This window comes from Maledivibacter halophilus (assembly GCF_900167445.1).
Lineage (GTDB): Bacteria > Bacillota > Clostridia > Peptostreptococcales > Caminicellaceae > Maledivibacter > Maledivibacter halophilus.
Map to the genome: position 1 here is coordinate 221,474 of NZ_FUZT01000007.1, position 57,671 is coordinate 279,144.

General features: G+C 31.8%; 63 protein-coding genes (1 of these 63 cut by a window edge). 8 read left to right on the forward strand and 55 right to left on the reverse strand.

What is annotated here, in order from left to right; all coding sequences use genetic code 11:
* Window positions 1–180: 180 nt before the first annotated feature.
* The 13 genes from B5X81_RS14875 to B5X81_RS14930 form a co-directional block, all read right to left on the reverse strand.
* Window positions 181–1,362, reverse strand: a complete 1,182-nt coding sequence (locus tag B5X81_RS14875; protein ID WP_079492781.1) for a CaiB/BaiF CoA transferase family protein — start codon at window positions 1,360–1,362, stop codon at window positions 181–183.
* 28 nt (window positions 1,363–1,390) lie between these two features.
* Window positions 1,391–1,768: a hotdog fold domain-containing protein gene (locus B5X81_RS14880; RefSeq protein WP_079492782.1), complete on the reverse strand. Its 378-nt coding sequence runs from the start codon at window positions 1,766–1,768 to the stop codon at window positions 1,391–1,393.
* A 52-nt stretch (window positions 1,769–1,820) separates the two neighbouring features.
* Window positions 1,821–2,249 carry a hypothetical protein gene (locus tag B5X81_RS14885; protein WP_330397398.1) on the reverse strand — a complete coding sequence of 143 codons (429 nt, stop codon included), beginning with the start codon at window positions 2,247–2,249 and terminating at the stop codon, window positions 1,821–1,823.
* A gap of 141 nt (window positions 2,250–2,390) precedes the next feature.
* Complete coding sequence (brnQ, locus tag B5X81_RS14890) at window positions 2,391–3,740, reverse strand: branched-chain amino acid transport system II carrier protein (RefSeq protein ID WP_079492785.1); 1,350 nt, start codon at window positions 3,738–3,740, stop codon at window positions 2,391–2,393.
* 397 nt (window positions 3,741–4,137) lie between these two features.
* Complete coding sequence (gene acrA, locus B5X81_RS14895; protein ID WP_079492787.1) at window positions 4,138–5,241, reverse strand: acryloyl-CoA reductase electron transfer subunit beta; 1,104 nt, start codon at window positions 5,239–5,241, stop codon at window positions 4,138–4,140.
* A gap of 21 nt (window positions 5,242–5,262) precedes the next feature.
* A complete protein-coding gene (acrB, locus tag B5X81_RS14900; protein WP_079492788.1) occupies window positions 5,263–6,066 on the reverse strand; it encodes an acryloyl-CoA reductase electron transfer subunit gamma in 804 nt (267 codons plus the stop codon).
* A 17-nt stretch (window positions 6,067–6,083) separates the two neighbouring features.
* Window positions 6,084–7,229: an acryloyl-CoA reductase gene (gene acrC / locus B5X81_RS14905; RefSeq protein ID WP_079492790.1), complete on the reverse strand. Its 1,146-nt coding sequence runs from the start codon at window positions 7,227–7,229 to the stop codon at window positions 6,084–6,086.
* 645 nt (window positions 7,230–7,874) lie between these two features.
* The gene (locus tag B5X81_RS28820; protein WP_139380350.1) at window positions 7,875–8,108 is read right to left on the reverse strand and encodes a hypothetical protein; all 234 of its coding nucleotides are present in this window, start codon (window positions 8,106–8,108) and stop codon (window positions 7,875–7,877) included.
* A gap of 4 nt (window positions 8,109–8,112) precedes the next feature.
* Window positions 8,113–8,316, reverse strand: a complete 204-nt coding sequence (locus B5X81_RS27125) for an IS3 family transposase (RefSeq protein WP_170917439.1) — start codon at window positions 8,314–8,316, stop codon at window positions 8,113–8,115.
* Between the two features lie 62 nt (window positions 8,317–8,378).
* A complete protein-coding gene (locus tag B5X81_RS14915) occupies window positions 8,379–8,675 on the reverse strand; it encodes a transposase (RefSeq protein WP_079492791.1) in 297 nt (98 codons plus the stop codon).
* A 260-nt stretch (window positions 8,676–8,935) separates the two neighbouring features.
* A complete protein-coding gene (locus tag B5X81_RS14920) occupies window positions 8,936–10,309 on the reverse strand; it encodes a uroporphyrinogen decarboxylase family protein (RefSeq protein WP_079492793.1) in 1,374 nt (457 codons plus the stop codon).
* 44 nt (window positions 10,310–10,353) lie between these two features.
* Window positions 10,354–10,992, reverse strand: coding sequence for a corrinoid protein (locus B5X81_RS14925; protein ID WP_079492794.1), 639 nt, complete (start codon window positions 10,990–10,992; stop codon window positions 10,354–10,356).
* 46 nt (window positions 10,993–11,038) lie between these two features.
* Entirely contained in the window at window positions 11,039–12,574 is a 1,536-nt protein-coding gene (locus B5X81_RS14930; RefSeq protein ID WP_079492796.1) for an ASKHA domain-containing protein, read from the reverse strand.
* Window positions 12,575–12,800: 226 nt separating this feature from the next.
* Here B5X81_RS14930 and B5X81_RS14935 point away from each other — a divergent pair, with 226 nt between their 5' ends.
* Window positions 12,801–13,724 carry a CobW family GTP-binding protein gene (locus B5X81_RS14935; protein WP_079492797.1) on the forward strand — a complete coding sequence of 308 codons (924 nt, stop codon included), beginning with the start codon at window positions 12,801–12,803 and terminating at the stop codon, window positions 13,722–13,724.
* A 61-nt stretch (window positions 13,725–13,785) separates the two neighbouring features.
* Here the strand turns inward: B5X81_RS14935 and B5X81_RS14940 are convergent, their stop codons facing one another.
* A complete protein-coding gene (locus tag B5X81_RS14940) occupies window positions 13,786–14,631 on the reverse strand; it encodes a helix-turn-helix transcriptional regulator (RefSeq protein WP_079492799.1) in 846 nt (281 codons plus the stop codon).
* A gap of 12 nt (window positions 14,632–14,643) precedes the next feature.
* Window positions 14,644–15,213 carry a DUF2284 domain-containing protein gene (locus B5X81_RS14945; RefSeq protein WP_079492800.1) on the reverse strand — a complete coding sequence of 190 codons (570 nt, stop codon included), beginning with the start codon at window positions 15,211–15,213 and terminating at the stop codon, window positions 14,644–14,646.
* A 254-nt stretch (window positions 15,214–15,467) separates the two neighbouring features.
* Between B5X81_RS14945 and B5X81_RS14950 the strand changes: the two genes are divergently transcribed.
* On the forward strand, window positions 15,468–16,514 hold the full coding sequence (locus B5X81_RS14950) for a uroporphyrinogen decarboxylase family protein (protein WP_170917441.1): 1,047 nt from the start codon (window positions 15,468–15,470) through the stop codon (window positions 16,512–16,514).
* Between the two features lie 299 nt (window positions 16,515–16,813).
* Here B5X81_RS14950 and B5X81_RS14955 read toward each other — a convergent pair whose 3' ends face one another.
* From B5X81_RS14955 to B5X81_RS15095, 32 genes are all read right to left on the reverse strand, one after another.
* Window positions 16,814–17,161 (reverse strand): TIGR04076 family protein, encoded by a 348-nt coding sequence (locus B5X81_RS14955; protein WP_079492803.1) that lies wholly within the window; start codon window positions 17,159–17,161, stop codon window positions 16,814–16,816.
* Window positions 17,162–17,832: 671 nt separating this feature from the next.
* Window positions 17,833–18,267 carry an N-acetyltransferase gene (locus B5X81_RS14960; RefSeq protein WP_079492805.1) on the reverse strand — a complete coding sequence of 145 codons (435 nt, stop codon included), beginning with the start codon at window positions 18,265–18,267 and terminating at the stop codon, window positions 17,833–17,835.
* Window positions 18,268–18,308: 41 nt separating this feature from the next.
* Window positions 18,309–19,037 carry an MBL fold metallo-hydrolase gene (locus B5X81_RS14965; RefSeq protein ID WP_079492806.1) on the reverse strand — a complete coding sequence of 243 codons (729 nt, stop codon included), beginning with the start codon at window positions 19,035–19,037 and terminating at the stop codon, window positions 18,309–18,311.
* A 166-nt stretch (window positions 19,038–19,203) separates the two neighbouring features.
* A complete protein-coding gene (locus B5X81_RS14970) occupies window positions 19,204–19,476 on the reverse strand; it encodes a CD3324 family protein (protein ID WP_079492808.1) in 273 nt (90 codons plus the stop codon).
* Window positions 19,477–19,548: 72 nt separating this feature from the next.
* Window positions 19,549–19,743: a hypothetical protein gene (locus B5X81_RS14975; protein WP_079492809.1), complete on the reverse strand. Its 195-nt coding sequence runs from the start codon at window positions 19,741–19,743 to the stop codon at window positions 19,549–19,551.
* Window positions 19,736–19,879, reverse strand: coding sequence for a hypothetical protein (locus tag B5X81_RS27505; protein WP_170917442.1), 144 nt, complete (start codon window positions 19,877–19,879; stop codon window positions 19,736–19,738). The genes B5X81_RS14975 and B5X81_RS27505 overlap by 8 nt, the downstream gene beginning before the upstream one ends.
* 154 nt (window positions 19,880–20,033) lie before the next feature.
* On the reverse strand, window positions 20,034–20,411 hold the full coding sequence (locus B5X81_RS14980) for a hypothetical protein (RefSeq protein WP_079492811.1): 378 nt from the start codon (window positions 20,409–20,411) through the stop codon (window positions 20,034–20,036).
* Window positions 20,398–20,964 (reverse strand): hypothetical protein, encoded by a 567-nt coding sequence (locus B5X81_RS14985; protein ID WP_079492812.1) that lies wholly within the window; start codon window positions 20,962–20,964, stop codon window positions 20,398–20,400. Before B5X81_RS14985 ends, B5X81_RS14980 begins: the two co-directional genes overlap by 14 nt.
* Before the next feature lie 47 nt (window positions 20,965–21,011).
* On the reverse strand, window positions 21,012–21,290 hold the full coding sequence (locus tag B5X81_RS14990; RefSeq protein WP_079492814.1) for a hypothetical protein: 279 nt from the start codon (window positions 21,288–21,290) through the stop codon (window positions 21,012–21,014).
* Window positions 21,291–21,660: 370 nt separating this feature from the next.
* A complete protein-coding gene (locus tag B5X81_RS14995; RefSeq protein ID WP_079492815.1) occupies window positions 21,661–21,951 on the reverse strand; it encodes a hypothetical protein in 291 nt (96 codons plus the stop codon).
* Between the two features lie 125 nt (window positions 21,952–22,076).
* Complete coding sequence (locus tag B5X81_RS27130) at window positions 22,077–22,280, reverse strand: ribbon-helix-helix domain-containing protein (RefSeq protein WP_139380352.1); 204 nt, start codon at window positions 22,278–22,280, stop codon at window positions 22,077–22,079.
* A 1,260-nt stretch (window positions 22,281–23,540) separates the two neighbouring features.
* Window positions 23,541–23,930 carry a VanZ family protein gene (locus B5X81_RS15000; RefSeq protein WP_079492817.1) on the reverse strand — a complete coding sequence of 130 codons (390 nt, stop codon included), beginning with the start codon at window positions 23,928–23,930 and terminating at the stop codon, window positions 23,541–23,543.
* 471 nt (window positions 23,931–24,401) lie between these two features.
* The gene (locus tag B5X81_RS15005; protein ID WP_244282111.1) at window positions 24,402–24,722 is read right to left on the reverse strand and encodes a pyridoxamine 5'-phosphate oxidase family protein; all 321 of its coding nucleotides are present in this window, start codon (window positions 24,720–24,722) and stop codon (window positions 24,402–24,404) included.
* Window positions 24,723–24,913: 191 nt separating this feature from the next.
* The gene (locus B5X81_RS27135) at window positions 24,914–25,318 is read right to left on the reverse strand and encodes an effector binding domain-containing protein (protein WP_139380353.1); all 405 of its coding nucleotides are present in this window, start codon (window positions 25,316–25,318) and stop codon (window positions 24,914–24,916) included.
* Window positions 25,319–25,586: 268 nt separating this feature from the next.
* Window positions 25,587–26,195 carry a RhuM family protein gene (gene rhuM, locus B5X81_RS15015; protein WP_208985071.1) on the reverse strand — a complete coding sequence of 203 codons (609 nt, stop codon included), beginning with the start codon at window positions 26,193–26,195 and terminating at the stop codon, window positions 25,587–25,589.
* A gap of 836 nt (window positions 26,196–27,031) precedes the next feature.
* The gene (locus tag B5X81_RS15020) at window positions 27,032–27,709 is read right to left on the reverse strand and encodes a relaxase family protein (RefSeq protein ID WP_139380354.1); all 678 of its coding nucleotides are present in this window, start codon (window positions 27,707–27,709) and stop codon (window positions 27,032–27,034) included.
* Between the two features lie 125 nt (window positions 27,710–27,834).
* Entirely contained in the window at window positions 27,835–28,110 is a 276-nt protein-coding gene (locus tag B5X81_RS15025) for a DUF2326 domain-containing protein (protein ID WP_170917444.1), read from the reverse strand.
* Entirely contained in the window at window positions 28,098–28,625 is a 528-nt protein-coding gene (locus tag B5X81_RS15030) for a hypothetical protein (protein ID WP_079492821.1), read from the reverse strand. Before B5X81_RS15030 ends, B5X81_RS15025 begins: the two co-directional genes overlap by 13 nt.
* Before the next feature lie 133 nt (window positions 28,626–28,758).
* Window positions 28,759–29,679, reverse strand: a complete 921-nt coding sequence (locus tag B5X81_RS15035; RefSeq protein WP_079492823.1) for a DUF2935 domain-containing protein — start codon at window positions 29,677–29,679, stop codon at window positions 28,759–28,761.
* A 310-nt stretch (window positions 29,680–29,989) separates the two neighbouring features.
* On the reverse strand, window positions 29,990–30,280 hold the full coding sequence (locus tag B5X81_RS15040; protein WP_079492824.1) for a hypothetical protein: 291 nt from the start codon (window positions 30,278–30,280) through the stop codon (window positions 29,990–29,992).
* Between the two features lie 126 nt (window positions 30,281–30,406).
* A complete protein-coding gene (locus tag B5X81_RS27510) occupies window positions 30,407–30,583 on the reverse strand; it encodes a ribbon-helix-helix domain-containing protein (protein WP_170917422.1) in 177 nt (58 codons plus the stop codon).
* Window positions 30,584–31,038: 455 nt separating this feature from the next.
* Entirely contained in the window at window positions 31,039–31,836 is a 798-nt protein-coding gene (locus tag B5X81_RS15045; RefSeq protein WP_170917445.1) for an alpha/beta hydrolase, read from the reverse strand.
* 80 nt (window positions 31,837–31,916) lie between these two features.
* Window positions 31,917–32,828, reverse strand: a complete 912-nt coding sequence (locus B5X81_RS15050) for a helix-turn-helix transcriptional regulator (RefSeq protein WP_079492826.1) — start codon at window positions 32,826–32,828, stop codon at window positions 31,917–31,919.
* 20 nt (window positions 32,829–32,848) lie between these two features.
* Window positions 32,849–33,685, reverse strand: coding sequence for a reverse transcriptase domain-containing protein (locus B5X81_RS15055; protein WP_079492827.1), 837 nt, complete (start codon window positions 33,683–33,685; stop codon window positions 32,849–32,851).
* A gap of 130 nt (window positions 33,686–33,815) precedes the next feature.
* Window positions 33,816–35,282 (reverse strand): group II intron reverse transcriptase/maturase, encoded by a 1,467-nt coding sequence (gene ltrA / locus B5X81_RS15060; protein ID WP_079492949.1) that lies wholly within the window; start codon window positions 35,280–35,282, stop codon window positions 33,816–33,818.
* Window positions 35,283–36,562: 1,280 nt separating this feature from the next.
* Complete coding sequence (locus tag B5X81_RS15065; RefSeq protein ID WP_079492828.1) at window positions 36,563–37,039, reverse strand: hypothetical protein; 477 nt, start codon at window positions 37,037–37,039, stop codon at window positions 36,563–36,565.
* A gap of 550 nt (window positions 37,040–37,589) precedes the next feature.
* Window positions 37,590–38,447, reverse strand: coding sequence for a GNAT family N-acetyltransferase (locus B5X81_RS15070; RefSeq protein ID WP_079492830.1), 858 nt, complete (start codon window positions 38,445–38,447; stop codon window positions 37,590–37,592).
* A gap of 273 nt (window positions 38,448–38,720) precedes the next feature.
* Complete coding sequence (locus tag B5X81_RS15075) at window positions 38,721–39,365, reverse strand: hypothetical protein (RefSeq protein WP_079492831.1); 645 nt, start codon at window positions 39,363–39,365, stop codon at window positions 38,721–38,723.
* A gap of 488 nt (window positions 39,366–39,853) precedes the next feature.
* Entirely contained in the window at window positions 39,854–40,564 is a 711-nt protein-coding gene (locus tag B5X81_RS15080; RefSeq protein WP_079492833.1) for a (Fe-S)-binding protein, read from the reverse strand.
* A gap of 84 nt (window positions 40,565–40,648) precedes the next feature.
* The gene (locus B5X81_RS15085; RefSeq protein WP_079492834.1) at window positions 40,649–41,401 is read right to left on the reverse strand and encodes a DUF3991 and toprim domain-containing protein; all 753 of its coding nucleotides are present in this window, start codon (window positions 41,399–41,401) and stop codon (window positions 40,649–40,651) included.
* Window positions 41,391–41,630 carry a hypothetical protein gene (locus tag B5X81_RS15090; protein ID WP_079492835.1) on the reverse strand — a complete coding sequence of 80 codons (240 nt, stop codon included), beginning with the start codon at window positions 41,628–41,630 and terminating at the stop codon, window positions 41,391–41,393. Before B5X81_RS15090 ends, B5X81_RS15085 begins: the two co-directional genes overlap by 11 nt.
* Before the next feature lie 13 nt (window positions 41,631–41,643).
* A complete protein-coding gene (locus B5X81_RS15095; protein WP_079492837.1) occupies window positions 41,644–42,162 on the reverse strand; it encodes a JAB domain-containing protein in 519 nt (172 codons plus the stop codon).
* Window positions 42,163–42,353: 191 nt separating this feature from the next.
* Between B5X81_RS15095 and B5X81_RS15100 the strand changes: the two genes are divergently transcribed.
* The gene (locus B5X81_RS15100) at window positions 42,354–42,503 is read left to right on the forward strand and encodes a hypothetical protein (protein WP_244282112.1); all 150 of its coding nucleotides are present in this window, start codon (window positions 42,354–42,356) and stop codon (window positions 42,501–42,503) included.
* Between the two features lie 224 nt (window positions 42,504–42,727).
* Entirely contained in the window at window positions 42,728–43,108 is a 381-nt protein-coding gene (locus B5X81_RS15105; RefSeq protein ID WP_079492838.1) for a hypothetical protein, read from the forward strand.
* A gap of 314 nt (window positions 43,109–43,422) precedes the next feature.
* Here the strand turns inward: B5X81_RS15105 and B5X81_RS15110 are convergent, their stop codons facing one another.
* From B5X81_RS15110 to B5X81_RS15140, 8 genes are all read right to left on the reverse strand, one after another.
* Window positions 43,423–44,298 (reverse strand): AraC family transcriptional regulator, encoded by an 876-nt coding sequence (locus B5X81_RS15110; RefSeq protein WP_079492840.1) that lies wholly within the window; start codon window positions 44,296–44,298, stop codon window positions 43,423–43,425.
* A gap of 255 nt (window positions 44,299–44,553) precedes the next feature.
* On the reverse strand, window positions 44,554–45,285 hold the full coding sequence (locus B5X81_RS15115) for a nucleotidyltransferase domain-containing protein (protein WP_456298918.1): 732 nt from the start codon (window positions 45,283–45,285) through the stop codon (window positions 44,554–44,556).
* Between the two features lie 96 nt (window positions 45,286–45,381).
* Window positions 45,382–47,133 (reverse strand): ribosomal protection-like ABC-F family protein, encoded by a 1,752-nt coding sequence (abc-f, locus tag B5X81_RS15120; protein WP_079492841.1) that lies wholly within the window; start codon window positions 47,131–47,133, stop codon window positions 45,382–45,384.
* Between the two features lie 555 nt (window positions 47,134–47,688).
* Window positions 47,689–49,542 carry a recombinase family protein gene (locus tag B5X81_RS15125; protein ID WP_079492843.1) on the reverse strand — a complete coding sequence of 618 codons (1,854 nt, stop codon included), beginning with the start codon at window positions 49,540–49,542 and terminating at the stop codon, window positions 47,689–47,691.
* Between the two features lie 45 nt (window positions 49,543–49,587).
* The gene (locus B5X81_RS27140; protein ID WP_244282113.1) at window positions 49,588–49,800 is read right to left on the reverse strand and encodes a hypothetical protein; all 213 of its coding nucleotides are present in this window, start codon (window positions 49,798–49,800) and stop codon (window positions 49,588–49,590) included.
* Window positions 49,797–52,031, reverse strand: coding sequence for an ATP-dependent DNA helicase (locus tag B5X81_RS15130; protein ID WP_079492844.1), 2,235 nt, complete (start codon window positions 52,029–52,031; stop codon window positions 49,797–49,799). Before B5X81_RS15130 ends, B5X81_RS27140 begins: the two co-directional genes overlap by 4 nt.
* 504 nt (window positions 52,032–52,535) lie before the next feature.
* Window positions 52,536–53,015 carry a sigma factor-like helix-turn-helix DNA-binding protein gene (locus B5X81_RS15135; RefSeq protein ID WP_079492846.1) on the reverse strand — a complete coding sequence of 160 codons (480 nt, stop codon included), beginning with the start codon at window positions 53,013–53,015 and terminating at the stop codon, window positions 52,536–52,538.
* Between the two features lie 345 nt (window positions 53,016–53,360).
* A complete protein-coding gene (locus tag B5X81_RS15140) occupies window positions 53,361–53,879 on the reverse strand; it encodes a hypothetical protein (protein ID WP_079492847.1) in 519 nt (172 codons plus the stop codon).
* Between the two features lie 150 nt (window positions 53,880–54,029).
* On the opposite strand from B5X81_RS15140, the gene B5X81_RS15145 reads away from it, so the two are divergent.
* From B5X81_RS15145 to dndC, 4 genes are all read left to right on the forward strand, one after another.
* Complete coding sequence (locus B5X81_RS15145; RefSeq protein WP_079492849.1) at window positions 54,030–54,440, forward strand: helix-turn-helix domain-containing protein; 411 nt, start codon at window positions 54,030–54,032, stop codon at window positions 54,438–54,440.
* 18 nt (window positions 54,441–54,458) lie between these two features.
* On the forward strand, window positions 54,459–54,959 hold the full coding sequence (locus tag B5X81_RS15150) for an ImmA/IrrE family metallo-endopeptidase (RefSeq protein ID WP_079492851.1): 501 nt from the start codon (window positions 54,459–54,461) through the stop codon (window positions 54,957–54,959).
* Window positions 54,960–55,295: 336 nt separating this feature from the next.
* Window positions 55,296–56,369 (forward strand): DNA sulfur modification protein DndB, encoded by a 1,074-nt coding sequence (gene dndB, locus B5X81_RS15155; RefSeq protein WP_079492852.1) that lies wholly within the window; start codon window positions 55,296–55,298, stop codon window positions 56,367–56,369.
* Between the two features lie 19 nt (window positions 56,370–56,388).
* Window positions 56,389–57,671, forward strand: partial view of a DNA phosphorothioation system sulfurtransferase DndC gene (dndC, locus tag B5X81_RS15160; RefSeq protein ID WP_079492950.1) — the 5' portion only. It continues 337 nt past the right edge of the window; the window shows 1,283 of its 1,620 coding nt (coding positions 1–1,283); its start codon is at window positions 56,389–56,391; its stop codon lies off the right edge, out of view.

A 57,671-nucleotide genomic window follows, 5' to 3' on the forward strand; every position in this document is an offset into this window, starting at 1 on the left:
ATTTGCTCTGTTTCAACATCACCGATAAAATCAAATTGACGTCCAATTGGCACTAATCCATCTGGATTATTTGCATCCGCTGTCGTCATGTTATAACTTAAAAATGATACTTTTCTCATTATCATATCCTCCTATCTTTTAAGTGGCTACTATTTAAGCAACCACATTATATGCTTTTGCTTAAATTACTCCTTCTTCACTCAACTGTACAACTTCTTCTTCAGAAAGTCCAAATATCTCTGCATTATGCTGTCCTAACAATGGTGCTGGAGCATCTACACTACCAGGAGTTTCAGAGAGTTTAACAACACAGCCTTGAAAATATTGATCTCCTGCTGTTGGATGTTCACAATGAACCATCATTTCTCGAGCTTGAATGTGTGGATGCTCAATTGCTTCCTTAACATTTAATACTGGTCCACATGGAACGCCAACCTCATCCATTATAGTTTCTATTTCACTCTTTGTATATTGCTTACACCAATCTCTTATAAGGTTTTGTAGATCTGGTATATAGTTTTGACAACGTAATTCGTTATTTGCATATCTTGGATCATCTATAAGCTCTTCATGTCCTATAGCCTTACAGAATTTTTTATATAATCTATCATTACCAACACCAAGTGCTATAAAACCGTCTTTACAATCATATATATCAAATGGAGCTATTGATGGGTCTACATTACCATTACGTTCTGGTATAAATCCACCAATTGTATAGTTAACAAGTGCATTTTCAAGTAAACTAAATATAGTATCAAACATCGCTACGTCAACGAGTTGTCCTTGTCCTGTCTTTTCACGGTTATGAAGTGCTAAAAGAACACCTACTGATAAATAAATACCAGCAACGTGGTCTGCTACTGATGGACCAACCTTAACAGGATTTTGATCTTTAAAGCCTGTAAGATTTATCATACCACCCATTGCCTGTGCTACTATATCGTAACAAGGACGATGTGTAATAGGACCATATTGACCAAAACCTGATCCTGAAGCATATATAACAGTTGGATTAACTTTCTTCACAGACTCATAATCTATACCAAGTTTTTTTGTAACCCCACCCCTATAGTTTTCAACTACGATATCTGCATCTTTAACTAAGTCAAAGAATAACTTTTTACCTTTTTCAGATTTAAGGTTTAATGTAACACCTTTCTTATTTCTATTTACATAACAGTAAAAACCACTCTCTCCACTCTTTTCATCAAGTGGTCCCCACTCACGACATTGTTCTCCACCAACTGGCTCTATTTTAATAACTTCTGCACCATAATCAGCTAAAATCATTGTACAAAATGGTCCATTTAACGCAGAAGTAAGATCAACTACTTTTAAACCTTCAAGCGCTTTACTCATTTGTAAACCCTCCCTAATAAGTGATTAACTAATATGTCTCGTATACAAACTGAACTACTGTTGATAAAGGTGGATCAGGTAATACATCTATAGAACTTGGAAATGGTGGATTTTCAGGAACTTCTATAATCTTGAAGGAACGAACCTCTATTAAAGCTCTATTACCATCTATCTCCTTAATTCTTGCAATATACTCCATATAATCTCCTGCAAATGAAGGAACATATAGACGAACCTTCTTTACTTCAACACAGTGCCCAGTGTTTCCAAATACCTTAGCCATAAGACGATTTGCTGTATCGTTCATAAGTGTAATATTTCTAGCACCGTTTACAACTCCGCCGCCATAAAATACGTCACGGTTTGACATTCTATAACGGTATGTTACTGTCTGCTGTTCATTCATAACACAAATCTCCTTTATTAAATATTTTATAGCTAGTTCATTATATATATCCTTATTCTGGAAAATCTTCTAGCTCACGCCATGGATTTTTTACTAATCCATCTGGCTGGGCTCCACGTTGTAAATGCTTCTTAACTACTAGACGTACATATCCTTCTGTACAAAGTACAGGCTCATCAAACCAAACCATATCTCCTGGTTTGCAGTTTTCCTTACTTTCACGGAAAGCTGGTGTAGCAAGCTTGAAAACTTCTATCTTACAATCACGAGATGAATTTCCTACATGAGTAAGAGTTGCTTTAAAGTCAACCATATCTCCTACATAAATATCCTTATAACATTTAACATCATGATAACCAAGACAAAGAGATTCATCACCATCAACTAATATCATTTGCTCTGTTTCAACATCACCGATAAAATCAAATTGACGTCCAATTGGCACTAATCCATCTGGATTATTTGCATCCGCTGTCGTCATGTTATAGCTTAAAAAAGATACTTTTCTCATTATGACTTCCTCCTAATAATTTTTATTATTTAGATACCTACGATTATCGTAAGTATTAATTGCCCTAAGTTTTAAGCCTTTATGCTTGTTTCTATAACTTTCCTTAATCTTTTAATTATCAACTGCAACTTCACTTTTATGATAAACTAAGTAGCCTATTATTGCTGCTACTACTGTCCACGGAAACCATGCTAACATTTCAGATGATAGTGGAAGTCCCTCATAGAATATATTGAAGTAGCCTAAGTCTAAATTCAATTTATTTCCATATGCGTAAATTGTATCGAAAAAACCAAATACTAATGCTATACTCATCGCATATCTACAAACATTTAAGTGTCTTCTGCTTTGATTATTTGGCATTAATGCATAATATATAACAAGTACGATTGCTGCTGGATAAATACCATCAAGGATCGGTCCAAGGAATGCAAGTATTGAAGCAAGACCCATACATCCAAATATTGTACTGAATATCAATACTACTATAGATGCTGTCTTGTAATCAACTTTTCCTTCAGTAGTATCCACAAAGAACTCAGCACACCCAGAAGTCATCCCTATTGCAGTTGTTAATGCTGCAAAGAATAATGCAAATGAGAATAATATTCCACCTAGTCTTCCAAGAAGTTTAGTTGAAACTGCTGTATAAAGGGCTGTATAGTTTAAATCAATAGTGCCCCCTGTAGAAGCTCCAATTAACATATGGCAAAGGTGTGTACAGCTTAGTAAAGCAATACCTATAATACCTATTCTAATGATATTCTTACTCATACGTTCATCTGAAACACCTTTTGCTTTAAGTCCATTTAGTATAACTACACCAAATATTAATGAGCAAAGAATCTCGGCTGTTGCATATCCATTAGTGAAACCATAAGCGAATGCGGAACCTTCATATGTTTGAGCAACTGGCTCTGCTATCGGCATCATAAGACCCTTACCTACAACTATAACTACAATAACAATAAGTAATGGAAATAGGATATTTGAAATACGATCCATAGTTTTTCCTGGGTTCATTAGGAACCAATATGTTATCAAATAGAATAATACAGTAAAAATAATTAGTGGTAATTTCGCCTGTGGATTTAGTCCAAAAGCTTGTACTATTGAGTCCCAAGATGCTGCACTCATACGAGGTATAGCATATAAAGGTCCAAGTACAACAATTGTTAACATTGTATAAGATTCTCCTAATCTCTTTCCAAGTACTCTAGTAGTGATTTGATTATAAGTTCCATTACCTCTAGATAGTGCTACATATGCTAGTAATGTAAGCAATAGAGCTGTTATAAATGCTCCACAAAATGCAACTAATACTGATGAGCCGCTTTCTTTACCCCAGTTCATAGGCCATACCATACTCGAAGCACCAAAGTGCATTGAGAAAAGGGCCCCACCCATTAAAAATAATGCAGGTAATTTCAAGTCTCCATTTTTATCCAAATTATTGTTCATACAATTCCCCCTTAATTGAATATTTATATTAGCGTAGAATCTTTTATCTTACAGCTTTATTTTTTAATATCTGAGTAAATTGCATAATACATTTATAAATAATTTTTCAATATAAAATGTAGTTGAGTGAGTCAAGAAAGCAATCCACATATTTTATTTCAAAATTAATAATGTTAATTATGCAATTTGCTCATTTCTTTTTTGATATTTGTTAATAAAATTCACTGACATACTTTTAACAAAATATCGTACTAAAAAATTAAAGTTTTGTAAGCTGTTTAAGATATTTCTCATTATATTCAATACAGTTGTTGGACAGTCAAGCCTATTTTTGATATTTTTTTAACGGTTTTTTCTAGTACATATATCAAACTGTACACTTAGGGTATAGTTGTTTTTAACTTACCTTTGCATTAGTGATTTCTTCAATCATCATAGGTACAACCTTGAATAAGTCTCCAGTGATTCCATAGTCAGCGCAATCAAATATAGGAGCTGTAGCATCTTTATTAACTGCTATAATAAGCTCTGAATCCTGCATACCTGCTTTATGCTGTATCGCACCAGAAATACCAAGTGCAACATATACCTTTGGATGTACTGTTTTACCTGTTTGCCCAACCTGATGATCAGCTGATAACCAACCAGAGTCAACTACAGCACGGCTTCCACCAACAACTCCGCCACCAAAAGCCTCTGCAAGTTCATTAGCAAGCTCAATACCCTCTTTAACATTCTTTCCAATACCACGACCTACAGAAACAATAACCTCTGCACCTATTAAATCAATTATTTGTTTTGCTTCTTTCACAACATCTAAAACCTTTGTTTTTATATCTTCCTGTGAGATAGATACTGGGTACACCTCTATTTCACATCTATCTGCCATTTCTTGATTAAACTCTGCTTTCTTCATAACGCCTGGACGTACTGTAGACATACAAGGTCTAAAACGGGGACATATAATAGTTGCCATAAGATGACCTCCAAAGGCTGGACGTGTCATTTTTAAGTTTATATCCTCCATTTTAAATTTAGTCTTGGATAAATCTAGTGTTGATGATGTATTAATAAAATCAACATATTTCTCCATATCAATGTCTAAATGTGTACAATCAGCTGTTAGACCCGTATGTAGACGTGCTGCGCAACGTGGGCCTAAATCCCTACCAATATTTGAAGCACCAATTAAAATAACTTCAGGCTTCTTATCCATAGCAACATCACAAAGCACCTTAGTATAAGCATCTGTTGTATATACATCTAATGCTGGATCATCACAAACTATTATCTTATCTGCTCCGTAACCTCCAAGTTCTTTTGCAATATCCTTGACATTATGACCAAGAAGAACTCCAATAAGCTTTGATCCGCGTTCATCAGCAAGCTTACGGCCTTCAGAAATTAATTCAAAATCAGTATTTTCTAATTTACCATTACGTTGTTCGCAAAAAACCCATATGTCATTGAATGCACCTATATCAGAACTATTAAATACCATATTCTCATATCTCCTTTCAGTTTATATAACGTGTTTCTTTTGTAATCTTTCTACTAGTTCAACTACTGTATCACTGCTAGCTCCTTCAAGCATTACACCTACACCTTTTTGTGGCGGTGTAAAAGATTTAAATATATTAGTAGGTGATCCCTTTAAACCTATAGTATTAACCTCAATTAATGGCTCATCTTTCAATGCTTGGAAATCAAGAATTGTAAGTGGTTTATTATAGCAATCCATAATTCCATTTATAGTCATATATCGGGTAGAAACGTTATTCTCTTTTACACATGTGATTAGACAAGGTGTTTCAACCTCAATCATCATATATCCATCTTCAAGTAAACGCTTTACAACTACTTTATTATCCCTTTTACTTATTTCATTAACATAAGTTACTTGTGGAATATTAAGTTTCTCAGCTATCTGTGGTCCAACCTGTGCTGTATCTCCATCTATTGCCTGACGACCGCAGAATATCATATTATCTTTACCGATACCTATATGTGATATTGCAGATGCTATAATCTGTGATGTGGCAAATGTATCTGAACCACCAAACTCACGAGATGAGATTAGAACAGCATCATCAGCTCCCATTGCAAGAACTTCACGAAGCATTCCCTCTGCGGGAGGTGGTCCCATAGTTACTGCCGTTACCTGACAACCTATTTTATCCTTAAGTATAAGTGCATGTTCTATAGCACTCATATCATCTGGATTAATGATAGCAGACATAGAAGCACGATCAAGAGTACCATCTGGTTTTACTGCAACCTTACCTGAAGTATCTGGAACTTGTTTAATACAAACGTAAATTCTCATAATTCTACACTCCTTCTTTATTTACTCATTACTGCTCTGGAGATAACAACTTTATGAATCTCTGAAGTACCTTCATATATTTCTGTAATCTTAGCATCACGATACATTCTCTCTAATGGATAATCCTTCATATAACCATATCCACCATGTATTTGAAGAGCTAAATTAGTAACAAATCGTGCATTTTCAGAAGCATTTAGCTTACACATAGCTGCCTCTTGTGAAAAAGGCTTTCCAACATCTTCAAGATATGCTGCATACTGTACAAGAGTTTTGGCAGCCAATGTTTTAGTTGCCATGTCTGCAATATACCATTGAATACCTTGTAGTTTTGCTATTGGCTTACCAAACTGAATACGTTCTTTTGAATATTTAATAGAAAGATCTATTGCTTCCTCTGCTACACCAACAGCTTGTGCTCCTACTCCTACACGAGCTCCATCCAATGCCTCCATTGCTATTTTAAAGCCTTTACCCTCTTTTCCAAGAAGATTTGATGCAGGGACACGGCAATCTTCAAATACTAGTTCTGCTGTTTCAGAACCAGCTAGCCCCATCTTAGACTCTATTTTACCTGTGCTAAAACCTAGTGTACCTTTCTCAACTATTATTGCAGACATACCCTTTAATCCCTTTTCAGGTTGTGTAAGTGCAAATATTATTAATACTTCTGCGCGACTACCACCTGAAATAAAGCATTTAGTTCCATTTAATATATACTCATCGGTTTCTGGATCATATATAGCTGTTGTTTTTGCAGCCCCTGCATCAGATCCTGCATTTGGTTCAGTTAAAGCAAATGCTCCTAACGCTCCTCCTTTTGTAAGCTTAGGAAGAAATCTTTGCTTTTGTTCTTCATTTCCATATTTATTAATAGCTTGGGGTGCAATTAAGTGAATTGATAAAATCGCAGCTGAAGCCATACATTTTTTTGCAAATTCAGAAACAGCTATTACCTTCTCTAATGTCCCACCATCACAACCTCCATATTGACTAGGAACACCAATTCCTGTAAATCCTAGCGATGCCATCTTTTTAAAGTTTTCTTCTGGGAAAACATGGTCATGGTCAACTTTTTCAGCTACTGGTTCTAACTCATTCTCAGCAAACTGTTGTGCCAATTTTTTAATCAGTTCCTGTTCTCTGGTTAATGAAAAATCCATATGTCATTCAATCCTTTCTTTATAGTATTAAAAGCAGAAATTTGTTGAGAGCATATAATGCATCTAAGAATAATACACATTTATAAAATGAGTCTTTAATGCTCTTTGCTTTTGTTAAATTAAACTCTATATTATACAGTTAGTGGAAGGTCAAACTCTTTTTAAAAGATTAATTATCTAGCTAACGTTATTTTTCATTAATCCCTCCATTTACTGTAGAGGATTTCAGTAATATACATTTTCTTATAATATCAAGAAAAAATTGAAAAAAAGAATCCTCTATTTTGAGGACTCATGGTCTTATATTTGTAAGTAAAGACGTATTTACTAAAAAAATATGTATTATACGATAGACATTTTATGTATGTAAAATAATACCTTAATATATTACAACAACACATAATAAGAATTTGATTAATTGAGCAAATTGCATAATTACTTTCTAAAAAAGCTATCTACTACATATAATTTAAAAATCTAAAAAGAGCCAATAATATGAAGTTGAAATTTCATATTATTGGCTCTGCGTCTTAGCGTCTGGCTCGTTAACTATGATAATCTTAAATTTTTTTATATTTACTAAACTGGACATACCTTAATACCTGTTGTTGAATTACCAATAGGGCAAAATACCAATTTGTTTTTTCAATCATATAATCTACCTAATCCTTTCCTTGAATACAGGTCCATTACTGATGTTAAATATACAAATCCAGTAAGGGTGTGGATATAAGTAATATCTGTTACCCATACTGTATTATGGGCTTTAGGGTTGAAATTTCTATCTAATATGTTTTTGAGTCTAGAATCAAAATCTGGATCTATAGTAGTTCTTTTATAAGGACTTACCCAAATTGCTTTAATACCTAGTTCTCTCATATAGTTACCCACAAGTCTTTTCTGAGACTATGTGACCTCTAGACCTTAATACAGCAGTAATCTTAGGTGCTCCATAAATTTGATGTGATTCATTATATATATCGGTAATCTCCGTAAGGAGTGATTGTTTTCTTAACTTTTGATTTGAGATAACTCTCTTTTTAAAGCTATAGTAACCTGATGACGAAACGCCTAGTTTTTTAAGCACACTGTTAATTGATATTCGGCGCTTTTCTGATGCTGCTTTTACCTCTATATAGATTGCTTCAGTTAATCTTCGTTCAATATGCCTATGGCCTTTTTTAATATATCAAGTACATCCTCTTTGTCTCTTAATTCTTTTTTCAATCTAGCAATTTCTTTTTCAGCATACGATGCATAGTTTCTCCAGCCACGATGGTTAACAACTCCGTCATTTAATTTGGCGCTATTAATCCAACCTGCAAGGCCCGAAGGGCTAATATTAAGGGCTGATGCAACTGCCTTTATTGATTTTCCTGAAGAATAATAATAATTGACTGCATCCTGTTTAAATTCTTTACTATACCTTTTGTTTTTCTTACTCATAATAAATCTCTCCTTATCTGATTTCTATATTATATCAAATACAGAATTTACTATGTTTAAGTTCTCCTATTTTTATTCTAGCACCATTTTTCTTCTAAAGAGAGCCATTGAATTGTTTTAAATAACTTTTGCTCATTTTATCAGCATTCTTTTTTAGTTTCTTGGTAAATCTATTATAAAAAGGATGCTTTTATAGTGATATAACATATATAAAGATACACAAAAACTACTTGTGAAAACGAGTAGTTTTTGTAAGTAATTTATTTCATTGCTGCATTTAAAGCATCTTCTAATTTTGATTTAGAAGGAATAATGGAAGAAAATTCAAGTTCACCGTTAATGTAGATTGATGGTAATTTTTTAACTTCCATTTTCTTAACACGAGCAATATTTTCTTTTTCTGTAATTCTGTATTCAACCATATCTATCTTGTCCCCAAAAGCATCTTTAGCTTCTTGAGCAACTCTAAACATATAGGTACAAGCAGCACAGCTTAATGGATCAAGAGTAAATACTTCCATTAGTGGTTTGTCAAGATTCTCATAATCTGGAATAACAACTCCTGATGTATCAATTTCTTCTCCAACATAGTTCTTAACCATTTCTCTAACAGAATCTGTTTCAATAACTGCTTGAGCAACACCAATTGCATTATCAATTGGAGTTGCATATGGCATATCACAACCTGGAGCTAATATAAATCCTGATTTGTCTTCCATATTATCCAATAAATCTACAACGAATTTCATATTATCCATTTGGTTACCATTAAGCATTACAGTTGTAAGAGGAATATTCCCACCAACAACAACTCCATGCTTTCTTCCAATTTCTAATGCAACTTGAAGGTCAACATTTTCGTCTATTGACATACTATCTGGTTTTGTTTCGCACATTACCTCTAAGTTTCTAGTAGCATCTCCACATACGAAGAATGATGAGTAGGCACCTCTTTCACGAATATAATCAAATACTTCTGTAAAAGGCTTAGTCATATATTCTTCAAAGTGATTAGATGAAATTTGAGAAATAAGTGGGTCAACAACAGCGATTACATCCATACCTGCATCAATCATATATCCTGCAGTAGCTTTAGCTACTTTTGAACAGTAGTTAAGTAATTCTTCTGTTTCTTCATCAAAATCAAACATATCTGTGAATATATTGTTTCCTCTAAGATGAGAAGCTAGTGTGAAAGGTCCTGTGATTAAACCGTAAAGTGCAGTTGTATCACCAACAGATTCTTTCATTCTTCTCATAACATCTAATACGATAGGAAAACGTCCGCTTTCCGGAGTTGGTATAGTACATTCACATGGAATTACAGGAGGTTCTTCCTCATCACCATCTAATGGGTGAGTTTTTATTGAAGGAGGACTATTTTTCTCCCATTGTAATTCACATCCTAAACATTCTGCTTCTAATTGAAGGTCAAATATTACAGGCTGCCCGTCAGGCTTGTACAATCTATTAACTTCCATTAAAGATTCATACAATTTGTCAGCATCTTGTAATACTTCATCAGCAGCATATCCTTTTAAGAATCCTGAATGAACACCTGCAAAGGGTACCCATGCTACTCTATCTACTGGTTCACCTTTTAATGTTTTGAATAAACGTTCTTTTGGTTGCATAGTATTCTCCTTTTTAATTTAATATAATAAAAATAGTTTGGTTATTATGCTACGCAAATTTCGTAAGCAGCTTCAGCAGCTTCAGCTCCATCAGCTGTATATTTATCTGCTCCAATTTCTACACAGAACTCTGGAGTAATAGGTGCTCCACCTATCATTATTTTAACTTTATCTGCTATATCAGATTTTTTAATTGTATCTACTACACCCTGCATTTCTCCCATTGTTGTAGTAAGAAGTGCAGAACAAGCAACTATATCTGCATTATTTTCTTTAGCAGCTTCAACAAATCTCTCTGCTGGAACATCAACGCCTAAGTCAATAACTGTCAGTCCTTTACCTTGCATCATAATACCAACTAGGTTCTTCCCTATATCATGAAGGTCTCCTTTAACTGTTCCAATAACAACTGTGCCAACAGGTTCAGCTCCACCTTGCATCAACAAAGGTTTAAGTATATCAAGAGATTTATTCATACAACGAGCAGCTACCAAAACTTCCGGTACGAAAACTTCGTTAGCTTTAAATTTAGCACCAATAATATTCATGCCTGATAACAAGCCCTCATCTAATATTGTTTGTGCAGGAATTCCTTCCTCAACTGCTGCTTTAACAGCTTTCTTACATTTACCTGCTTTACCTGCTTGTAATAGTGAACTAATTTCTGCTAATTTTTCATTCATCTTCTATCCCTCCAAATAAATGATTATAATGATAATATGTTATTGGTTACTCATCACCAAATAACATTCCCTCTACATAATAATCCGAGAAAGTTGTATTCCCAGATAGTTCTATTTCTTTTGACTTTGAAACAATAGAATTTTCGCTTGTTTTTTGGTCTGCATCCAATAGTAGAGCAATTGCTCCCGATAGTGCACCATTACCCACAAGCTTGATACGGTCTTCCAATTCTTTTGGAAAAAGTCCTATATTTGAAGCACTACGTCTATTCATATAGTGTCCAAAACCACCTGCTACATAGAAGGTATCTACATCTGCAGGAGATAAGTTTTCTTCTTTTAGTAAAGTTTTGATACCCGCAAATATTGCAGACTTAGCTAACTGTATCTGACGAATATCTTTTTGTGTTATACTTACTTTAGTCCCTGGAATTTCCCATGCTAAATCTTCATTGTGATAAATAATTTTTCCAGGACCTTCAAATTCATTGTCTAAATGACCTGTCTCGTCGATAATTTCAAGATCTAGCATAACACTCACAGCATCTAAAACACCGGAACCACAAATCCCCTTTGGGGTAACATTTCCTACAGTCTCATAGATAACTTCGCCATCTTTAATTTCAACCTTGGTGATAGCGCCCTTACCTGCCCTCATACCAAAAGTCAAATTAGCACCTTCAAATGCAGGTCCTGCTGCAGTAGAAGCACAATAAAGTTCTCCTTGAATATTGAGGGCCATCTCACCGTTAGTACCTAGATCCGCAAGAAGTTCAATCTTATCAGAGTGATGAATCATCTCAGTTGCAAGAATAGTACATGTTATATCTGCACCGATATATGAACCAATGCATTTAGGTAAGTAAGCAGGACTTCCTGCTAATGTATAACTACTTTGCCTACCAAACAATGAAGTCGGTGTAAACGGAGCTACAGCAATCCCCTTGGCTTCAAGTCCTTCGTAAAGATGAAGCATAGTTGTATTGCCAGTAATAACTGATTTATTTATACACTCAATACCCCCTTGAGCCATACAATCTTTTGCCATTTCAACGAGCTGATTTTGAATTGCCTCTTGCTGAGGCTTATTCCCATTATTAGTTGCATTTTGAATACGTGAAATAACATCTGCACCAAAAGGACCTTGAGCATTTGCCCCTAAAGCCTCGCCAAGCATCTTGCCCGTATATAAATCATAAAGCTGCATAGCCACTGTTGTAGTCCCTATATCGACTGCTAAGCCATAACCTTTTTCCGTTAAATTATGCTTAGGTAGAATAACCATGGAAAGTGTATCAGTATTATCCGTATTAGGGTATATACTAATATCTCCAAGGACCTTTGTAAAACAAGCTAGTCTAATATTATCTTCAACCTCTTCCTTGGTAAGAAGCTTCCTTTCTCCCTCTGTCATAGGTGAAAGATTTCCACTAACACGAATTTTACATTTTCCACAAGTGTGATTGCCTCCACAAGGCATATCTAACATAACACCTATTTGCTTCAACAGTATGCCAAGTCTGCTTTGCTCTTTTATCGAGGGCTTATGAATTCGTTTGCCTTCGACCACATTAACTGTCATCAAATTTTTTCACTCACTTTCACTATCCAATATACTACATATCTTGCCTTTTGTCACGAATTTTTTTATTTTTTTATAAATTTGATTTTATAGTATGGATTGTGCTATATTAAGCATATCTTACGCCATACTATTATTAAAGAATTATTCTTTTAAAACTTTTTTAGTGCATGAAAATTGAAAAACATATAGAAATCTTGCTTTAATACTTTTATAGGAGGATATAATGAAAACAAAATTATATTTAGTAACTGGTTTTTTAGGAGCAGGAAAAACAACTTTTTTAAAAAAATTTATTCCAGCTCTAGCACCTATGCGTATGCATATAATCGTAAATGAATTTGGAAAAGAAGGTGTAGATGGACCACTTCTCGAAACAATTGGAGCATCTCTTAAACAAATTAGCAATGGTTCAATTTTCTGTTCATGCAGAATTGATGAATTTGAAGATGAATTGCAAAACTCATTAGATAACAATCCTGACTGTATAGTAGTTGAAGCTTCAGGACTTGCAGACCCTACTAATATCAGAGCAATAGTAGGTGAAAAAAAATATAATAATAAAATACAGTATTGTGGAGGAATTTGTTTAGTTGATGCAAATAGATTTAAAAAGGTCTATTCGACTGCACGCTGTGTTAAAAAACAAATAGCTGCAAGCGATATTGTATTTTTAAACAAAATAGATAAGGCAAATAAAGAAAAAATTGTAGAAGTAGAGAAACTTGTGCATATGCAAAGACCTGATATACCTATTTACAAAACAATCCATGGAGAATTCGAAATGAAGTGGATTCAAAATTTAATCTTGAAAGATAATGTAGAACTAAATTATAAATCACAAATTCCAGATATTACACTTCAAAAAATGATGCTAAAAATTGATGAAAAAATCAAGTATGACCAACTTTTATATTTCCTAAATCTTATAGTGGAAGATACCTACAGAATAAAAGGCTTTGTTAAGGTTGAAGGTGTTTTGTATTTAGTAAACTGTGTCGGCACTATGATAAATGTTGAACCCTATTACCAGGGTAAAGAAGTGAATATTGGACAGATAGTTGTTCTCTCAGGAGAAGGATTACCACTTCGTAAAACAATTATGAATGCTATAAGTAAATATGAAGGTCTCTTCTCTATAATCAAATAGTAAAGCTTTTTCAATAAGTTATTTAGCACAATAAAGGCGACCCTAGGGTCGCCCATTATATTTACAAGCCAATATTTTTTATAACATTTGTTCTAAATTGTGAAGGGGTTGTTCCAATACGTGACTTAAAAGCCGTAATAAATGTTGACGGATGATTATAACCGCATTCTTCAGAAATTTGTTTTGTACTCATATTTGTATTTAAAAGCAGTTTTTTAGCATTACATATACGCTGCATAATCAAGTATTCATAAGGAGATATCCCATACTGTTTATGAAATTGACGAGTAAAATAATATATACTCATATCTACTTTATCAGCCACATCAGTTATAGAAATCTGCTTATTATAGTTCTGTCTCAAATATGCTTCAGCAACAGACAGGGCATATTCTGTAGATTTCGTTTGGACTGATGTGCTCTCTGCCATAGTTGCCAAAAGTCTATGTATAGTTGCAGATAAAGAATGCTTGAGTACATTTTCTCCACGCAATAAACCCATAAGAATTTCGAATTCCTGAAGTATGATAGAAGAAGCATTGACTATAACAGGACTCTCGAAACGCTTAGAGAGAAGTTCACTATAAGCAAATACCGAATTTCCCTGAATATGTATCCACTTGAAAGATATAGGCTCTTTGGAATAATAACAGTGGGGAGTTCTACAGTCTATAAATCCAAAGTCATCCTTACCAACTAAAAATGTCTCCCCATCAATAATTACGGTAAGCTCACCCTCCTCAATAAACATTATAAGCAAGCTGTTGTAATAATCTCTTTCTATTTTGTAATCACTAACACCAAAATACTCTCCTGCTAACTCTACATAAAATAGATTTTCTTTTGCAAATGGAGCAGAATTGTGAGTATAAATTTTAGTTGTGTCATTTGTGTTATTACTATTCATATTTCCTCCGATCTATTTCCTTTGATTAAATAAAATTAAACTATAATACGTAACTGTATTTTGCCCGTTAATATAATTTAAATTTCCTGCTTTAGCTAAACTTGAAGCATCTATACCATAGGCCTCTATAGATGAAACAGCCATGTTGGGAAATGGACAAGAAGCATTGTTTAAAACAGAACATTTTTTACAATAACCACAAGCACCGCTACCAAGAACCATTATTTCACCAAGTTTTTTTATGATATGAGAGTTTTTAAGTTTTCGAGCTAAATTATTAATAGTCTTACCCGCATTAAGCATTCCTTGTATATCAAAGGAATCTTCAAGGTGATCAATAGTTTGAATAATTAAACCATCTTTAAAGCTTTGAGCCTTCAACATAAGCTTATGAATATCTCCTATATAAGGCGGACACATCCAGTTAGTTCCATAGGCTCCACAAGTCTTAGTCTCACAAATATCTCTAAATTCTGAACTAAACCTAATATCATCAATTTTAATAAGTGCTACGTTACTAGCTTCATTTTCTATTGCTAAATCTTTTAATTCCTCAATAATTTTTTCTTGATTTTCATCCATAATTATATCCTCTTAATTATCTTCATATTCATAAATATTATATAATAGGGTTACTAAGTTGTAAAGAATAACAAAAGACAAAAAGCAGATATCTAAATCTAACTATTATTGTTATTACTAAGAAAGAATCATAAATATTAGAGCAATATTTATATATGTTTTGCATATTTTAGATATAGATAAATAATATTTATTATGATAAGATAATTATACAAATGTTAATATTAGTAAATTTGAAAAGGGATGGTTCATTTATGTCAACTTTAAGAGAAAGAAATTTTAGACGTTTAAAGCAAAGTATCGCCGGAGAAAAATCTGACGGACATGCAGTATTTAACTTCTACACATTTCCGTTCTTCCAAGCGGTTACAGGAGTTAACTTAGATGATTATTTCCATAAACCTGAAGTAACACTAAAATGTCAAATTGAAGCATTAGAAAAATTAGACGGAATAGGTAATCCCCTTCCAGATATGGGGTCGGTTGCAGAAGCAAGTGGTCTTGGTGGGATAGTTAAATTTGACGATCACGGATTTATTTCTGTTCACCCTAACCCTGATATTGCAGATGCAGATGATATAGACGATTTAGATTGGCTAGAGCCAGGAGACCCATACGGCGATAACTATATGAGACAAGCTCTTGAAACATTGCAATATATGGTAGACAATTGCCCTAAAGGCTATACAGTTAATCCTCATCCTGTAATGGGACCTTTTACAGTAGGTGCAAATCTTAGAGGAATTAGCGATTTCTGTGCAGATACTATTGCTGAGCCTGATTTAGTTAACAAAATATTAGATGTAGTTGTAGAAACTCAAATAAGATTTATGCACGCTCAAGAAGAAATCCTAGGTTCACTACATCATATATTAGTAGCAGATGACCTTTCTGCATTCCTTAGCGAACCTGCATACAGAGAATTTATTTTACCTAGATATCAACAAATGTTTAAAGAATTCCCTGACACTCAAAGGTGGTTACACAACGACTCAACAGCTCGTCACATAGCGCCTGCAATAGCTGATTCAGGAATGGTTGCATGGCAATATCTTCCTTCAATCAATCCTCATGATGCTTTAGAATTAACTAAGGGTAAAGTAACACTTTTAGGTGGATTGAATCCTCTTGATTTGCAAAAATGGACTGCTGACGAAACTTATGATAAATGCATAGAAGTACTTAAATCATTTGAAGGCAACAATAGATGTGTGCTTGCTGCTGGTGGTTCAATAAATCAAGTTCCTATAGAAAACTTAAAAGCTATGTTTAAAGCAGCAGATGATTACAAAATTAAATAATTTATAAGAGTAGAGCTTCGAAAGAACATCAAGAAGCCTATCCATTACACTGTAATCTCCTTGTTTCACAGCAGCTTCTAATGTCTCTTCTTCCCATCAATTAATGAAGAACAGCAATCCTGCAATAATTCCTCATTTTTAAACCAGTGTTGATAATAGAACGTATAAAAGTGGACAAATTAATTTGTCCACTTTACTTCTTAATCCTAATAATTTAAGATTGTTCATAAATTCTAATTGATAAATTGGAATTTATATATTTTGGCTTATCTTCAAACTGAGTACAATAAAAATCAAAACTAATCAAAAAACTTCCCCTTATAAAAATTCTCATTGTCAAGTTTCTTTGCCGTCAGCCTAAACATGACGCAGCCATCTGGGCATACAATGTCCTTGCTATATTTACCATTGCCGCCAATGTTCTCTAAATCTCCGCCACTTCTGACCGCCTCCATGATTGGGAACATAATCATCATAACCTTGGAACAGATACCATGTCCATCCGAATTTATGGGACAACCATAGGTGCAGGTATACTTATCCCCCACTTCCTCGCCGTTTCGGCAGTACCGCTCTGTATGGTCACTGCGAAGAAACCCAGTTACCTCAATTTCAAATTCGTACTCCTCATCATACCATTTTTTCATGATTAACCTCCAAATTTTAATTTATCAGGCAGTTTAATAAACAACTCACTCGCATAATAATACGATTGTCCAATACTTTATATTCTTATTATATATAATTTATGGATTATAATTCCAGTAATTATGTAAATAAAATTGATTATATTTATGTTATAACCCATTTTAATAAAAGTATCACAAATCAACATTCATTTAAAACAGAGCCTTATTTTTAAATTCAGTAGAATATCTCTTTTGCTTTCCATGCTGCTTGAACACCTATATCAGATTTTGCAAACGTGTTTTTTGTTAACAATTCATATCACCTCTTTGAGAATATCGTAATCATTGTTTATTTCTAAATTTTTGCTTATTATTTAAATAAAATTTTTGTTAATGGATAATCTCATTATCCTTTATAAGAATACAATTTTTGATGCAATAAAGACTATGAAATTCTCTTCAAAATAGCTATATCATCTATATTTCTGCTTAAAAATCAGCCTTAAAAACAGTCGATTTTCAGCTCATTTTTCGTCTTTAAACCACTACATTTTGTAGTCAAAACGCCTTATTTGTTCTTCCGACCACAAGACGTCATCATAACCACACATTCAACGTGCTTTGAGTGTTAACCGTAGACAAATAATTTTAACTTATGATGTATAATATATTAATAATATAGCTGAAAATTATTGTTTTTTTACCCACGTCATTATATATTCCATAAAGCCAGAATCTTCATTTTGTTGCTCTTTTTTTACCACAAAACCACAATGTTTATAAAAATTAACCGAAGATATATTTTCAATATAAACCGCTAATTCTAAGCTTGAATATAAAGATTTACAATGGTTTAGTAGTTTTTGCCCTATGCCCTGTCCTTCATAATCTTCTAAAACAAATAATGCACCAATAAATGAATTATTTACAATACTTATAAATCCTTTAATTATACTATCTTCTTTATAAACAAAAGTTGTGGAAACAGGTATATATTCACCTTTAACAAGGTTATAATTTTTAATCCAATACTTTTCTGGTATAAAACTATGAGCAATAATGTTAGTCTTTAACCAGATATCCATAATTTCTTCAATTTCAAACTTTTCAAATTCTTTAATCATTCTTTTCTCCCCCTATTTTACATATTAATTATGCAAATCTGTTAGTCTGAAATAATGCTTTGTAGTGATTCTTTAATATCTTTTATATATATTCCTCCATGATAGCATATAATTCTATCTATTTCATAATTTAATAACTTACTTATAGATTTTTTTGCATTATCCATATCTAAAGTATACTGTGGATATGGTATCATCAATTTATTATTTTCTACTATTAATGCATCTCCTGTAATTAATGTTTTACTATCTTTTAAATAAATTGAAATGTGCCCTGGCATATGCCCTGGAGTAGCAATTATTTCTACACCTCCGCACCAAGAAAATAAATCCTTATCTTTTAAGCATATATCAACCTGAACATTTTCTATTGTTTCAATAAAACGCTGAAATTCCTTTGCTCTTTCTTTTTGTTCCTCAGGAAGTTTCTCATATATAGACTCTGCTTGCTGTAATCTTAAAGATTTTTCCTTACCACTAATATATTTTTCATCATCAATTGATGAAAGAACCTTAATATGTGGATACTCTCTTTTAAACTCTGCCAAAGCTCCCATATGATCAAAATCATGATGTGTTATAATTATTTTTGTCAATTTGCTAATATCCATTCCAGTTTCTTTAGCAGCATTTTTTATTAAAGGTAAAAAGTTAGGGTATCCACAATCAATTAAAATAACTTCATTTTCATCACTTAATATAACCGGATAAATAGCATTTTTATCACCATTAAAATCAAATTTTATTTCTAAAACCGTTAATTTATTCATTAGTTTACTCCTCCATAATTTATCTATAAATATATTAACCTTACTTTCTATAATTATTCAAGTTCATAAATGATTCTGTATCAAAGTTGTTCATATTTATCTGTAAAATCTTAATAAAAAAACGGTATTAAATTATCTAAATTGATAATAAATACCATTTTTTTATTTATATATTCTTTTGTTGTCTAACTATTCTTCTTATACTGTGTCCAGAAAGATAATACTCCTGTGCAAGTTTTTTAATAGATGTTCCTTCATTATATTTATTAAAAATTTCTCTGTTTCTTCTTTTTAGAATATCTTTTGTAGCAGTATTTTCTCCCCAAACTTTTTTGTTATCATATTTTACTGGTATATATAAATATCCACCCTCTATATATTCTTGAATAAGTTGAACAATATATTCTGGCAGTATATTTTGTGCATTTTCATATTTCATATCTTTTGCTCCTATCTACTTTATTATCTGTAAACAAAGAAGCAAAGACCACACAAAATAACATTCCCTAAATTAATCTACTAAATTAGGCCCTGCACAAATCATTCTTGTGCTTATTCTGTGTAACCTTTGCACAGAGCCAAAGTAGGCAGTATATTTTATCATATAATTCATTTGCTTTTCCCTCCATTTACTTAAATCCTTTTTTTGGCTTAGGAAGTATAATGTCTTGAAATTCTTTATCATGCTCAAAGTAAAATTATCCATCAAATTCTCTTCCTGAATTAGTAATAAAATATGCTTTTGTATATTTTATCGTATCTAAAGGTGCTTCTATTATAGTTTCTCCAATCTGAATTGCTCGCTTTAACAAATTCGTTGTCTTCAATAATCTTGCTGACAAACCTAATACGAAACGCCTCTACCGAATCAACTTTACGGCCAATTAGACATAGGTCTCGTACTATTCCATCTCCAGCTATCCATCTTATAAGTATGTGGGAACATATCTTTCAAAAAAAGGAATACCTTTTAGTAAGATATTCTTCTAGTTTTTATCAAATTCTCTTTATACCATCTAAATCAAAATAAACATTTCTTGCTCTAAACGGAGAAGGATTTGTATATTGTATTTTAAGTTTTTCAAAATCACTTATCCTTCTAGAGTGATAATACGGTCTATCAAACCTCAATCTGTCATCTCTAATCCAATCTGGAACTTCAATATCATGAACTTGTAAATAATAATCTATTAGAGCTGATACTTTAGTTAAATATTTTATTTCTTTATCGCTACATAAATCTATGTCTATTGCTTCTTTAAGACTATCTATAAACTTCATATCTTTGTATTTTAATAGCTCTAGCAGTTGATTTAAACTTGTATCTTCATCTGGATAATTAAATAATGCTTGTAAATATTTATTTCCAATCATAGCCTAAATCCTCTCCTAAATATTTAATAAAATTCACTTGTCTTTCCCCTATAAGGGTTAGTGGTATATATTCTGAGCAAACATCCAACAGCTTTTTCTTAGTTGTAATGTTTAAATCCTTACATAATATATAAGCATCTATAAAATCTTTAGCGGGTTCTGGTCTAGCAGCTAATATTTTCATAGCTAACAGCTGCTCAGCTTTAGGTTTCAATATTTTCAAGTTAGAATATATCCTATAAGTTTCTTTATCCTCTTTTAGAATAGATTTTAGTGGTTCTTTAATTTCTTCATTTATCCATCCATCAGAAAGGTTGAAAGCAAATTTAGTAAGGTCTAATATGTTGTCTAATAATTTAAAATTGGTTTCAGTAAATACACAATCTATATCTTTAGTGGCAGGTCTATTATCATAAACCATAGTCATAACAGAATCACCATAGATTGTTATCTCAAATTGTAATTGATTCTCTTTTAATCGTTCATTTAGATAATCAAATATTTCTAATAGTTTATTTTTATCCATTAAAACAATATTATTAAACATATCCATATTATATCCTCCTAATTATAGAATCGTTACTACTTAATTATATCATATTAATAAGTAGCTTCTATAGCATAAAATAATTTAGAAAACGTGTTTCCCATTAATTCAATAAGTATACCCTCAACCCCATAATTCTCCTGCGAAAAACAATAATCATTAAAAACTGAACAATCAGAGAAGTCAACTCCTGCTGAAAAAGCTAAATTCACTAATTCATATGTTCTATCAATTATTTTATTTAAAGCAAACTCTAAATATAAGTGTCCACGTATATATTGCCCTAAACAAGGGTCCTCACTATCAGTATAATAATCAATAATGTTCTGCATATTAATACTTCCACATACACGTATTTACGATATTATTACTCCTTCAAAAAAATTCACTACTAATTTCCAACGACTAAAGCATTTGAGTTTAAAATATTACTTTATTTATAATTATGTTTATATTAGTTGATCTTTCATATAGTTCTACAACTCATCTTGAATCCATACCAAAATCACACATTGTTTTGACATATATTTCAATTAACTACGTGCCTTACTATTGTTTTACTTAGCCTTTTATGGTCTTCATTTTAACAAAAGAAACTACTTATTTAACCTATAAGAAAACCGATAAAGCCTTCTACAATATGCTTTACCGGTCAAATCAGTTTCTTACTATTTGAATTTGTAATATTTTATTATGCAATCATCATATAAGCTCAAGAATATTCATAAGCTTAATACAATCTTTATATCCTTGAAAATAAATGGTTTCCCTTTCTATCCATTCAAGCCTTCCAGTACAATCTTTATTTCTTAAAATAAATGCCCTATCTTCATCATTAAGTGATTTAAGTATTTCCCGAATCTTAATGCTTTCTTCTATATTATTTCTTACTAATTCACTATACTCTTTATCAGTTTCACGCAAATTCTTCATTACACCTTCATGAATATCACAAAATAATTCTTTTAAATGTTCTATATATCCAGTTGACATAAACTCCCCTCCTTGTGATAACTTCTTGAATTACTATCTCAAACAGGGTATAATAGATTTACCGCTATTCTTGATAGTGGGTTTTGCGAAGTGGTGATCTTGCTTGTCGGCGGGCACCACTTTTCTCACTTTTTATGGTCATTCAACTTTATTATTGCCTGCCTTACTCCTTCAGCCATCCCAATATTGTTCTTTTTACAGTAATCTTCTAAAATTTTATATGTTTTCTCATCGACTCTTGCTGTAACTCTCAATATCTTAGGACTATCAGTTGGACGACCCATTTTATTTTTAGCCAACAATTCACCTCCTATACTTTTGGCTAACATAAATATAGCACTTTTGTTATCCAAAAGTCAAGATATTTTTTTTGTATTAAGGTTCTTTTATATTCAAACTTAAAAGCCCATAAAATTATTAAAATCCTATAGGCTTTGTTACTATATTTGTATATCAATTCTATCTAGTAGCGGACATGATGTTTAGTTAAAAGTTTAATTGATATTCCTGTGATACCAAAAGAAACAATGTCATTATCTTATATACATCAAACTAATTTCTAGATGCTACTGATTTTTTATCTAATTATAATATAATTTTTCCCATTTTCTTATCTTATTTAAATTCATCTTTAGTTTAATAATAATTATTGTCTATTATTTGTTTTAATAAATATTTATTTTCATGCAATTAACGTACACATTTATCTATTTATATTTACGTATATTTTATTTTATAACTTTATAAAAAGTAACACCTTTATCATTATATAATCCATTATTTTCTAATATATTTTCATAATTTTTAACTTTTTTAAAACCTAGTTTTTTAAAAATATTCTTAATATCATCTTCATTAAAATAATGCTACAACCCTATATAAAATTTCCATCAGCAGACAATGAATGCTCTCTTAACCCTGTATTTCCAAGGTCTAAACCTACAACTATCACACCCACTATTTCTTTCTAGTTAGTAGCGAGCAACACTCCACATGCCTTGAGGTGACAATAAAGATATCGTAAGTTGATATTCCTCCCTTGGTGGTAAGTAATAATTCATATTTTATATAGTATCTTTTATAATTTTTATATTTTCTTACTACATTAGACAAGATCTGTCTTGGTAGTTTGATACTTATTTTTATGCAAATTTATTCAATACCTTTGGTATTAAAATCGCAGACAACAAAGCTCCCAAATTATTTTAATACTTATTTGAGAGCTTTATTCTTTACAATTTTGTGCAATTTTAGTTTACCATTTATAGCGTACAATTATTTGGCTAAAAATTTTTTATTTTCTCCGGACACTATAAATTTCAATTACTGCCATTTAGTAAGTTTCTACATTTTTGCTTTGGATTTCGCTTGATTTCATTTCTTCTTCGATACTTTTTTAAAGTTGGTCATATTTTAAGCGCTATTATATAAATCCACCAAATTATTCTTAGTGTAATTCTATATTTGACCACCTTTGTCATAAAACATTCTCTCTATCAAATTCCTATTTAGCTATTTGATTATAAATAATACTCAGGTCGCAATATCTAAAGAATGTGTAATAAATCTAAATCACATTTTTCTCATGATTATTGCTCATTTAATATTCTAAAGATAGTTGGCTTTAAAACACTAAAAAATAAATATCCTAATAAACCTCCAAATGTATTAGTAATCAATTCAGTAACATCAAATGTTCTTGATGTTAATCTTCCCCAAAATGCACTTAATAATTGAGTGCTTTCAATTGTTAGGCTAAAAAGAAAACACATGGTAACTGTTTTTAGAATACCCGCTTTCTTTATAATTGGATATAAAAAACCAAAAGGCATCATCATAATAACATTTAAAATTATTTCTCTAACACTGCCATAATAATTTAACCTTAAATCCTTAAAAAGAATAAGATTGACAGTTTCAAGAAATAAATTATTAGTACCATTTAAAAATGGTATAGAAAATTTTTCTTCCAGTTGTATTTTGTACTATTGATTTTTGTCAAGTGCGGCAACGCGTAGTATTAAACATCTCGTGTTACTTTGGTACATTTATTTTTCCCATTAGACCATGAATCTTACAGTAGTACCGCTCTTCATCTCTATTGGACTGACTGTAGACACAAAAAAGCCTAGTATTTACTTAGGCTTTTTGCATTTTGAATTTTTATCTGTCTATTGACAATAATTTATTATATCATAAGTTTTTATAATTTTTGTATAATCTAAAATTATTATCTTTATCGTATTTAAGTAATAATCTCTTTTATTTTTTAACCGTCTAAAGAATAATTATTTTTACTTTACTGTTTTGTTGATAAAATTAATTTCATACTGCTTTTCACCGTATTTTTCTGCGTTGTCAGTAATTATACCTTCTGTGAGGGTGATACGCAGAACGATTGAGTTTGGATTGTCCTCATCACCAACTTCATCGAACCAGTTAAAGATTTTTTAAAATTTAGCTCTGATTTCCGCATTCTTCTCGTCCTTGACCCAACCGAGATTTTCAGCCCTGCCCTGGAAAGTGTACCAATTTAACCCAGCGACAGAAACCTCGTTGTTCTTCTCAATTTGTAACATTTTATTTTTTCTTGCATCTGTAGAAACATAAAACATGCCGTTTTCATAATAGGCGCAAACCATACGGACAGCAGGGCGAGGACTACCGGCAACATTCGGGGATAATGATATTGTCGCAAGTGCAATAACTTCCTCTTTACCATTTCCGCAAAGCTTCTCCATAAGTTTCATCGCATTTTCGTATTTGCTCATTTTTAAATTTCTCCTTTCAAGTTTTTTTGTGCTGTAACTATAGTCAAACCACTTGAAACATACCCAAGGCTTACAACTCCTACCTTGGATACCTATATTACCGTCAGTCCCGAAGATGTACACGGCCTTTACATTAACGCGACCAGGCGACCGAAGCCACCACCAGCTCCCTTCTTTATCCAGAAGTCTCGCTATTCGCTTGCGTTAACCCATTCTTTTAATAAACGCCAGTCGTCGAAGTCCCATGTCCTCAACACATGTACAGCATATAACCCGCCGTCAAAAGTTCGTTTTACTAAAGGCGCGGATATCTCTATGTCGTCAGGAATGGATACCCACGCCTCATATACATGCGAAGGTTCTCCGATTACTGCTGCCCCCTTAAAGCAGTCAAAACCAAAACTTCGGGCGTCGGGCTTGATTTTTAGCAATCCGCTTTCTTTTACAAATTGCGCTATCATGTCATTTGCTTTACCTTCGCAGCCTTCTCCCGTTGCGTAAGCAGCAGCCACAGTCATGGGCGGCAGATATACAATCCGTACATCTTTGTCCTCCAGTTTGCTTAAATTTTCATTTGCCTTGTTTAATTCTTCCATCGATACCTTCTCCTTGATTTTATTTTCGGAAAATGAAAGAGTGCTTACAATGGCAAACATGGTTTTATCATTTAATAATTCAAGCTTTAAATATATGTTCGCTTTTTCCTACAACTCATCGATAAAGCGCATCAATATCGAATTGAGAGTGGACAGAGCCGTTATTTCCTAATCCAGCTCACTTATTTTCTGCTTGAATATCTCGATGACCGCCACGACATTTTGGTTATTAAGAATATCTTTAATCTGCTTTACCGGAATTTGAAGCTTACGCAAGATGATGATTTGTTGGAGCGGCTGTATGACTATGTTCCGCCCAGTGCATTTTATTTTGTATTGTTTTAAAAAACTTAATGGAGCTTTCAACTCTTGGGTCATAATCAATACTGGTAGCATATATATCTAATACTTTTTTCCAAAATACCTTTTCAGAAGAACGAATGTCTCTAATTCTTTCTAATAGCTCATCAAAGTAATTGCCACCGCCAGCTTTTTTTAAAAGTTCATCATTCATTGTAAAGCCTTTTATAATGTATTCTCTAAGTCTTTCTGTAGCCCATATACGAATTTGCGTACCTCTGTGAGACTTTACTCTATAGCCAACTGAAATAATTACGTCAAGATTGTAATGCTTTACATCATATTTTTTCCCGTCTACAGCAGTTGTTCGGAAATTCCGAACAACTGAATCTTTCTTAAGTTCACCTTCTTTGAATATATTAGATATATGCTCACTTATCGTTGATTTTCCTTTTTGAAATAACTCACACATTTGTGCTTGTGACAACCAAACAGTATCTTCTTCCATTGTTACCTCAATCTTTGTCTGCCCATCTTCGGTTTGATATAAGATAATTTCCGATTTATTTATATCCATAAGCATTCACACCAATCTTCTTTAGTATCGTTGTCTTTATTATAATTATTTTTGCTGGTTTTTTCAAAGGTTTTAAAATATTTAAGCGGCAGTTATAGATAAACAACTTCAAGGTTTATAAATTTCAAAAAAAAAATGTTAAAGCATTCATTGTTTCTTTGAAATTTATTTTAAATCTTAGTGTTGTTTATCAATAGTTAATCTGCTTCATAAAAGACCTCTATATTCTCTCTCAAATATAGACGTGTATTTTCCTCCCCTCCAGGCAGGCTACTCTCCAGACGATGGTTAGGACTGAGTAGAAGTATCATTATTTGCCTCCTATGGGTCATGGCGATTTATTCTATATAGAACGCATTTATAAATCTATATTTTGATTTTTTGAATAACCAATGTTTCAAGGCTATTCAAGGAATCAAAATATAAAACATTTATTGCGATTCTATATGAATAATTTAAAGGCAAAAATTTATCGCTAAAGGCTTTAACCTCATCACGGCGTTTTCCCTTATGTCGCTTTCCCCTTAGGGTCATAGGAGTAACGTGCTTAAATATTTTTATATTCAGTTTTCAATGTACATATGAAAGAGAAAAATATCCCCTTCATCCTTTAGGACATTTAGGAGGTATTTTTACGGATTTTTTTGCTATTGTGATAGAAATGTAATTTAAAAATAAAAACCCCCTTACTTCTTTAAGGAAAAAAACAAGGGAGTGACCGAAAGTTTCTGTCATTTGTAACACAAATGTAATATTTCAAAAGTAAATCCCCCTCACTTTATAAAGGAAAAAGTAAGGGGGTTGGGCGTAAATTTTTAAAAAAATATTAATTTCCTTTACCATTCTTGCTCATAGTCATTGTTATGTTGATTATCCCAGTCTATTCCTCTGCCTTTCTTTAGTTCTGCTATCCTTTCAATTAATGCATCACCTTCAAGCTTTGATAATGGATAGTTTTTATGGTTCTTAGAATTTCTTTGATTATTAGATTTTGGGGATAATAAAAGAGCTACAGCATTAAGAACGTTATTCATTCTTTGCTGTAGCTCCCCTTTATCAGCGTATCTAGCATTTAGTTGTAATCGATTTTCTATTTTTTCTTTGGTTAGTTCATCTGCCTTGTATAATTTGTTGTTTCTACATTTTTTACCGTTTGGAGTGGTAAAAGTGATATATTTTCTTGTATCTGTCCATTTTACTTTATAGCCAAGTTTTTCAATATTGCTTATGAATTCTTCTTTAGATGTGGAATTATTTATACATTCATTTACTGCAAGATATAGTTCGTATTTCCAGCTCATTCCCCGCCTAGTGCTTCTATATTCTCCTGCTTTTGTATAGTTACTTTTATCCATAGATGTGGAATTATCATTAGCCCATATGTCACTCGCAGAGTGATTAATTTGGTTTTGTTCATTCAATTTCTCCTTTCTTGAAAGTAATATTTTTACAGAGGGTTTGGGAGATTTCTCCCAACAAGCAACTAAATGTATTACATTTAGTAAGCTTGCCAACTCTAAAGAGTTGTCGGTTTAATTTTGGGCCTTGATATCATATTATTACTATTTTATTAGTAATCAAAAAACTGTTAAGATTGATTAATCAACCTTAACAGTTACAATTAAATATATCATTTCAATTAAAAACTAAAACCAAACAACCTACCTTCATCACTCTCATCTGTCAATTCTAAGATAACTTCACCTTTTTCAAATTTATATTTTTTATTATTTTCATCAATCGGGATATCGGAGTCTATCGCTATTATAATAATTTGTATACCACATTTTTTTGCTAATTTTCTAACTAAATCAATGTAGTTAATTTTTTTTCTATCATCTAAACTCTCAAAACTACCGTCATGATAAACAAATCTAAAATAGTTTTTATTGCTATAATGTGCTAAAATAGCCAAGTCAAAGCAAATACACATGATTTTTTATAACTATTTCCTTTTCCTTGCGAAGTTCTTGCTCTTGTTTTTTCATCAATCAAATTTGCTTCAAGTTCTAGATTACCATTGCTATTTGGAGAAATTGAAATAATTTCACTTTTATTAATAATCTCTTTCAAATATTTACTAAAAAGTAATCTAATTTCTTTATAGTCTTCATTTCCTTTAATTATTAGTTCTTGTATATTTTTAATAATTGTTTCAATATCGCTTTTCAACTTGTCAATTCCCTCTATAATAGACTTGACAACATCTATGTTTTCAATTTCGCTAGTAATTTCAGCAATTTCACGTTCAATATTAATTATCTCTGACTGATATGCTTTAAACTTAGCAAATGTATCCTCTTCTTTTAATATCGACAATATAGACTTTCGTTCATCATTAAGTCTTTGTAATTCTTCTTGAGTGATTATTAGCTTATCTTTCTTTTTAGCTAAAGTTTTTTCTAGGTATTCCTTATGTTCACTAGTCACTTCTTTATTGAAGTCAAGTAATTCTTTATATGAATTTTCTCACTTATTATATCTTTTATTTTCCTTGCAGAATAAATATTACATAATCAGTTTCCTGTATATAAACAAAAACTAATACCTTATGCCAAAACCTTTATCTTTGATATTTCTTTAATAACCGCAAATAGTGGTTGGCCTCACGTAAAACATGATCTCCCAAAAGAGGAATTATTATAGATTTAATCTCACATGTAAGCAACCCTTGTGTACCTTGTGACTTGAATTCACGTATTTCCTGCGTTGACTTAAAGCTATCATTTGTAACCTTATCAACAGGTATAGTTGTGTCCATAGCGGCCTTGGCTTCTGCAGTCAATTTATCAAATTCATTACCAAAATTATTAGCAGTTTGAATTAAATCATTTTCCGTTGGGTCTAATAACCCTCTTATAAATTTAGCATGTTCTGCCATAATCCTATTCCAAAAGGCCTCCTGCTCTAACGCCTGTCTTTTCAAGTCAGTTTCTTCACGATTCTGCAACATTTGGACCATTCCAAGATAAAACTTTGCTTCTCTTAGAATATGATCAATTAGTAAAGGATAATTAAATGTAAATATCCTACAGCTTAAAATATTTGATAAAAGTAAATTTTTGAACTGTATTAATGCAGAAATCAATCCCATCGCTTTAGTATTTAACATAAATACTCGTTGCTCAAGCATTGGATGTGGTGGCATCAGTTCGCTTCCTGCTAATCCAGCTTCCGCCTGTGTTATATTTGTTTGAATATTCACGCCTGAGAAATACTGGGTAGCTAACTCTGCATTTAATGTATAAGGTGTAATTACCTCCCCTGACCTAAGAACATCAGGACTCACAATCCCATTAGATAGAGTAACTGTTTCTGCTAACAACTCATCAAATTGCATTTTGAAACTATCTGCCTGCTGTCCCAAATTAGAATTCTTTGGTGTAAAACCTGCTTCTAGAAAAAATGAGTGTTCCTTCATTATCCTCGCAAAAAATAAATGTAACCCAAGAGATTGTTTAATAAATTCCGTGGCTGATAACATAATACTCCCCCCTTGCAACCGTCTAAACAAATAGAATCATATTATCATCTTATTAATGATCCGCATAAAATGTTACTACTATTTAAATGTTACCAAGCGTAAGTTACAAGGTGATAAGTTCTGAGATATAAATAATTCACTTATTTTCGTATCTTTTTCATTATTCTAGCTACCATCATCATTAAGCGTCGCTTCATCGTTTAATAAGTATCTATGACATCAAACAAAAATTTTTCATGCAAAAACAATGGGGGTGAGGATTTTAAATCACTTTTTACTATTTACATTCTTAATATTTAGTATTTAACTGTCATATAAGCTTAAGAACATTCAAAAGCTTGATGCAGTCTTTATATCCTTGAAAATAAAGGGTTTCCCTTTCTATCCATTCAATCCTTCCAGTACAATCTTTATTTTTAAAAATAAATGTTCTATCTTCATCATTAAGTGACTTCAATATTTCCCGAATCTTAATACTTTCTTCTATATTATTTCTCACTAATTCACTGTAGTCTTTATCAGTTTCACGTAAATTCTTCATTATATCTTCATGAATGTCACAAAATAATTCTTTTAAATGTTCTATATATCCAGTTGACATAAACTCCCCTCCTTGTGATAACTTCTTGAATTACTATCTCAAACAGGGTATAATAGATTTACCGCTGTCATTGATAGCGGGGCTTTTAGGAGTGGTGTTTTAACTTGACGGTTGCACCACTTCTATTTATTTGCCCTTTAGGTCATCCTTTAACTTTTTTATTCCTCTTCTTGCTGCTTCCATTTGATTTACTTTTTTCTCTTTACAATATTGTTCTAAAATATTTTTGCTTTCTTCATCTAGCCTAACAGCAATTCTGTATTTTTTAGGATTATCAGTAGGACGACCCATTTTTTTAGTCATCAATAATTCACCTCCTTGGACTTTTGGTCACCTTAATATTAACACTTTTGGTCACCTAAAGTCAAGAGATATTTGTATTTATGTATAAATAAAAGCCCATAAAATTAAAAATCCTATAGGCTTTGTTGCTTTACTTGTATGTCTATTCTATCTAGTAGCAATCATGATATTTAGATACATATAATTATAATGAGATAATTTATTATTCACCGTTGTAGTATAATCGGTAAAATAAGCTTTTACATCACCACTCTACTCCCATTCATAACCTGTGATAAATTCTTTTGCCTTCTGAATTTCCATGTTCATTGCTGATACCGCTAAATACTATCTATCCATCCAAAGCATAACGCTTCCTCAACTGCATCATTATATAGTGTTCGTTTTTTATTTGAATTGCTACACATATTATGTAGCTAACATCTCTTTTAATGCATCGCATAATGGTTAAAATTCTATTTAATGAAATTTATTACTCTTTCGACTAATAATTCTGGTAAATCAAAAGGTATAATATGAGCACAATTGACTTTCAATTCTTGATAATTTTTTATATTCTCTCTAAAAATTTCACTTGAGTTAAACACATCATTATAATCAAGCGATCCTATCATATGAAAAACTTCTTTTTCAAGCTCTCCAAGAGATACATTAACAGGAGGTTCCAGAAACTTTGGCATTTTATAATTTACTCCATTGAGAAGATTGTGTTTAGTTATTTCTTTGAACAACACAACTTTGTCCGAAGAAAGACTATCCTCTTCTCTATTTTCACCCAATAACCACATTTTAGTCCATATTCTTGAAGCTTCTTCTACGTCACCTGAATACAACGCTAACTGAAAACTTTTCATTCGTTCTACTTTTTTCTGATCTTCATCTACACCAAACAATCCTGTTGAAATTATAAAAATCTTATCAACTTTTGAAGGATATTTAATAGCATATTCTAATGCTGTGTGCCCTCCAGCTGAAAGCCCAATTAGATTCACCTTGCTCAATTCAAGCTCGTTAATCAAGCAATCTAAATCCCCGAATAAACTATATTCTGAATCATCTTGCTCTGTTTCACCTGAATATCTAAAGTCAAGCTGAATAACTTTATATTTCTGTGATAAACTTTCTTCCACCTTACTCCAAATTCTCAAGTCTGCAAACGCTGAATTCAATAGAATAATAGGTTTTCCCTCTCCATTAATTTTATAGTGTAGTTTTAGTCCATTCTTTTCCAAAAAAAATTTGTCGTTTTTCATCTTATATCTTCTCCTTAATAAATTTACATTAATTCGCATTCTACTTATTTTAGAATAAAAAAAAGGACATCTAGTATGTCCTATTTATATAATTCATTCATTTTTTTTATATTTTCTCTTACTTTACTTATTAGTGATGAGGGTTCCAGGACTTCTACTTGATTTCCGAAAGAAAGAATCATTGATAATAACCACGAATCACATCTGAGATATGTCGTTACAATAATATACTCCTCATTCATTTCACTTATCTCATCAACATTAAAAATGTCTACTACTCTCGAATAAGTTTTCTTATTAAAACGTAATACTTTTTTCACACTATCTTGATTTCTTGTCTCTTCATCATCAACAATACTATAGTCTCTCTTAACGAAATGTTGGACTGTTTTCTCGATTTCCTTTATCCTATTAACTTTAAAATTCCGAAAATCATTTTTACTCAAGCAATAGGCGTTAACATACCATCTACCATTCTTCATTTTCATCTCATAAGGTTCTATATTTCTAATAGATGATATCCCTTCTAAATTATAATACTCAATTTTCACAATTGATTTATCCTTAATTGCGTCCGAAAGAATATTTACTTTCTTTGATACTGTTTCATCATGATTCCATGGAGAAAGATCAACCTTCATTTGAATTTGTTCATTATTAGGACTTGAATCTAATGCATACTCAAATTTCTCCCATAAATTTTCTAATTGCTTATTATCGTAAATCGCCCTTAGCCCATCTAACATCGAATTCAAAATACCTACTTCAAAATTTGATAATAGTTTAGTATCTAATTTATATGAGTCTAATATTCCATATCCACCCTTCATTCCTTTCTCTGAAAAGACCGGGATTCCCGCCATATTTAACGTTTCTATATCTCTTTGAATAGTTTTAACTGAAACTTCATTTTTCTCTGCTAAATCTTTTGCTGATACAAGATCTTTATTAAGCAGTGTTGTTATAATTGATAATAATCTATAAATTTTCAAAGTTGCTCCTTTCTAAATTTTCACAATTTGTATCTAAATGCACATACAAAATCATCTGCATAAGATATCATCATACCTTCTCCTTCTATATGGTTTTTAACTACTTTCTCAAACCATATATCTAGTACATAGTGCAAATATATATTGGCTAATATTGGACTTATCACCCCACCTTGCGGTGTTCCTTTGTGCGGCTTTTTTACTATGTTTTCTTCTGTCATTATTCCTGCTTTTAACCATTTGTTTATTAATCTTAGAAATGGTTTATCTTCTATATCATGTGATAACATTTCTTTTAATTTCTCATGTTTTATATTTTGAAAGTACCCTTTTATGTCTGCTTCTACTATATATCCATATTTGCCATAATTGAGTTCTTTACTTAAATGCTTTACTGCCTCTTTTGCGCCTTTTCCTTTTCTGTATCCATATCTTGTATTGTAGAATTTAGGTTCATATATTGCTTCTAGTATTTTACTACTTGTTGTTTGTAGTAGTTTATCTCTTACTGTTGGTATCCCTAATGGTCTTTGTCCTCCATTTGGTTTACTTATGTAAGTTCTTTTTACTAGATTTGTGTGATATGACCCTTTCTTAAGTTCTTCTTCTAATATGGTTACTTCTTCGGTTAGGTTAGCTTCAAACTCTTTTGCACTTATTTTGTCTATGCCTTTTGATGCTCTTTTATTTATATATTGCCATGATTGCCCTAGAGTCCACTTGTTCAGTAGTCTGTATATGTTTTGAAACTTATGATTTTTATTATATTTCGCTTTCCTTTCGATACTATTCAGTGAGGTTTGCAAATGTTTCTCCAGCCCTACTTGTCCGGCATTTGTTTCCTTTGAATAATTCATACTCCTGTTCCTCCCTTCCCCTTGTAAACGGCTCTCCCGTTCTCTAAGTGTCGGGTAAGGGAATTACCTCACAGTGATTCCCTCCCCAAAGAACGGAACGTGCAGCTTTCACCGCATTCCGCTCACGCATCTATAACGCATAATAATCTAACTGCGCGGCTCGATTGGAACATATCGCTTTCTTTCTGTTAAAACGGTGTTTCTTAGCTCGATTTTCGAAGTACTCCTGGTCAAGAAATGGATTTTTATTAAGTGCCATTTGTCCTTTTCGAACTATAGGCATATCTGACATCAGAAATAGGATGTTCTTATCTGTCATAAACGTCCACTTTCTTCCCTTGTGTGTTTTCCAGTATCTATTAACAATCCAACGTTTACCCTTGTTTGGATGTCTGCGCTTTGACCATCTCCATAACATTTCCCATATACGATGGTCTATTGTACTAAAAGATTTCTTAGCACAAGTGGAATGGTGATAATTTGCCCATCCTCGGGTAATCTCATTTAACTTTCTAATCAAGACCTCTTGCTTTGCAGTTCGGCTATTCTTAATCAGTTCACTGACTTTCCGTGTTATTTTACACATGGATTTGTGAGACGGCTTGATTATGAGCTTCCCTTTGAACTTTCGAAAATTCCACCCTAGGAAATCAAAACCATTATCTATATGTGTAATTACCGTTTTCTCCTTTGATAACGTCAATCCTCTTAGCTTTAGAAAGTCTTCTATCATTGGTTTGATTTCTTCCAGTGTTTCCTTATCTGATGCAGTGACTATAAAATCATCAGCAAATCTTACCACATGTACTTTATGATTGTTGTATTTGACACTAAAGCTTTTCTTAACCTTACTCCGCCAATATACATCCAAAATCATAGGCTCCAGTCCATCCAACACCATGTTGGCATAAGTCGGAGAAATGACGCCTCCTTGTGGAGAGCCTTCAATAGTTGGAAACATTTGACCTCTTTCAATGGAGCCACACTTCATAAACTCTTTTAGAATTCTTTTGTCTGTTGGGATGTTATCAAGCATCCACTGGTGGCTGATTTTGTCAAAACAACTTTTGATATCACCTTCCAATATCCACTGTGGCGAGTCTTTTCTACTAAGTAGACTGAATGCGTATTCTCTTGCCTCCTCTGGGCTTCTGTACCTCCGAAAACCAAACGATATTCTGTCCGCAGTTGTTTCTGCTATTGGCTCCAACGCAAGAAGTTGCAGTGCCTGCATAGCTCTGTCTCTCATAGTTGGTATTCCCAACGGTCTTTTCTCTTTCTTTCCAAACTTCTCAATGTATACCCGTCGCAATGGCTGAGCATGATAGGTTTGAATATCAAGATTTCGTACTGCGCTGATTTTATCTCTATCAGACTTCCATAATTCTCCGTCTATACCTGGCGTATTCTTTCCCTTGTTGGTAACTACCCGTCTTACCGCTAGTGCTTTAGCGTAAAATGAGTTTGTCATTAAATACTGGAGCCTTTTTACCAGTCTCCACTTTCGTTCCATTGTCGCCTTTACAATCCGAATCTGTAGTCTGTTAACTTGTTCTTCTGCTTTCTTCCAGTTAATCTGGTTCCATTGAAGTTTCATGTCTGTATTGTCCTCACAACTGTGTAATTGAACCTGATACATTCACAGTTTCCAGCTCCTTCATGTAATTGATACGCGTTGGAAGTCTGCCTCCTTTCGGATAGGGCAAATCTTGAACCCTTATTCCCTGCATTACACAGAGACATTCGCTTTTTCCAACATCCTCTGCCTTCTGCACATTGTACCTCTCTTGCGATTAGCCTACCCGTAGGGAGCGCATAAGGTTTACCTTGTTTCACCACTTAAATAATTATGGCATGTTTAGGTTCTGCCTATAGGCCGGGAGTGCTCTGTCCGTTTGACATAGTACCATAGTAATTACTATGCCCGTGACTCCGTACTATTTTAGTCAAGGTGTATCAACCACTTTCACCTTTCATCAGACTGACGACCCTTACAGCAGTTCACATGTGTTAACCATGCATACCTTTTCCTTGCAATAGGACAGATGTGGTTTCTGCATTTCTCGCGTTGTTCCGCTGCTCCGCACCTTTCATCACTTACTGGGCACTATGCGGTAGGAATACTACAAACGGAAGTAGTAGTGAATTTATCACAATTTAAGTAGCGACTTTCAAGTCGCACACTATGGAGAAATCCGACTTCTCATCATCTATCATGATTCCTTCTTTTTCGGTTGGTAATCACTTCTTGTTTTACAAGAGACGATGAGACCTCCCAAGTTCCTGACACTTCTCTTCATACATACCACGTTCTTGGACCCCGGCAGACCCTCTAGAATCTTACCTTTTGCGATTCTTTTGTATTGACTTCCGTAACGTTAAATACGTCGTCATCTGCTTTACCCTCTTTCGAGGGGACACGGTTAACGAGGCTGAATATACTTCAGGGATACGGTTCCCCTGTGGTCTATATGATTCTCTGTGTACACTTCACCATGACTGTCACCAGACATAGCGCAACACTCGATAAAGTTGGTTGGTTAAACCTTGACTTATATGGACTTTCACCATACCAGAAGTGCCAAGCTTCGCTTGGCATACTAACGTTTCGTCTTCACGACGTCCCCAAGCCTTACAGGAGTGGCGCTCAGCCCTAGATAACTCTTATCTTGAGCTGAGTGCTGCTCCGCCTCAGTTAAGCTTGGGGATGTGTGGAGGGCATGATTTTCGCCCGGAATGAACAGGAAGATATTGTTCTCTGAAGTTCGTCGACACTTGATTCCAAATTAGCACTATTACAAAGCTTCTATGAGTGCAGAAAGTATAACTATTATGAATAAACATAACTTCTGATTATTCTTATACCGAGAAGTGAAATTATTTATCTTTCAGCTTAATGGGGATAAATGTTTCCATTTGTGCCCAACCTTGTGCTTCGATAATTTCAGCAGGTGTAATAATGTGCCCCATTGCATAATGATTAACCCTAACATCAAGTTCAAATATTTGTGAATCCTCGATATATTTCAAAGCTTCACCATATAGTTTTCTGTTGGTTTTTTCGTCCCCATCTTTGTATGCATAAGTTAAGTAATAACCTCCATCATAATCAATCAGCTCATTTCCACCGTCATCCATATCTTCACTTAATGCCCACATCCATACCATTCCTTGCTTTTCTTCATCAAAATACAAAAAATCCCGTGGCAAAAAACTATCTCTGTCAGATGGTTTGATAGCTGAAAAATACTCATTAAATTTGCCTAAAATACCGTTAGGAGAAAAATCAAAATTTACGTCTACTCCTGATGATGCCGCCTTAAATGCTGGCAATAATATTATTCTAAATTTCATAATACAACCTCCCATTAAATAAATCATTTCTGTTCGTTATATAAACAAATTTGAACTAGATGCCTTTCAAAACATCACTTAAAGTTAGCACTTGGCTCGAAAGATTTCAGAGAACTAAAGTATTTACGACACAGAAGAGAGTTTTTTGTTCTTTGTAACATTAGAGGGCTGGGGATACCTCCCCATCTTAAAACACTTTGTTTAACAAAGTGGAAGCTTGCCCTCTTAAATCCTAAAGGATTTATTGAGGTATTCTTGGATATTGAATGAAAAATTATTTTAATACTTTAACTACAAGATACTTAAATGTCCCGTTTCTCATTTAATCAAAATAGCTAGTATGTTTCAGCTATTTGAAGATAGTAAGCCTGTCCCTTGTCCTAGTAATTGCCTTTTGCACTTTTAGAATTATTGAGTCAGTCGCCGTCCCCTGACTCATTGGGATGCACCTGTGATGTACCTGTAACTGTTAGATAGTGCAATGGTGTACATTTACAATGTTCACTGAGAAAGAATGCTATGTTATCTTGAAGGCTATCTTAACACACAACTATTTGTTAAAATTCGCCTTCATTAACAGCATAGTAATTATATTTCTATAGGGTTCTTCAGCTTCTTCATCAACTATATTATCTTCAATTTTAAATCCTAATTTCTTATAAAGTGCGATGCCTCTTTCATTAAATGGAAACACTTCTAAATCTATAGATTCTAGACCCAGTTCTTCAAAAGCAAACTCTAGAATTTTTATTGTAGCCTTGTATCCAATTCCTTTTGAAAAATTTAATACTTCCTTATTAAAGTCATCTTTTGTTATATTGCCTTTATCTAAATCAGCAAATTCTTCGTCTCCCTGATGAGCTATTGCTTTGAATTTCGATAGTTCAAAAAGTGCACTGCTTATCCCATTATTAAACTTTTTCTTGTCATTATCAAAAATCACCTTAAACTTTTCCCATAATGTGTTTTCTCCCATACTTTCTAATATATTTACTAATTGATATGAAATCTGATTGTACATGAAGATACTAAATGCTCTATTAATCAATTCTTGACTAACATTTTGTGGAATAGAGAAACGCTTTAAATTCAAATAAATACAAAGTGCTTTATCTTTATCTATAGTACTAATTATATTATTTCTTGCTAATAGAAATAAATGAGTCTTGCCTGTTCCTCTCAAACCTGAAAGAACGCCACTTGATTTTTTAGAATAAGACTGTAAATCTGATAAGTAATTTTTATTGTCAATATGAATTCTTCTTAGTTCTTCTATTTTTGCTTTATTCACATCCATACTTAACTCATAATCTGCTCTCAAATCCATAAATGCATTGTTTATTTTTTCAATAAAAATATCATCATTTACAAAGTCCTTCAACTTTATTGGTTTTGTTTTTTTTGCCATTTTATCCTCCTATTTTTAAAAATTTTCGCTAACATAATTGATTCTGTCGTCTAACGTCTTGATATTCCTGACACCGAGACCCTTAGAGCAACGCCTCTTAGGGGCGCAGGTGTGGTGCGGTCGCACTTCAGAGCCTTTCCCTCCGCACCCTTGTAGGAATATTCGTGTTATAAGAAGTGGCGACATTTTTTCCTCTATACTCCTTCACATAATAAGAATGATACATCATAACTTTATAATAAATTTACCAATTACAAAGCTCATTTTCTTAATTCAATTTTGGTTATCCTGCAGGACATATTCAATGAACTTGTCATCATAGGCAACATAGATGATATTCAAATCTTGATCTTTACCATAGATTTTTGTTCCATCGGAAAAATCATTGGCAATAAAATAATCTGCTCCCATTTTCATTGGTTCCGTTGAGGAACAAACTTCCTCAATAGTTCCGATCTCCATCCATTCTTCCGAGAGTTGTTCTTTCATTTTTCCAGTGTCAAAATATAACGATTCTCCTAAAGAAATCATTGGTCTATAATCCCATCGCCGTTCCTTCTCATCTTCATATATGAATTCTGTTCCCTTTTTTATCAGGCTTTCTGCAAGTTCACCCGATTGAAAAATCAACATATCCCCGCTGATTTTAAACTCAATCGTCTCTTTCTCATCACCATTAACCTGCAACACCAGCTTGTCCCCGTCGAGAATATAGTTTCCCGTCGGATCATAGTCAGTAGCAGCATTTCTGTTTAGCCGAAAAGTTCTATCTTCTCCAATACTGAGTGATGCCAATTCATCCTTTACTACATATATACCTGATTTTATCTCTTGTACTGAATTTGAGCACCCATATAAGGCTAATACAAGCAAAGTTAAAAGCACAAGACCTATTGAAAATCCAAATACTCTTTTCATCTCTCTCCCCCCACAAAATATAGATTCCCTTCACTACACATTTTTAACTATTACTCAACATCTTGCCTTTTTTTAATGAAACTCCAAAGAATAGCTCCGATATCGTCATTTCTTCTAACTAAAGTATTTACGACATAGAGCAAAGCTTTTTTTCTCTTTTTAACATTAGAGGGCATGGGATACATCCCAATTTTTACCCACTTTGTTTAACAAAGTGGAAGCTTGCCCTCTTAAATCCTAAAGGATTTATTGAGGTATTCTTGGATATTGAATGAAAAATTATTTTAATACTTTAACTATTTAATCAAAATAGCCCTATGGTATACAACCATAAGGGAAATAAATCAAATGATATTAAACCTACCTATGCGACAGATGACATTAGAAAACTAGTAGAAATACTTAATAAATAATTATCTTCTTAATCTCTTATTTTATTGGAATTTCAAAAAAACATTTTTTTGAAATTCCAATAATAGTGTTTCTAACTAAAATGACTCACTCTTTTTTATATAGTCACTTACAACTTGGTGATATAAATCAAGTCTAGTTTCCCCAGCAAATGTTGGTTGACCTAGTACCATGTCAACCATGTGATGTGGGCATTTTCCACCTATTGTCATTGATTTTATGCATGATATACAATATACTACCACATCATCACATAGCATCTGAGATGCTCTCTTTTTTTGCAGTTTATTCACTTTTTCTATTGATAATGAAGGATAGAAATTATCTCCACAGCAAATTGAACTAGTTCCATGGTATTCTGATTCAACTATCTCAACACCCATTTTCCTTAACAAACTCCTTACTGCACTATGTACCTGTGGTTTTGGTCTATAAGAACATGAGTCGTGAACAGATACCTTTACCCCTTGGTAGTTAGGTAAAACAAGTCCATCAATATGATCTAAAACTTCCCATAATGAGATTGTTTGAATTCCCTCATATAGTGAACGGAATCTTCTATCACATCCCGCACAATTATTAATTATAGTAGCCCCTTCTGGTAAATTTGGATTATGTCTGCAACATCTATTGTGCATCTTAACATCCCCAAATTTTTCTTTTAGTATTTCTAATATTTTTTCCCCTGCTTCTGGATTATGTGTCGATAGAGCACATCCAGGATTAAAATAGCACTTATCCATATCAATATCTGATATTCTAATGCTTTCAAGTCTATGACCTTTCATGGTTTACCTCCTCAAAATGTATTCCCCCATACTTATGCTTTATATAAAACTTTTACAAAAAATCTTCCTCAACCTTAACACAAATTATACCATATTTTCTTCCTCAATAGCTGTCAATTGTTTTGTTTTTTCAATAGTCCTAGCATTTTTAGTAAAATCTACTAACTCATCATTAAAGTCTTTTCCATTAGGAATATGTCTTACAACTTTATATTCCTCACCAAACCTTTCTCTAATTTTCTGTGTAAAGAAATTGCCTTCATCATCAGAGTCAAGGCATAATATCAGGCTTGTTATATTAGGATTTTTCTCTAAATATTTTTCAATTGGAATATAGGATGTACCTCCCATGGAAAGCATGTGATGGTGAAATTCTGTTATGCCATAAAACTTTAAAAGTGTTAAATAACTCATAAGATCAATTGCACTTTCAAATATACAAAGGGTATCACTTCTGCCTTCTTGGCAAAATGGATACCCTTTATCTGAATTCTCTATGTCTCTACGAAATTTCTTCCTGGTATTAGTTCCCCTCACGCTTGCAAATTTAGGATTGTTTTCTTCATCATATCCAACAAATACACAATTATGATGGGTGTCTTCATAGATTTTTTTACTCTTTACAAATTGATTCACTATATCAGCATCTAATTTTCTGTTCTTAATCAAGTAGGCAAAAACATGCTTGTAGGTGTCGTTTTTCTTAGGAAGTTCTATTTCTTCTTTTATTTCAATATCCTTAGGTGGTGGTGGAATATATGGAAGTTCATCCTGGGATATTCCTAATAGCTGCCTAATTGCTTCTACCCATGATACCCACCTTCCTTTAATAATCATCTTCCTCACCAAAATCTATGGTTTCAATATCACCATCTAATGTTTCTAATATTCTTTTTAAAACGCCTATCTTCTCTTTTTCTTCTGATGTAAAATCTAATGCCTTATAGTTTAGTAAAAAACTTTTCGTTCCAAATTCATTAATATATTCTCTTATCTTAGATTTAGCTTCATGTTTCAATCCTAATATCCAACAGATTGTCTCGATGTTTTTTTCTCTATTATTCATGATTCCATTCCCCCTACATTTCTAATTCTTCATCTTCTTCAAAATCATTCTCATACGTCATCGTTATTTCTTCCACCTGCTCTACTTCATCTATCGGTATTGGTTCATAATTAGCCTTATCTGAAATACTACAAGGTAAATACCCCTCTTCAGCCATTGATGAATACCTTACTCCACCCACTATAATGTGGTCTAATACTCTAATATCCAATGGTTGAAAAATATTTATTAATCTCTGGGTTAATGCTTTGTCTTCTCTTGAAGTATTAATGGAGCCGCCTGGATGATTATGTGATAGCATTATGCTCTTACAGTCATTTGCCATAGCCATTTTTAAAATCTTTCTAGGATAGACCACTGCACTTCCTATGTCTCCTTCTGATATAGTCCTTGTTTCAATAATGCTATTGCTATTATCTAAAAAGGCTACCATAAATCTTTCATGATCTCGCTTTCCTCCAAGTAAAGCTGTGAAATACTGACCTGCATCTTTTGTTGATTTAAACTTAATTTTATTTTCTTCTTCATTCATTCTAAGGACATTGTAGGATGCTATGAATTCATTGAGCTTAGATATTCTTTCTAGCTGTCTTTCATTAGGTTCCTTTCATTAGGTTCTACCACCAATGGATGTTCTAAAATATTAAAAGATTATTCTCTTTTCTAATTCAAATTGATTTAATTAACTCTATAGTGTATTATATTTTTAGGCAGGTGATAAAAATGAAGCTTACCATGGGTGAAAAAATCCGTATTTTATTAAAGAGAAAAAATGTTACTATTGTTGAACTAAGCCGTAGATTAGGAACTTCAAATCAAAATTTAGCTAATAAATTTAAAAGGAATAATTTTTCTACAAGGGAATTAGAGTAAATCGCTGAAGCTTTGGGGTGTGAATTTGAAGGGTATTTTGTGGATAAGGATGGAAATAGGATATGAAAAATAAATCTAATAAGAACGTATCAAATTTTATATGTCAAAATAACTCTATTAATTATTCTACTCAATTTGGGTGACAAAATATTTTTGGAAAATCAACTATTAACTTTGGTTATATAGATTCTTATAAATCAGCTGCTGATGAATTAGTAGAGCTTATGGCACCAGATTTATATTTATTTCCTATTGTATTTAATTATCGACAATATTTAGAATTAGCACTGAAGAACATATGCTATCAAAATTTAAGTAAAGATGACTATCAAGACTTTATAAGAAAATCATCACATAATTTATTGAAAATTTGGACCCAATCTAAGAAATTTCTTAGTCGAAATTTTAAAAATAAAGATTTAGATTTTATTAGTGAGGTAATTCTATTTTTTAATAACTTGGATAAAAACTCCTTTAACTTCAGATATCCTGAGGATAAGAAAATGAATCCTTCAATACCAAATAATTTAGTTATTAATCTAAAAAATTTGAAAACTACACTAGATGAACTAGATGATCTTATTTATTTTACGTATGGTTCATAACCTTACAACATCTATATCTTTATCTTTAAAAAATAACAAACATAAAAAATGACAGCACACAATAATTGGTTCTGTCATTTTTTATATCTATTATTCTATTTTTAGCTATTTTCCTAAAAAAATAGAAATAACAAAACTGTGAAATACTAGTAAAGCCAATGCTTGCGACGACATAGTTGTGCAACTGTCTCCAAACGTGTTTTGGTAGTAAAGTGATACTGAATCGCAAAAATAATAGTCATAGCCTCCTAAGCCCCCTTAAGATATAGGGGGGGTTTTTATATAGAGGCTTAAAATAAGTTTGATTAAAGTTACTATTTCCTTTTAATAACCGGTATCCATATTTCACTTTTAAATTTTGGTGAAGTTACATCTTTATTCTCATTCCATAAAATTTCTGGACCTTCTACTATTTCATAATTTGAAGAAGGAAACCATTCAGAATAAATACGTCCCCAAATATTTTGAAGTGTCTCTGGAAACGGACCTACTACTTCGAATACAGCCCATGTTGAAGGTTCAACTCTAAGTTCAACCAGATCACTTGGGCATTTATTATTTGCTGCCACACCTATATAATGATCAAGTTCTCCCTTTTCTTCCATTCTACCTTCCGAAAAGTTTGTAGATGCACTAATTAATCCTATAGGTTCTACATTAGATAATTCCTTAAGTTTACTGATTATTTCCCTATCTAAACTTTTCCACATTTTAGAAATCTCTAGATTTACTCCATTGAAAACAATAGGCACTCTTTTCTTAATACCAACTATACTAAATGTTTCTTTTTCTACAATTCGATAATTCAATTCACTTCCTCCTTTTATTGATAATTGGAAGGTCATTGGTGGATATGCTTTTAGTAACTTTCCATTGTTCTTAGCTTCTGACGGTGTTACCCCATGCAAGTTATGAAAAGCTCTTGTGAAAGAGTCTGCTGAGCTATATCCATATTTCACAGCAACATCAATAACTCTTATCTCACTATTATTAAGCTCAAACGCCGCAAGAGTAAGGCGTCTATGCCTAATATATTCTGACAAAGTAACACCAGCAAGGAAAGAAAACATCCTTTGAAAATGATATTCTGAGCACAAAGCTAATCTTGCAACTTCTTTTAAGTCAATTTCATTGTCGAGATTTTCTTCAATATAACTAAGCGCCTCATTCATTCTTTTAAGTGAATCCATTTCTATGACCTCCTCTTATCAATAGAATAGCAGAAACTGAAACTATCCATCCGACATTTCTTGCCCAATTATGTAGGGTTGGTCTATTTTAATAAATATAATTAATAAAACCCTAAAATATTCATTATGCTAAGAGTCCTTATACAATTCAAGCTTTTTATTTATTAATGTCAATTTCATCAATAAGTTCTTGAATCATATCTAATCCTTTTTTTGTATTATCTTTATCCGAAGAAATCAATGTAATAATATCATCTATCTTTTTTTATAATCCTTCGGTTTGATATTAAAGCTATCTATCATCCGAACAGCCTTTTTCTCGTTTATACAGTACTCTTCATTTTTAGCAAAAAGAACTTGATTTAAGCATGAAATGCTTCGAAAACAATGACCAGCAACATATGAAACATCATCTTTATCAACATTATCCTTGGCAAACATTAGAGAGAAAGATGCTTCAAACATAAAATATCTAATTATAGAATCTTTCAAAGCTTTTGGATATGGTTTAGTTTTATCTTTAAGTTCATATATTTGCTTACGATGATCAAATAAGATTTTACAAGTAGCTATCTCTCCCATATACATTACATTTAAATAAGAATGTGGATGACCTGCATGATAATGAGTAGATATCTTTCCTAATAAACAATCTTCAATCACCTGTGCTACTCTTTTTATATCTCGAAATATTAGATCTACATGATAACCTTGAACTACAAGCCATCCACCTCCATTAATCCAATCACCCCATTCACCTAAAGGTGTAACTAAATTCGCTCTATGCTCATCATCAATTCTAGTAGCAATCTTACTAACTTCAGTTACATCAAATGCTGCTGATTCATCATAATATATACCAATGTCAATATCAGAAGCTTCGTGATGAGTTCCTCTTGCTCTCGAACCTCCTAGTACAATTCCTTCAATGCCTTTAACATCTTTTAACAGATAGACAATTTTATTAAATATCTTTTCTATTTCCATAACTTATCCCCTTCTCTGTAACAGTAACTTTTATATTTTTATTTCAACTATAAGTAATTTGATTTATATAATAATCAAATATTATCATTTAATGATCTATTTAACTTTTTCTATAATTGCCTTATTCGCATTAAGTTCTTTTGCTATCTTCATAAATTTTTCATTTAACTGCTCCTTTTTCTCTTCCTCTAAAGGTTCAGCAAGTTTTCCACTTATAAATGATAATTCACATTCCAAACGTCTAATATTATTGCTTATTTGATTATAATCCCTTCCTATCTTATCTTGTACAAATTCTTCTTGTTTTTTGGATAGATAATAACAATAATCTCCGTCATAGAACTTTATTTTTTTATTTTCAATTTCAATTATTCTATTAGCAATCTTTTTGATGAAGTATCTATCGTGGGAAACAAAGATTATGCTCCCTTGAAAGTCTTCTAATGCTTCTTCTATCTTTTCTTTAGAGATAATATCCATATAATTTGTTGGCTCATCAAGTATAAGCAAATTAGCTCCTGATAATATCAGCTTAGCAAAAGCAACTCTACATTTTTCTCCCATACTCAGGTCATTAATTGTTTTCTGTATATCATCTTCCTTAAAAAATAATACTGCTAAAAGCATTCTTGCCTCGTCAGGTCTTGAACCAATTAGCAAAATCTCATCAATAATATTGTTTTTACTATTTAAATTACCGAGTTCCTGAGAAAAATATCCTATTCTTACTGAGGGATTTATCACAACTTTTCCCTCATATTCACCATCTAGGTCTTTAATGATTTTTAGCAATGTAGTTTTTCCAACACCATTGTCACCTATTAATGCTATTTTATCTTCTCTCATAACATTAAAAGATATTTTTTCAAATATCGTCCTTTTCCCATATTTTTTATAAAGATTCTCTACCCTAACCAAAATAGGAGGTAGTTTTGCTTCTAATATATTTTTATTTATAACTTCAAATGCAGGTGATACAATTTTTTTAGGCTTATCGATTTTATTAGTTTCTAATTTTTCAAGTTCTCTTTCCTTAGCTTTTATGACACTAGCATGTTTTTTTGATTTTGCTCTATAAAAATCATTTTGTCCTGCTGAACTATGGGCACTAGTAAACCAGTTTTTTCTCTCACTTATAACTTTCTCTAAGCTTTGTATTTTAGATTGTTGCTTCTCATACTCCTTCATGATACTTTTAATTTCATTTTCCTTCTGAATTTTATACTCACTGTAATTACCTTTGTATACTTTTAAACTTTCCGATGTTAACTCCCAGATTTTATTTGTAACTTTATCTAGAAAGAAACGATCATGTGATATAACTAATATAGTTTTATTTAATTGGATAAGATATTCTTCAAGCCATTGACAACTTACTAAATCTAGATGATTAGTAGGCTCATCTAATATCAATAAATCAAAATTACTTATCATTATCTTACAAAGCATAAGTTTAGTTTTTTCTCCACCACTTAAATATTTTGCTTTTTGATACCATAATTCTTTTGCTAAACCAATTGTATTTAATGCTTTCTGTATAATAAACTCTGGTTTTCTAGTATTACTATCATTTGAAAGAGAGAACTTAAATAACTCATCATAAGCTGAAATGTTCGCATCAAATTTAGGTTCTTGATCTATATAAAGAATTTTTAATGAAGAAGAAATTTCAACTTTTCCTTTCTCACTAGTTTCTCTACCAGATATTATCTTAGCAAGTGTTGTTTTACCAATACCATTAGTGCCAATAAGACCAATCCTATCTTCACTATCGATTCTTCCATTTATATTTTCAAATATTTTCTTCCCATCATAACTTTTATATAAATTTTCAAAATAGAAATTCATAATATCATCCCCTTAGTTATTTTAATTGTATATGCCTAAGAGTTGATAGAAAAACAAAAAACTGCAATTAAAACACACAGGTGCTTTATTGCAGTTACCTTAATCTATGTCACTAAATATATAAATTTATAATTAACTTAGATTGCCTGTTTATGTTTTTAACTATCATCTCTTAAAAAAGTGCACACTACTCCCTTGTACACGAGTTTAAGATTTTTTATTCAATTACTTATTAGTTAAAAACATTATATTCATCTTTACCTCCATATTATAAACTTTAGATTTTTTGATACAAATAAATATTATCATAAATTTATTTCAAATTCAATGTGAATATAAAATTGTCGCTTACTCAATCTCTTTTAAATATTAAATTATTTATGCCTATCTGTTTATCAATCAGCAAAAGTATTAATACAATAAGTTATAAGCTCTACTAAAATAGCCACTAAAAAATCCTGAATTCAATCATTCGAATTCAGGATTTTTTACTACCTATTTTCAATTTTTTAAGCTAAAAATCTACTTATTTCTAACGTGTTCCCACATACCATATCATATAGCAATTCTTATTTCGATACTCCTTTTTAGGTCTTTTTCAGGGTGATTTTCACTATTTTTGCTAAAAGAATAGAAATCACAAAACTGCTGAAACACCAGTAAAATCAATGGTTGCGACGACATAGTCGTACAACTGTCTCCACATGTGTCGATTCCGTTATAGGAATACACGGTTTCATCTTTTATACCGTGTATTCCATTAGGCTTTTTTACAGTACAGTCCTCCTCTAATTGTAAACCTGTTTTAAAAATAAAAGTAACTGAATAAGGATTTCTTATACCTGATTCATCGACTTTTCCAATAACTACTTTATCGATGATATTCTCAAATATCTCTCTATCAAATTTTTCAAGTAGCTCATTATTGTCAAATACTTTCCTAAAGGATTTCATTTTCTTCTCTAATTCTTTTTGTTCTTCATAAGCATTTCCTAATTGATCTTGTTCATCTTTTAGTTTCTCAATTTCAGATGTTGTATCATGATACTTTGCTTCATAGGTTTCTTTATTAATTATACCATCAATATTTAGTTCAACAAGCTTACTTAACTTATTTTCTAATTTATAAATGTCTTCACTTATTTTTCTCAACTTCTTAGTTAGATTACTTTTGCCAATTGATTCTTCAACGGTTTTTAGAAATTCTACAACTACATCTTTATTATTTGTACACATAAGATTGAAGGAATCTACAAAGGCAGCTTCTAATGCTTGCTCACTTATACTCTTAAAATGATTACAATATTTTTTGCCTTTTTTTGTACCTGTAATACATGCCCAGACTATTTTTCTATAGGTGACATTATTTCCATGCCATGAGCGTCTTCCTATAGTGCTGCCACAAAACCCGCATTTCATCATACTGCTAAATGCATATTTTCTACTGTATTTCTCACGCTTTAATCCTTTTTCCATGGATTTTCTCGGGCTTCTTTTTGCCAGGATTCGTTGGGCTTCTTCAAATACTTCTTTTGAAATGATAGGTTCGTGGTGATCCTTTACATAGTATTTATCCTCTTCCCCAAAGTTATCTAATCTTCTATGGGTGATTGGGTCTACTGTAAAAGTTTTTCCCATTAATAAATCGCCTTTGTATTTCTCGTTCTTAATAATACCTCTAACTGTACTTTCTCCCCAGTTAGTACTACCCCTTTTAGTCTTGTACTTTAATTTTGTCAATTCCTTTGCAATAACATAACAGCCCATTCCTGAAATATATCTATTAAAAATATATTTAATTATTTCTGCTTCTTTTTCATTAACGGTTAGAATTTTTTGCTTTGGATCATAATCATATCCCAAGCAACCATTAAATCCTGTCATTTCTCCTCTTTTCATCTTCATCTTTAAGCCCATTTTCACATTGGCTGATATGGATTCACTCTCCTGTTGAGCTAATGAACTTAAAATAACTAGTAGCATTTCACCATTCATTGTTAATGTGTTAATATTTTCTTTTTCAAAGAATATGGCTACGTTATGCTTTTTTAAAAGTCTTACATATTTTAAAGTATCTAAAGTATTGCGGGCAAATCTTGATATAGATTTTGTAATAATCAAGTCTATTTTATCATCTAATGCATCGTTAATCATCTTTTGAAAACTAATTCTATTGTTTATTTGTGTACCTGATATAGCTTCATCAGCATATATTTCTACTAATTCCCACTCACTATTGCTTTGTACTAGTTGCCTATAATGTAATACTTGAGAATTATAGCTTAGTAACTGCTCTTCTGAATCAGTACTTACACGACAATAGGCAGCAACTCTTATTCGTTCAATCTTTTTAGAATTTCTTCTATTTATTCTATCTGAACGAGCTTCTATAACATGTACTTCTTTCACTGTTTTTCTCCTTCCTTTTATTATTACTTCTTAATCAAAGTGTGCTTACATTCTACTACATTCTGTTTTCAACCCCCAAGGGATGGTTTCATTTATTTTATATTTCTTTCTTAATTTATTTTTTATGAGATCATATTCCATTATAGATATTAATTCTTTATCAGATAATTTCTTTAACATGACTAACTGCATGTTATACATTAAAATATTATCCATGATTTTCCCCCTTCTCCTCAAATCAATCATCATTTTTTTCATAAAAAATATTCAGGGTCTTTTTTCTCCTGAATAAATGTTTTTATATCTTCTATGTTGTATGTAATCTTGCATTTAGGTAGAGCCTGCCGAACTGCTTCTTTATATTGCATATTTGCTCTTATATCTAAAATCGATATGACCGCTGTATCTGTTTCTGTTCTTATAGCTCGACCATATCCTTGTTTTAATTTTGTTAACATCTGTGGTATTAGAATATCTTCTTTGAACTTTTGATAATCATTTATTTGTGATTTTTTGTATTCTGTTATTGGGTCAGGGATTAAAAAAGGTAACTTTACTATAATAAGATGAGATAATATATCACCTGTAAAATTAATACCTTCCCATATACTTCCACAAGCTAATAAAACGCCGTTTTTACTTTTTCGATAATCACTTATAGCTGAACTATTCCCTCTAGATAAAATGAAAAGTGGATAGTGTATAGACTTATCTTTCAATATTCTATAAATCTTGCTCATCATTTCATATGATGTAAATAATACTAAAGCATGTCCATAGCTTGCATTAATTAGTTGAATAATTCTGTTTCCTACTTTCATGATGTATTCATCGTTATCTTGCTTGGGGGAAGGTATATCATTTGCTTGATATAGTAGGGTATTGTCATAATAATTAAATGGCGATAGCTTATGAATTTCTTGTACTTCTGTAGTTTCACTAATCCCCAATATGTTTTTAATATAACTAAAGTCACCATTAACGGATAAGGTACCACTAGTTAGTAGAATCGGTTTATTTCCCTTAAAAATATCTTGTCCTAACATTTCATTTACTTCTTTAGGAACCCCTCTAATAACAACTTCCTTAGATTGAATAGGACTCTCTATCCATATAATTGACTGGTTGCTCATTATCATATCAATGCAGTCTCCTAATTTTTCAAAAGCAATTTGTTCTCCTCTTTTTCTATCAGGAATGAATAATATAATATTAAATACTTGATTTTTTAATCTTCGTAACTCTTGATGTAATTTTGTTCTGTCTTTTACAGGATACTTATTAGATTCTTCATCATTTTTCAAAGTATCTAATTTAATATTTCCAAAAATGTTGTTAACAATTTTAATAACTTCATTACAGTGTTTAACTAGTGATTTTAAATGTTTATCTTTTTTATTCTTTGGCTTAATCTTTTTTATAAGGTTGAGTATTTCACTTTTCTCTAATTCTAAGGTCTGCATATCTATATAAACATCGGGTAACTTATGTGCTTCATCATAAATTACTATCTTATAGTCAGGTAATAGCGGCGTTCCTTCCTTTTCTCTTTTTAATAAATCTGCAATCATATAATGATGATTGGTAACTTGAAAAAAATGTTTCGGTTGATTCATCTGTTCAAGGAGTTTTCTATATCGACAATATTTATTTTCTGGACAGCTTCTGCAATGTTTTGAAATCACTTTTATTCGCTGCCTATCATAATTCCTAAGCCTATTGACGCTGTCTAAATCCACATGATTACCTTCTATTAAATTTTTCAATATCCCATATTCTTTTGGATTTTTCTTAAATGGACTAAGATTATCAACATAATTTTTCAATCGCAAATCACAAATGTAATTTTCTCGACCTTTTCTAATAACAGCTGTTATAGCTTCATCTATAATTCCATGGGATAATAGCATTTTTGATATTTCAGGCACATATTCTCTTACTATAGCCTTTTGAAGTCGTTTACTTGATGTCGATATAACGATTGGTTGATTAATTATTTTATTCATACCAGATTTATTATTAATATGATAAACAATTGATGCAACAAGATAAGCATGGGTTTTTCCTAAGCCTACTGCAATATCACTTAATGAAATAGCTTGTTTTTTCATGGTTCTATACATATGCTTTGAAAGGTCTATTTGCTCCATTCTTATTTTAAATCCAAAGCTTGTAAGTACTGTTGTAAATATATAATCAATAAGTTCCTCTCCATCAGTTGGATAGCTAATATTATAAAATGAAAGATCAGCTACTTTTGATAATAAGGCTTCATAACCATCTGTTTCTATAGCCCGCTTTTTATATCCCAAGTACTTGGTATTACCTGTAATATAATTGTAGACTCTATACTTATAGGTTTTACCAGTATAAGTTTCTGTCACAACACAGTCTCTTGAAATAAATATTCCTCTTTCTCTTTTCTCTAGCTTTACTTTTTCCTTCAATTTATTTATTGCATAATGAGTATTTCTATTTATTGCACACATTTTAAATCATCCTCCATTGTACTTTTATTTTTATTAACAACATTCCTATACAGCCCAGTAATATTGCTTCATAGGAATACTGTTAATAATATTAGATTTCATAATTTATATTTCTAAGGCGAATAGCGGTAACTATTCTCATAGAACCTAATGTAACTCTCAGCTTGCAAATTACACTATTTTCTCCAATGGGATCTCCATTAGCTGCACTCCATATGTTTATTAGGACTATGCAGAAGTATCATCTTGACTTTTCCCCTGTAGGTCATAGCGATTAATTTCAACCATGAAATTATTTTTAATCAACCTTTATCGCTCTCATAAAATGGTCATGGCGAGGTTATTAATGTCGCTTTCCTTTCGGCTACAAGGTAATGTACCTTAGAAAGAGGGTATGAATGACTGGCTAGAAGAACATCTTCTAGCCCAGTCAGTATTTTTCAAAGTTCATGAAAGGAAAAGTTCCCTTCATAAACTAGGAAAAAAAATGCTGATTTGTACCCCCTATTTGAAAAAGTTTTTTATTTTTTTTCTTGCCTGTTCTACGGATTTTTGTATTTTTGTATGGTTAACCCCTTCTTTAGCTGCAATTTCTCGATAAGTCATTCCATCAATGCAATGTGCAATAAACCTTCTCTTTTGAGTTTCTGTTAAGCAACTAAATGCTTGCAAAATCTTCTTACGATCATTGCTTTCAATTAATTTATCTAAAGCATTAGACTTCCTATTTTTTAGCATCTTCTTACCTTCTGCATATTCTAAGCTGATATGAATAATATGATTTCTATCTGTTCTTTCCGCTGATGCTTGTCTCTTATCATCGCTTTCTAAAAAATTTCTTGCTTCTTTACATTTAGCACATGTATATGCTGATTTTTCTATACAGTTATTACAGTATTGCTGGATATAAAAAGTACACTTAGGGCAAAAGCTTTCTTGATCTTTAGCTTCTCTACATACTTCACATAAAATTATCTTATTCATTTGGCAACCTCCGATTTTGAATTTTTTAAGTGATATTTCAAAACCGAAGGTTAGGGAGAACGTATTTTTACTGACATGATTTCTACTCCTCTCTTTACCAAAAACACAGTAGAAGAGAGAAATCTGCCCATAAAAAAAAGCCGCATCAAAAGTGCGGCCATTTAAAGTTGGGTATAAAAAAAGACCCTATAACAATTAAAGTTATAGAGTCTGTCATTTCTTCTATATGTAATTTTTGGATAGGTATTCCATATTACCATTGTAACTGAAGTTGACATTCCAAGTCAGTAGCAAAGCAGTCCTTTTTTAGTCCCTATTTAGTTCCAAATTAATTCCATTTATATCTTATATCGGAAGAGTTTTCATAATTGTTGGTATGATAAATCCCCATAGAGAAACACCAAATAAATGAATGGCTTCTTTCCTTTTTCTATAATAAGTTGTTCTAGCCATATCTAACGATTCAAGCATTTCCCTTTCACTGTATTTATATTTCACAAAAAAATTTTTACTTATAATTTCATAGTAAAGTTGTCCATTGTAAGGATATTCTTTTACATGTATTAGTGCTCTTTCTATAGCTTCAAGCATTATCATATTCTCAGCAACATTCATTAATTTGTCTTTCAGTTCCCTTGCCTTTTTCTCTTCCCCTAGCTGGCTCATTATTTCTAGTCCACTGTAATCTTCTGTTCCATAGGTTTCGCTATGCTCACACACAATATCTTGATAATTAGTTGCATTCTCCCAAGCTACGGTAGAATAAGTTTTAAGAAGTAACCTGGCATTGTGATATGTCTCTGCATCTATCTTTTTATGTATTTCTATTTTGTTTAATAAACTATTATAGATTGTTTCAGTCATACCCTAACCCCCTTATTTCTTATTTGACAATAACTTAATGTGCGCATATAATAATAGTAACACGAACTTATTATTCGTTTCCTATATTTGCTATTATACCCGCATAATCTATTCGTGTCAACCCGAACTTTATTCAAGGAGGTGTTAAGATTGAATTTAGGAAGTAAATTAAAGCATTTAAGAACATCTAAAGATTTAACACAAAAGGAGCTTGCCAATGCTTTAGGAGTCAGTACACGACAGATTCAAAATTATGAAGGAAACACTCAAAATCCATCTAAAAAAGTTATTTTGAAGATTATGGAGATTTTTAATGTATCTGCTGATTATTTGCTAACAGAAGAAGAAGCCTTTATTATGGAAGCAAAGGAACAAGGAGGCTCTCGTGGGAAAGAAAGAGCTGAACAAATAATTAAGGAAACTACTGCACTTTTTGCTGGGGGAGAACTAAGTCAAGAAGATAAAGATGCTGTATTTCAAATCATGCAAGAGATTTATTGGGAATCTAAAGTCATTAATAAGAAATATACGCCTAAAAAGTATTTAAAAAAACAAAAATAAGCTTTATGGGGGATACCTATGATGACGAGTTATATTAAAGAACTTGCTGATTCATTAAAAAAGAAATTTAATTCTAATAATCCTTTTATTATTGCTAAAGGGCTAAATGTTAATGTTAAAATGAAGGAATTACCTGAGTTGAAAGGATTTTATACAATTAACCAACGTAATAGGTTTATCATTGTCAATAGTAAACTGGATGCTACCATGATTAAAATTGTCCTAGCCCATGAGTTAGGACATGATCAGTTACATAGGGGTATTATGGATTTTTTTACTGAAACTAATATTTACACGCTAACAAATCAAACTGAATTTGAAGCTAATTTGTTTGCAGCTGAGCTTTTAGTAGATGATGAGGAAGTCATTAATGTCCTTAAATCTGGGTATGATTTTTTTACTACTGCAAAAATGCTATACATAGATAAAAACCTGTTATCCATAAAGCTACAAGCTATGAATAACAGGGGTTATGAGCTTAATATTCCTATTGGGTATAAAAAGGGGTTTTTGCGGTGAGTAATTGCCCTAAACAATTACATCTACTGATGTGAATTGCTGAAATATAATCCATGAAATTAAAATGCTATTCTAATGTATAAAATCAAATAATTGCATTATTTTGAATAAAAATAAGATTTTGCCATAAAAGTTGTTATTTTTATTTCTATAATATTATAATGTAATAACTCAACTTTCTTTTCACCTTATTTTTCATATTGTTAATGTTTTAATAAAATCAATCTATTAATACTTAAACAACTATTTTTATAACATCTAATTAAATCATCTCTTTACATTACGTACGTAAATGATTATAATAGAATATATTATTACGTACGTAAGGAGTGTAAAATGAATAATAACTTTTTTTATTCTTTTCCTGCGATAAAAGGAAAGCAAGCTAATAGAGATTTTTTTGTTATTATGTGTCCTCTTTCAATACTATCTAAATTATTTATATTCAGTGAAGACGAATTACCACCTGAATATAGAGCACAAAGGATTCTAAATAAAAATCGTATACCTATAATTGCTCAATACATAATAGACAATCCTAAAGACTATGTATTCTCTTCACTAACGGCATCAATTGATGGCAATTTTGAGTTTCTACCATTTAACAATGAATTAGATAAGAACATAGGAATCTTGAAAGTATCTATGGATAGTAGATTACTAATTAATGATGGGCAGCATAGAAGAGCTGCTATTGAAGAAGCTTTAAAAACAGATCCCTCTCTTTCTGAAGAAACAATATCTGTTGTTATCTTTATTGATGAAGAGTTAAAACGTAGTCAGCAAATATTCGCTGACTTAAATAAACATGCTATTAATGTTTCAAAATCTATTGGAATTCTATATGATTCAAGAGACCCAATTGCTATTATATCCAAAGATTTGGTTGAATCTAATGAACATTTAAAATATTATACTGACAAAGAGAATGCTTCTTTATCTAAGTTCTCTTCAAAATTATTTACTTTAAGTAGCATACATGAAACTAATAAAAAGTTACTAAGCAAACTAAATCTAACAGATAAAGAATCTATTTATTTTGTAAAAGAGTTTTGGGACATTCTTTGTAATTATATGAGTGAATGGCAACTAGTATTTTCTAAAGAACTTAGTCCTGCAAAATTTAGAGGAGAATTTATTAGTTCAAGTGGTGTCCTGCTTGAAGCATTAGGTCTTGTTGGCAATTATTTGTACAAAAATCATCAAAAAAATTGGAAAGACATTTTAAAAAATATTAAACATATTAATTGGAATCGAAACAACCTAGATGATTGGCAAAATAGAGCTATAGGAACAAGCGGAAGAATTGTAAAAAGTAGCTACTATATTAAACTTACAAAAAACCTAATAAAGAAAAAACTTAATTTGCCATTAACCAAAGATGAACTTAAAATTGAAAATGAACTTTAAAAAAAGGAAGGCAACTATAATGATCAATAACTTTACAGATAATTTAAATTATATACTAGAAGAAATGAAAAAGGTATATCAGCATGATAATAGGCCTTGGATTATTGGATATAGTGGAGGTAAAGATAGCACCGCTGTTGTTCAACTAGCTTTTAAAATGTTAACTTCTTTACCTAAAAGTAAAAGGCATAAGCATATATATATAGTTTCTTCTGATACCTTAATTGAAAATCCTATAGTTTTAGGTTACTTACAGACTAATTGTGATGCTATAAATAGATATGCCAAAAATACACTTTTACCTATTTCATCACATATAGTGTACCCAAAATATGATAATACTTTTTGGACTAATATAATTGGAAGAGGATTACCCACACCTACTTCAATTCGATTTAGATGGTGTACTGAACGTTTAAAAATTAAGCCCTCTAATGAGTTTATCAAAAAAAGAGTTGAGGAAAATGGTGAAGTTGTTTTGCTACTTGGAGTTAGAAAAGATGAAAGTTTATCACGAAAAAGACGAATAGAAAACAGAGAAATAGAAGGATATTTATTTACGCCTCATAATACTATCAACAATACTTATGTATATAATCCTATCGTAGATTTAACAACAGATGAAGTATGGAAGATACTTTTAAGCAATAATGGTAATACTCCTTGGGGTACGAATAATAATGATTTGCATAATTTATATATGGGCTCAGATGGTGGAGAATGCCCTTTTACAATTACTAAAAATTCTAAAGGTCAAGTGGATACCCCTTCTTGTGGTAATTCGCGCTTTGGTTGCTGGTGTTGCACCGTTGTAGTTCAGGATAAATCGTTGACTGGTTTTATTCAAAATGGCGAGGAATGGTTGCAGCCTCTTCTAAATTTCAGAAATTGGTTAATAAGTATAAGAGATAAGCATGAGTACAGAAAACAATACAGAAGAGATGGTAATCATTATTATAAAAAATTGCTTTTAGATAATCTACCTTTAATACACAACTTAGAATTAGACAAAAACTATATTTTTAATAAAGGAAATAAGGAATATGTTGATCTCAAAAATTCTGTAGAAGACATCCATAAAGGCAACAAAGAGTCTTCAAATAAAGAAAAAATATATCTAGAGTTATTGCCTTTAATTAATAATTATCAAATTGATCCTTCTAAAGTTTTTGAAAGTGATAAGGGACGTTATATAAATGTACTTGGATATGGCCCTTTTAATTTTAAAGCTAGAAAAAAAATATTACAAAAATTATTAGAAACTCAAAAAAAGATTAACAGATTTATTGACTTTCCATTAAT

Bases quoted from the DNA above. Each gene is read 5' to 3' on its own strand.
- B5X81_RS14875 (WP_079492781.1), bottom strand. From the start codon at position 1,362: ATGAGTAAAGCGCTTGAAGGTTTAAAAGTAGTTGATCTTACTTCTGCG.
- B5X81_RS14880 (WP_079492782.1), bottom strand. From the start codon at position 1,768: ATGAATGAACAGCAGACAGTAACATACCGTTATAGAATGTCAAACCGT.
- B5X81_RS14885 (WP_330397398.1), bottom strand. From the start codon at position 2,249: ATGACGACAGCGGATGCAAATAATCCAGATGGATTAGTGCCAATTGGA.
- brnQ (WP_079492785.1), bottom strand. From the start codon at position 3,740: ATGAACAATAATTTGGATAAAAATGGAGACTTGAAATTACCTGCATTA.
- acrA (WP_079492787.1), bottom strand. From the start codon at position 5,241: ATGGTATTTAATAGTTCTGATATAGGTGCATTCAATGACATATGGGTT.
- acrB (WP_079492788.1), bottom strand. From the start codon at position 6,066: ATGAGAATTTACGTTTGTATTAAACAAGTTCCAGATACTTCAGGTAAG.
- acrC (WP_079492790.1), bottom strand. From the start codon at position 7,229: ATGGATTTTTCATTAACCAGAGAACAGGAACTGATTAAAAAATTGGCA.
- B5X81_RS28820 (WP_139380350.1), bottom strand. From the start codon at position 8,108: ATGAGAGAACTAGGTATTAAAGCAATTTGGGTAAGTCCTTATAAAAGA.
- B5X81_RS14915 (WP_079492791.1), bottom strand. From the start codon at position 8,675: ATGAGTAAGAAAAACAAAAGGTATAGTAAAGAATTTAAACAGGATGCA.
- B5X81_RS14920 (WP_079492793.1), bottom strand. From the start codon at position 10,309: ATGCAACCAAAAGAACGTTTATTCAAAACATTAAAAGGTGAACCAGTA.
- B5X81_RS14925 (WP_079492794.1), bottom strand. From the start codon at position 10,992: ATGAATGAAAAATTAGCAGAAATTAGTTCACTATTACAAGCAGGTAAA.
- B5X81_RS14930 (WP_079492796.1), bottom strand. From the start codon at position 12,574: ATGACAGTTAATGTGGTCGAAGGCAAACGAATTCATAAGCCCTCGATA.
- B5X81_RS14935 (WP_079492797.1), top strand. From the start codon at position 12,801: ATGAAAACAAAATTATATTTAGTAACTGGTTTTTTAGGAGCAGGAAAA.
- B5X81_RS14940 (WP_079492799.1), bottom strand. From the start codon at position 14,631: ATGAATAGTAATAACACAAATGACACAACTAAAATTTATACTCACAAT.
- B5X81_RS14945 (WP_079492800.1), bottom strand. From the start codon at position 15,213: ATGGATGAAAATCAAGAAAAAATTATTGAGGAATTAAAAGATTTAGCA.
- B5X81_RS14950 (WP_170917441.1), top strand. From the start codon at position 15,468: ATGTCAACTTTAAGAGAAAGAAATTTTAGACGTTTAAAGCAAAGTATC.
- B5X81_RS14955 (WP_079492803.1), bottom strand. From the start codon at position 17,161: ATGAAAAAATGGTATGATGAGGAGTACGAATTTGAAATTGAGGTAACT.
- B5X81_RS14960 (WP_079492805.1), bottom strand. From the start codon at position 18,267: ATGATTAAAGAATTTGAAAAGTTTGAAATTGAAGAAATTATGGATATC.
- B5X81_RS14965 (WP_079492806.1), bottom strand. From the start codon at position 19,037: ATGAATAAATTAACGGTTTTAGAAATAAAATTTGATTTTAATGGTGAT.
- B5X81_RS14970 (WP_079492808.1), bottom strand. From the start codon at position 19,476: ATGAAATATGAAAATGCACAAAATATACTGCCAGAATATATTGTTCAA.
- B5X81_RS14975 (WP_079492809.1), bottom strand. From the start codon at position 19,743: ATGGATAATTTTACTTTGAGCATGATAAAGAATTTCAAGACATTATAC.
- B5X81_RS14980 (WP_079492811.1), bottom strand. From the start codon at position 20,411: ATGATTGGAAATAAATATTTACAAGCATTATTTAATTATCCAGATGAA.
- B5X81_RS14985 (WP_079492812.1), bottom strand. From the start codon at position 20,964: ATGGATATGTTTAATAATATTGTTTTAATGGATAAAAATAAACTATTA.
- B5X81_RS14990 (WP_079492814.1), bottom strand. From the start codon at position 21,290: ATGCAGAACATTATTGATTATTATACTGATAGTGAGGACCCTTGTTTA.
- B5X81_RS14995 (WP_079492815.1), bottom strand. From the start codon at position 21,951: ATGTCAACTGGATATATAGAACATTTAAAAGAATTATTTTGTGATATT.
- B5X81_RS27130 (WP_139380352.1), bottom strand. From the start codon at position 22,280: ATGTTAGCCAAAAGTATAGGAGGTGAATTGTTGGCTAAAAATAAAATG.
- B5X81_RS15005 (WP_244282111.1), bottom strand. From the start codon at position 24,722: ATGAGCAAATACGAAAATGCGATGAAACTTATGGAGAAGCTTTGCGGA.
- B5X81_RS27135 (WP_139380353.1), bottom strand. From the start codon at position 25,318: ATGGAAGAATTAAACAAGGCAAATGAAAATTTAAGCAAACTGGAGGAC.
- rhuM (WP_208985071.1), bottom strand. From the start codon at position 26,195: ATGGATATAAATAAATCGGAAATTATCTTATATCAAACCGAAGATGGG.
- B5X81_RS15035 (WP_079492823.1), bottom strand. From the start codon at position 29,679: ATGTTATCAGCCACGGAATTTATTAAACAATCTCTTGGGTTACATTTA.
- B5X81_RS15040 (WP_079492824.1), bottom strand. From the start codon at position 30,280: ATGTCAACTGGATATATAGAACATTTAAAAGAATTATTTTGTGACATT.
- B5X81_RS27510 (WP_170917422.1), bottom strand. From the start codon at position 30,583: ATGACTAAAAAAATGGGTCGTCCTACTGATAATCCTAAAAAATACAGA.
- B5X81_RS15045 (WP_170917445.1), bottom strand. From the start codon at position 31,836: ATGAAAAACGACAAATTTTTTTTGGAAAAGAATGGACTAAAACTACAC.
- B5X81_RS15055 (WP_079492827.1), bottom strand. From the start codon at position 33,685: ATGAATTATTCAAAGGAAACAAATGCCGGACAAGTAGGGCTGGAGAAA.
- ltrA (WP_079492949.1), bottom strand. From the start codon at position 35,282: ATGAAACTTCAATGGAACCAGATTAACTGGAAGAAAGCAGAAGAACAA.
- B5X81_RS15065 (WP_079492828.1), bottom strand. From the start codon at position 37,039: ATGAAATTTAGAATAATATTATTGCCAGCATTTAAGGCGGCATCATCA.
- B5X81_RS15070 (WP_079492830.1), bottom strand. From the start codon at position 38,447: ATGGCAAAAAAAACAAAACCAATAAAGTTGAAGGACTTTGTAAATGAT.
- B5X81_RS15075 (WP_079492831.1), bottom strand. From the start codon at position 39,365: ATGAAAAGAGTATTTGGATTTTCAATAGGTCTTGTGCTTTTAACTTTG.
- B5X81_RS15080 (WP_079492833.1), bottom strand. From the start codon at position 40,564: ATGAAAGGTCATAGACTTGAAAGCATTAGAATATCAGATATTGATATG.
- B5X81_RS15085 (WP_079492834.1), bottom strand. From the start codon at position 41,401: ATGATTATTAAAGGAAGGTGGGTATCATGGGTAGAAGCAATTAGGCAG.
- B5X81_RS15090 (WP_079492835.1), bottom strand. From the start codon at position 41,630: ATGAATAATAGAGAAAAAAACATCGAGACAATCTGTTGGATATTAGGA.
- B5X81_RS15095 (WP_079492837.1), bottom strand. From the start codon at position 42,162: ATGAATGAAGAAGAAAATAAAATTAAGTTTAAATCAACAAAAGATGCA.
- B5X81_RS15100 (WP_244282112.1), top strand. From the start codon at position 42,354: ATGAAGCTTACCATGGGTGAAAAAATCCGTATTTTATTAAAGAGAAAA.
- B5X81_RS15105 (WP_079492838.1), top strand. From the start codon at position 42,728: ATGGCACCAGATTTATATTTATTTCCTATTGTATTTAATTATCGACAA.
- B5X81_RS15110 (WP_079492840.1), bottom strand. From the start codon at position 44,298: ATGGATTCACTTAAAAGAATGAATGAGGCGCTTAGTTATATTGAAGAA.
- B5X81_RS15115 (WP_456298918.1), bottom strand. From the start codon at position 45,285: ATGGAAATAGAAAAGATATTTAATAAAATTGTCTATCTGTTAAAAGAT.
- abc-f (WP_079492841.1), bottom strand. From the start codon at position 47,133: ATGAATTTCTATTTTGAAAATTTATATAAAAGTTATGATGGGAAGAAA.
- B5X81_RS27140 (WP_244282113.1), bottom strand. From the start codon at position 49,800: ATGAAAAAAATGATGATTGATTTGAGGAGAAGGGGGAAAATCATGGAT.
- B5X81_RS15130 (WP_079492844.1), bottom strand. From the start codon at position 52,031: ATGTGTGCAATAAATAGAAATACTCATTATGCAATAAATAAATTGAAG.
- B5X81_RS15135 (WP_079492846.1), bottom strand. From the start codon at position 53,015: ATGAATAAGATAATTTTATGTGAAGTATGTAGAGAAGCTAAAGATCAA.
- B5X81_RS15140 (WP_079492847.1), bottom strand. From the start codon at position 53,879: ATGACTGAAACAATCTATAATAGTTTATTAAACAAAATAGAAATACAT.
- B5X81_RS15150 (WP_079492851.1), top strand. From the start codon at position 54,459: ATGATGACGAGTTATATTAAAGAACTTGCTGATTCATTAAAAAAGAAA.
- dndB (WP_079492852.1), top strand. From the start codon at position 55,296: ATGAATAATAACTTTTTTTATTCTTTTCCTGCGATAAAAGGAAAGCAA.